Here is a 50,240-nt window from a genome sequence, read left to right as displayed (position 1 = left end):
CTATCTACAGACGGTTTAATTTATGGTCCAAAAAAGGGATTTTGAATGAACTGTTTCGCGCATTATCTCGTGATGCGGACATGGATTGGGTCTTCATTGATGGCAGTATTGTCAGGGCTCATCAACATAGTTGCGGTGCAAGAACTGCTGACAATGAATCAATTGGAAAGAGCCGAGGTGGAAATTCTACGAAAATTCATCTTGCAGTCGATAGCGGAGGGTTGCCTGTTTATTATGAATTATCCTGTGGAAATACGCATGATATCGTCCATGCAGAGTCACTCGTAGCTAATTGCCCAACAAGTAATATGGTTGTCGCAGATAAAGGCTACGACAGTGAAAAACTGAGAGCGTTTGTTCGTGATAATAACGCTACACCCGTTATTCCACGTAAGGGCAACAGTTTAGTAGGCAATGAAGATATTGACTGGTGCATGTACAAATATCGGCACTTGGTTGAGAATGCATTTGGCCGTATTAAGCAATATAGAGGGATAGCCACGCGGTATGAAAAGCTTGAACGAAATTATCATTCAATGCTCGCTTTAGCATTTACTATGATGTGGCTACCAATGTGGGCTGATTGATATATGTACTACAAAGATCAACAGCCCCTAGTTCAGCATTTCATTCAAGCAAATTATAGTAAAACACTGAATGTTTCTGTGCTAGCAGCTTTGGCCTGTATGAGCGAGCGAACATTTCTTCGACAATTTACCCATGCCACAACATTAAAGCCGATACAGTATATTCAAAAAATAAGAGTGCAAAAGGCATGTGAGCTATTAGAATCGACCACTCACAGTTTTGAGCGAGTGGCTCTGAATATTGGCTATGACGATGTTAACAGTTTTCGCAAAGTATTTATTAAGATAATCGGATTAAGCCCTACGGCGTTTAAAGAAAGATTTGTTTGAATAGATAGTACCAAAGGGAAGAATCATTAATTACCGTTGTATTCTCACTTCACTATTAAAATAAATGGCTATTATTGTAAATATTGAATTAAAGGTATAAAACTTTCATCTTTATACTTAGCAAACTTGTTGCACACGCTTAATAAAGCAAATGAAGCGCTTAACCAGTATTTTGCACTACAGGGTTATGCGCTTCATAAAATGGACGAATAAAAGCTTTATTTAGTAATTACTTATCGTCACTAATACGACTTGCTACTGCGCTGTTTTGATCTTTATATTTTGCATCTTTACGGATGTTGTATGGGTTTTCACACGGGCCCGATAGCATTTCAAAGCTCATAGCACCAATTTTCATCAGTGGGCGAAGCGCCAGTGGTAATTTACCTGAGTTGTAAAACTCTAAAACAATATTACCGCTCCAGCCTGGGTCGATTCGGTGCGCAGTTACATGCACCATTAAACCTAAACGCGCAAGCGATGAGCGCCCATCTAACCACCCTACTATGTCTGCTGGCAGAGTTACTTTTTCGTGCGTTATAGCAAGTGCGAGTTCACCTGGGTGTAAAAAGAATGCTTCACCTTCATCAAGCACTATTTCTTCACTCATGATTGATTCCATGGCTTTATTTAGCTGATCTTTTGGACCACTTAAATCGACGTATGCTGCATTATGCGCATTAAAAGTTCTGAATTTATTACCTAATCGCAAATCGGCAGTTACGCCTGAAATCATGTCACTTGTTGGCGCAGGCTCAATAACAATGCGACCATCGCTTAGGTATTCATTAATATGTGTGTCTGAAAGTCTCATTATTTATTAATCTTCTGTAATCACAATTTCAATTGCATTGTGATGCTGTTGATAATAGAGCGTGCTGGCTATAAGCCTCGCTGCTGCGCTGTATGTTTTGCTTATCGCCGCGTCGTTATCGTTGGCAATAAGTTTTCCTTGCTCAGAATACTCGCGTATATCTATTGCAAGTGGAATATGGCTAAGTACGGGTACGCCGTGCTTGTGCGCAAGTTTTTGTGCGCCGTCTTTACCAAATACGTGGTTAGCTTCGCCGCAATGGCTGCAAATGTAATGGCTCATGTTTTCTATTAAGCCCAGCACTGGCACGTTTACTTTATTAAACATGGCAATGCCTTTTTGCGCATCGGCAAGGGCTAAGTCTTGCGGCGTAGTGACAATAACAGTGCCGCTCGCTGGTACTTTTTGGCTCATTGTAAGTTGAATATCACCAGTGCCCGGTGGCATATCTACAATTAAGTAATCAAGCTCGCCCCAATCAGTCTCGTTAAGCAATTGGCTAAGCGCGCCTGAAGCCATTGGCCCGCGCCATACGGTGGCGTCATCGCTTGGGACTAAAAAGCCAATTGACTGCGCTTTAATGCCGTTTGCATCAAAAGGCTGTAGCTGTTTGTTATCTTTAGTGACGGGCTCTGCACCCACCAAGCCTAAAAGCATTGGAATAGATGGGCCATAAATATCAGCATCTAAAATACCGACCTTTGCGCCTTCGTTTTTAAGGGCACCCGCCAAGTTAACAGCAGTAGTCGACTTACCTACTCCGCCTTTGCCTGAGGCAATAAGCACAATATGTTTAATCGCCTTAAACTTAGCTGCCTCTTTAATGATAACCTTGGCGCTAATTGTTACAGGCACATTTAAGCTTTCACTTACGTGCTGCTCCACTAAAGGCATTTCTGATTGCCCAGCAAATGGCAGGGTTAATTTAATGTGTAGTGATTTATCGTCATTTTGAGTAATAGTATTAATGAAGCTTTCGTCAATACCGACGGCAAAAGCCGCACTACGATATGCCGCTAAGGCAGTAATAATCGGTTGTTTTTGCACCGATTTAGAAGAGAATAGTTTCGACAGTCCAAACATAGCAATTAAATAGCGTTTCTTTGATGAAAAGTGCCACGGAATTATGTAACATTCAGGGCATTAACACCAGTCAATTAATAAAAATCCATGAGCTGTGCGCACTCTAAGCAGATAGCTTGTAGATAAATTAATGATAATTGCCGTTTGTATAATAAAAACGGCGTTTTATCCTCAATTCGGAATGATTATGACGCAGCGAAAGATCCTGATTACCAGCGCATTACCTTATGCAAATGGCCCTACTCACTTAGGTCATTTATTGGAATATATTCAAACTGATATTTGGTCACGTTTTCAAAAACTACAGGGCCACGAAGCTTATTATGTTTGCGCAGACGATGCCCACGGCACACCAATTATGCTTAATGCGCAAAAGCAAGGGATCACGCCTGAAGAAGCGGTAAAACAAGTGAGCATAGAGCGCCAACGCGACTTTGCTGACTTTAATATCAAATTTGATAACTACCACAGCACACACAGCCAAGAAAATAAAGAATTAAGCGAGCTTATTTATAACCGGCTAAACGATGCCGGTCATATTAAAAAGCACACTATTTCGCAATTATTCGACCCTGAAAAAGGTATTTTCTTACCCGATCGTTTTGTAACAGGTACTTGCCCAACGTGTAAGTCTGAAAACCAAAACGGCGACAGTTGTGATTCATGTGGTGCTACATACAGCCCTACAGACTTAATCAACCCACGTTCTGTAATGTCGGGCGCTGAGCCTGTACTTAAAGATTCTGAGCATTACTTTTTTGACCTACCAGCATTTGAAGGCATGCTAAAAGAATGGCTACACTCGGGCACTATTCAACAAGAAATGGCTAATAAGCTAGATGAATGGTTTACCGATGGCCTGCAGCAATGGGATATTAGCCGCGATGCACCTTATTTTGGTTTTGAAATTCCAAATGCACCGGGCAAATACTTCTACGTTTGGTTAGATGCCCCTATTGGTTACATGGCGAGCTTTAAAAACCTGTGTGACAAAACAGGCATCAACTTTGATGAATTTTGGGCTGAGGGTTCAGACGCAGAGCTTTATCACTTTATTGGTAAAGACATTATCTACTTCCACAGCTTATTTTGGCCAGCAATGCTAGAAGGCGCTAATTTTAGAAAGCCAACTAACGTATTCGCTCACGGTTTTGTCACTGTAAATGGCGAAAAAATGTCTAAATCGAAGGGCACGTTTATTAAAGCGCGTACTTATTTAGATAACTTAAACCCAGAGTACTTACGTTACTACTACGCAGCAAAATTAAGCAGCGGTATTGTTGATCTTGATTTAAACCTAGAAGACTTTGCACAGCGCGTAAATTCAGACCTAGTAGGTAAAGTAGTCAACATAGCGAGCCGTTGTGCTGGCTTTATTACTAAAAAGTTTGATGGCAAGCTAAGCAGCACTATTATGCAACCAGAGCTTTTAGCTGAATTTCAAGCGGCTTCACCTAGCATCACAACACATTTCGAGAACCGCGATTACAGCCGCGCAATTCGCGAAATAATGGCGCTTGCCGACAAAGCAAACCAATTTATTGATGGCGCAGCACCTTGGGTATTAATTAAAGATGACACTAAGCAACAAGAAGCACACGAAGTGTGTTCTCTTGGTCTTAACTTGTTCCGCGTTTTAATTACTTACTTAAAACCAGTGCTACCAGAAATGGCCGACAACGTACAAGCATTTTTAAATGACGACCTTGCATGGGACGGCGTTCAAAATGCTCTCGTAAGCCACCCTATCAATAAATTTAAACCGTTAATGCAGCGTGTTGAAATGGATAAAGTAAATAAAATGGTTGAAGAATCTAAAGAAAGCTTAGCGCCAAAAGTAACTATTGACCCTAACAGCCCACTTGCAAAAGAGCCGATTAGCGACGAAATAGAATTTGATGACTTTGCAAAAGTAGACTTACGCGTAGCTAAAATTGCTAAAGCAGAGCACGTAGAAGGCGCTGATAAACTACTTAAGCTAACACTTGATTTAGGCGGCGAAACTCGCCAAGTGTTTGCAGGTATTAAATCAGCTTACGCACCAGAGGATCTCGAAGGTAAGTTAACCGTTATGGTCGCTAACCTTAAGCCTCGTAAAATGCGCTTTGGTATGTCTGAGGGCATGGTATTAGCAGCAGGTCCTGGCGGAAAAGAAATTTATATTCTTAACCCAGATGACGGCTCAGAGCCTGGTATGCGCGTAATGTAATATTACTCATACAATAAAAAACCGCTGATACATCAGCGGTTTTTTTATGGGCAAAAGCAATGTTTAGTCGTATATTCAATACGAATGCCTCTGTATTAAATAAAGTGAATTGTAATTATGACCCAAATTTTATATGCCAACAGAATAAAACTAAGTAGCCAAATAAAACAACACAAATTAGTCGCCATACTGCGCTTAAAGCAACAAGGTGATGTAGCACCATTAATTGATTGTTTAGTTAATGCGGGCATAAACGCACTCGAGATCACGTCAAATACACCGGGCTTTGAGCAAGAAATAGCAAAAGCTCGTGCAGCTCATAAAAACGCACTTATTGGTGCAGGCACAATAATTAACACCACCCTTGCTCAGCAAGCAATTGATGCAGGCGCGCAGTTTATTGTAACGCCAAATACCAACAAATCGGTTGTCGAACTTGCCCACCAGCACGGGTTACCAGTATTAATGGGCGCGCTAACACCTACCGATGTAGCAAATGCAATTGAATATAAGGCAGATATTATTAAGGTATTTCCTGCGGGCAGTATGGGCGTTGGTTACTTTAAAGCATTAACAGGTCCATTTTCAGAAGCACAATTAATACCTGTTGGTGGTGTGAATTTAGATAATTTATCACAATGGTTTGAAGCAGGTGCTTGTGGCGCGGCAGTAAGTGGCGATTTTTGTAAGGTATTAAATACCGAACAAGAGCGTAGCCACCTTACCAAGCTTGTAAAAAACTATATAAGTAAACTGCCTAAATAGGCAGTTTATTTTATTTATAAAATAGCCAAATGTGAGCTCATAAAATTTGATTGGGCGCTATACAAAATTAATTACTACTAATTAATTCAGCTTTTTCAATACGCGATCTTTTCTTGGTAGGTAATAATTATCGTAATCAAGTGACACTATAACGCGCTCTGCTTTTCCTAATAACTCGTTACGCGGAATTAAACCTATTACACGCGAGTCAGCGCTATTGTCGCGGTTATCGCCCATTGCTAAGTAATAATCATCAGGAATTGTAATTGCATCAAACCCCGATAAACGTGAAGGAATATTTGCCACTCTTATCGAATGCTCTAATCCGTTTAAATCTTCAATTTTATCAAGCGAGTCTATGTTGCTTCGCTGATCTGCATAATTAAGTTTTTTACCATTAATAATGAGCTCATTATTTTCAAGCGCAACGGTGTCTCTTGGCACACCAATTACACGTTTAATTAAACGGTTATCGGCAGCTTGTGAATCAAAAACAATAATATCACCAGCTTGTGGATCCGCTAATTTAAGTAATTTTATGTGCGTAAATGGGACGCGAATATCGTAGGCCATTTTATCGGTAAGTATTCTGTCACCTTCTTGAATGGTCGGTTTCATTGAGCCTGTTGGCACTTCGTACCAATCGGCAACAGCGCTTCTAAATACGCTCATCAGTGCAATAAATACGATAAGAGAGCGGTTATTTTTCCAAAACTTATAAACTAATTTCATGCCTATTCCCTTCAATTGAACAAGTCTTTAATTGAGTAACTATTTATATGACTTTGCTAATTAGCTGCAGTTCAATCAATGATGTAACAAAACATGTTGACTACTAATTTTAATTGATCGATTAAATTTAGAGCGTCGTAACATTTAACGAAACCAACGGGTATTAACTTAAAGGAAAATAAAATGTTTAAGAAAATTACTACTGCATTATTGTTTACAACTGCAAGCCTTGGATTTACTACAATGGCTTATGCTGATCATCATGGTATGAAAAAAGACGTTGTTGAAGTAGCCGTTGAAAATGGTTCGTTCACTACTCTTGTTGCTGCTGTTAAAGCCGCAGGTTTAGTTGAAACGCTGCAAGGTAAAGGACCGTTTACTATTTTTGCACCAACAGATGCTGCATTTTCTAAATTACCTGAAGGCACTGTAGAAATGCTACTCAAGCCTGAAAACAAAGACAAGTTAACGGCGGNCAGCCGATGTAATGAATGTAGACAGTGCGAAAACACTACAAGGCCAATCAGTTATGGTTAAAGCCGACAGCATGGGCGTAATGATAAATGACGCTAAAGTTGTAAAAGCTGATGTAAAAGCAAGCAACGGCGTAATTCATGTTATCGACACAGTACTACTTCCAAAAGAGTAGTCATAAAAGAATAAGCCAAATAAAAAAGCATAAGTAAATACTTATGCTTTTTTATTGTTTTATGTTTTATCACATAAAAAATTATTGATTTAGTTTTTCTTTCGCTTCTTTTACTTTTTCAAAATCTAAACCAAGTTCGTCAGTCGCTTCTTTAATAAGGTGCGGTTGAGTCATTACGACTGCCATTAGTTGCTGTAGTTTTTCTGGCGGAATACCAAGCTCTTGAACAAGCGCCATTGCCATCATTGGGTTTTGAGTAAACGCTTCAAACAATGCTTTTACTTTTTCGTCGCTTACATTGTTCTCTTTAAGTATTGCTAGTATTGGATTCATTATTAAACCTTAAGTGTTTTTTTATAGGGCTTAGTATATGGGCTAAACCCTAAAATTAAAGAGTTACTCTACAAGTAAAACAACTTTACCAGCATTTTCATTACGCTCTAAAATAGCATGAGCTTCGTTTGCGTCGCTCCAAGGCAATATTTTATACAGGTTAAAGTCGTACTTTTTAGTGGCAATATCATTGTAAAAGCGTGCTACAAAGTCGTCGCGCACCTGGCGTTTAAACTCAATACTACGATTTCTAAGCGTTGAGGCATGAAACGAAATACGTTTGCGTAAAAGCGCGGCAAAATCAACTTCTGCAAAACGTCCATCTAAAAATGCAAGCATTACAATTTGGCAATCCATCGCTGCAATAGCGGCATTTTTATTTAAGTAACTCCCCGAAACAGGATCTACAATTGCATTTGCTGTTAACTCATTTGCTTTCATATATTCTACAAAGTCGGTAGTTTTGTAGTTAATTGCATGATCGGCACCGAGTTCTTTTGCGTGTTGGCATTTGTCATCCGTACCGGCAGTAATAACTACGGTAGCACCTGCGCTTTTAGCCATTTGAATTGCGGCACCGCCCACACCACTAGCACCTGCATGAATGAGCGCTGTTTGCCCTTTTTGCAATTTACCAAGCTCAAATAACGCGCCAAATGCTGTTAGGTACACTTCGCTTATTGCAGCGCCTTCAGCCATTGTTACATCATCGGGTAATTCCATAAGCTGCTTTGCATCAACGGCTACATATTCACTGTAAGCGCCACCAGAACACAAGGCAAAAACACGCTTATTAAGCCAAACTCTATCAACTTTACCGCCAATATCGCTAACAACACCGGCACATTCTAAACCTAAGATAGGGCTATCTCCCGCAGGGGCCGGGTATTTACCTTGGCGCTGCATACTGTCTGCACGGTTTACACCTATTGCTGCAACTTTAACAAGTACTTCATGGCTCTTTAAAACCGGCTTTTCGGTTTCACTAAATGCAAGATTACCATCTTCATGAGAAATATATTTCATTGTTGCTCCAAGTTTAAAAACTGTAATAACATATAGATGGGGATGAACACAGATTCAAACAACCTCAAAAGCGCCAACTTTGTTTGTAAGGATAAACATCGGGTAGATAACCATTGTGTACTTGTTGCTGACAACCTTGCCAAAACGTCGCTAAAAACAAGTTACTGTGCTCATTATTAAAATAATTAAACGCAATCTCGTTGGCGCTAAAAAACACCTTAAATTGGCTCGGAAATATATCGTTTTCAGCTATATCAAAATACGAGTTACTACTTAGCTCTTCAAGTGCATTTTGGGTTTGTGGCACCTCTCTAAAGTTGCAATCGGTTAGTGGGCAAATTTCGTCAAAGTCGTAAAACACCACTCGCCCCCATCGCGTTACGCCAAAGTTTTTCATTAGCATGTCGCCCGGAAATATATTAGCACCGGCTAATTCTTTAATTGCTTTACCGTAATCATGCATAACTCTCTCTAAGGTTTTGTTATCGCATCGGGTAATATATAAATTAAGCGGGGTCATTTTACGCTCAACATAAACGTGCTTTAAAATAAGTGCCTTGCCAGATATAACCATGCTGCTGCCAATTTGGCTTTTCATCTGCTCAAGCAGTTCATCGCTAAAACGGCTTAAATCAAACGCTAAATATCTAAATTCGTGTGTGTCTACCAAACGACCAACCCTATCGGCTTGTTTTACAAAGTTATACTTTTCTTTCACTTGTGCTTTGGTGGCTGTTTTTGGCGCACTAAATTTGTCTTTAATTACTTTATAAACGTAATCTAGCCCTTCAATAGTAAATACCAGCATTACCATACCCGGCGTACCTGGCGCTTTAACATACTTGAAGTTGGCTGGGCTATTTTTAGTCGTATCGACCTTATACCGATAAAACTCAGTTTTGGCGTGCTTTATAAAACCAATGGCGTTAAATAACTCAAAGCGTTGTTTGTGTGGGATTAATACACTTAGGTAATCTACATAACGTGCGGGCTTATCGGTATCAACCATAAAATAGGTGCGTGCAAAGCCAAATAATAAACTTAATTGATCGGCGCCCATCATTACAGCATCAAGCTTTAGTCCCTCATCGGTATTTAAAATAGCGATAGCAAAAGGCATATTGTCGCCATTTTTAGCAATGCAGCGCCCAATTAAATAACAGGCTTTGTTTCTAAAAAATAATGAGTTGGCGTATTCAATATACCCGTCATTTAAATTTATAAGTTCGTACACCTGTTTGCATTGCTGCTTAGCGCCTTGCATTAACGTACTTTGTAAAGTGGCTACATCGCGTTCTAACTGGCTAAACGGCACTCTAAATACTTGATTAGTGATAAGCGTTTTAACGGCATTATTAAACCCATTATGTAACGACACCCTACTCACTAAGCTTTCATAAGAGCGCGGCTCACTACGATACTTTGCTTTTAATACAAACAAATGCACAGTACGAATTTTTTTATCGTCCCAAATTGCGCCAAACGTTGAGTTAAAAAAGGTATGCGCAATAGGTTTATTTTCGTGATTTTGTACCATATCGCCATAAATATTTTTAGCTAACTGCCACGTTTGCGGGCAAGTAAGTTCAGCGTAAGCAATTACTCTCACGGCTTCACTCACGTTTTTTACTTCGCGTTCGTAAACCTGTAAACGTTCACGCATAGCACTTTGCACACTGTGGTATTGGCGTTGTTCAAAACGGCTTTGTGCACCCAGTGTAATATTTAAAAATTGCGAAAACATTGCCTCAAATCCTGCAAAAACAGATCGTGCAAGCTTCCTGGCTACAACATGTTGTAGCGCATTATTCGATTGATTTGTTAACCTATTTTGCATAAATACAGCACTTATATTGATGCCAGTTATGGCGGTTATTTTTTATTAATGGTTTACACCTTAGCAAGCAGGCTTTAATTTAGGTAATTAATAAAGCATATAAATAGAATTTATTGGGCGTATTGACCTTTCGAGGTTAATTTTGCAGCCGTGTATTTGGTTTTTAAGCAAGGCAAAGTACATGTAGTGTGGTGACTCCCCATAAATGTACTTTAACGCTGCATAAAGGCCAAATACACACTGCCCATAGGGTTCTTTCTAGGGACGATTAACTCTTTGTTACTCGATTTTTACTTAGCCCACTAGGTGGCAAACCTCGCGCCGCGATTAAATCGAACCTAGATTGAACAAATTTCAATCCTGAAAGGCCAACACGCCCATATGAATATAAGAAATGTCGATCTCAACCTTCTCGTTTATTTAAATGTGTTAATAGATGAGAAAAGTGTTTCAAAGGCTGCCAATAAACTCGCGCTTACGCAACCGGCTATGAGTAACGCATTAAAACGTTTACGCGATTTATTTGACGACCCGCTACTTGTGCGTGCCGCAGGCTCTATGACACCAACAGCAAAGGCACTTGCATTAAAGCCTGAAGTGGAGGCGCTCTTAAAAATGGCCGAAGCAATTACGCAGCCTAGTGATCAATTTAACCCTGCAACCGCAGAAGTTACGTTTAGAATAATGGCAAACGACTACATAGAGTCGACCTTAATAGCCCCTTTTATAACCGCGCAGCTTAGTAAAAGTCCTGGCATTAATTTTGACGTATTAAGCCCAAGCGACGTTAACCTGCAAGACATGGAAAAAGGCACTATTGATTTAGCAATAAACCGCTTTAATGGCCTACCACGCTCGTTTCATCAAGCCAGTGTTTGGCGCGATAATTACTGTTGTTTAACCCATCCTAAAAATACATTTTTACACCAATCAGGGTTAGAAGACTACTTACAAAAAGAACACATTTGGGTAAACCGTGCCGGCTGGGGGCCAGAGGCCGCTGTTACTAATAAATCGGGAAAGCAAAAATTAGGCTGGGTAGACGAAGCGCTTTGGCAGCTAGAACAAACTCGTAAAATTCGTGTGTTCACTCGCCACTATATGGTTGCAAGCCTGCTTTGCCAATCAGAACAACTTATTGCCACACTACCACGCAGGCAGGCTAAGTTATTAGCTTCTCATACTGATTTAGTAATCAGCTCTGTGCCATTTCAAATAGTGCCTATTGAGGTAAAAATGATATGGAGTCCACTGCTACACCATGCGCCAGCACATCAATGGTTAAGGCGTGAGTTGTTAGCATTTGCTAAAACGATTGCAGATAGGTAATTTATTATTTTCATCACACCAAGCATCGGAGATTTCACTGTCGCGCATGGTGTTCAGCTTTACTTTTTTGTAAAAAATATAATGATAAACAAACTTAATAATAAGAATAACGATACTGCAAATAAAATTTTTGCTGTATTTCAAAAATCCTATGCTATTGAGGCTAAACTGATCGGCGCGCTTAACTTTCCTCCCCTGACGCGTAATGTTAAAGGTATAAAAAAGTCAGAAACAACCTTTTATAGCTACAGCGAAAATGAATGCTTAGCAGCAGTTATTGAAGTAGATATAAACAACGAGTGTCTAGATATTTGTAGTTTAACCGTTGACCCTAGCTATTTTAAAAAGGGTATCGCAAGTAAGCTAATAAATTATGTTTTAGCAATGGATGATTTATCTCATGCAATAGTGGAGACTGCGGTTGCTAATACTCCTGCAATAAACTTATATAAAAAGCATGGTTTCGTGGAATTTAAAAGATGGACTCCTTCACATGGTATTGAAAAGCTGGCTATGTCGGTCGTAATTTAAATCAGTATTTTAAAATAGGTAATTTATAAATGGATAGTGCATCAATAATTGCATGGAGTGTTTTATTTGGTGGCATAGGTATTGGATACCTTACTTACGGGCGAAGAAAAAAAGCCGTAGTACCACTTTGTATTGGTTTATCGTTATTAGTGTTTCCGTACTTTATGACCAGTGTAAGTATGTTGCTTATTGTAGGCGCTATTTTAGTTGCCATTCCCTACTTTGTTAAAATTTAACATTACTACTGTTATTGCTAAGGCTAAATAAAATACACGCGAAAAATAAAAAAGCGCCATGGTATTCAACTTTGGGAAAATACCATGGCGCTTTTGGGGTAGTAGAAATACGAATGTACCTACACTGTATGATTTGCAAGCTTAGTACCAACTTCATGAAATAATTAAAGTTCAATAAAAACAATTAATTAATATATCTTCTCGATACCTCTATTGTTTCCCTTGTTCCAGTTTTGTGCACGCTGCCACAAATTTGCACCAAATTAATTGGCATTATTTAAGGTTGTTTCAGCATTCTATTAACCATTAAATCTTATTATTGATAAAATCAATATCAGTTATTGAAAACAACAATTTTATTAATAATACACTTAGCGCTAGAGTGAAGTTAAGCCAACAAACTAAGAGTAATTATTATGACAACAACTTCTTTCACACGCCAAGATGGATTATTCATCGATGCTAACTTGCATCAGTTCATTGAAGAGCAGTTATGCACTAAAGCTAACACCACTGAAACTTACCAAGCATTAGCTACTTTAGTTGATGAGTTTGGTTGTAAATGCCGTAAAACAAAACATCAACCAGATGATGTATTAGAAGTTGATACATTATTAAATGCATACCAACTTAAAAATCATCCACTTTGCCATGTAGATGCACAAACTACGGAAGCCGTTTTAGACGAATATTGCTGCCAGGTTCCTGCAATTATTGTTGTTGCGTTAATGGATACGCTTAGTGGTACACAGTGCGATGAACCCCAAGCACATGAGATTTACCATCGTGCAGCGCAGTTAACCAACCGCCCTTGTATGCACAGAGTAAAAACTGCCTCAGCAGCTTAATAATGGATGTATTTAAAAGTGCTCGATGACCTTCTTTGCAAAGCCAGTACAAGTTAAGGTTGTCGAGTTATGAATACTTGAGTTATCGCTCTGCTCTTGCGCTAAATCAAAGGTTACTTCACCGCTTTTAAATGTTTGCTCTAACGCATTTTCTATGAGTAATGCGGCCTCGTCCCACCCCATAAATTTAAGCATTAATACCGCACTTAAAATACTACTACTGGGGTTTGCTTTATTTTGCCCTGCTATACGTTCAAACGTGCCATGTGTAGGCTCAAAAAATGCGACATCGTTATTTAAATTTGCAGCGGGCATTATACCAACACCACCAACTTGTGCACTGAGCATATCCGCTAAAAAGTCACCATTTTGGTTAGTAGTCACCACTACATCAAATTGCTCTGGATGCATTAAACATTGCTGCAGCATGTTGTCGGCTATGACTTCTTTAATAATTAAGGGTGCTTGGTGTGCTCGCTCTATTTGCAACCAACGCCCATTTTCATGTGCGGTGGCATTAAACTCGTTTTGTGCAAGTGCAAACCCCCAACGCTTAAATGCACCATCGGTAAATTTAAGTACATTACCTTTGTGTACTAGCGTTAATGATTCACTATCGTTTTTAAGTGCATAGTTAATTGCAAAGCGCATTAGTCGCTCAGAGCCTTCTTTAGATATATTTTTAATACCAATTCCGCACTCTTGTGAAAACCTTAGGCGGGTTACGCCCATTTCCTCACATAAAAAATCGAGCATTTTTTCGCTCTCTACACTGCCTGCTTGCCACTCAATACCTGAGTACACGTCTTCGCTACTATCACGAAGCACTGTTATGTTTGTTAAAAAAGGGTTTTTTAAAGGAGAAGGGAGTGCACTAAAACCTTTTATAGTGCGCATATTTACAAACAAATCCATTTCTTGCCTGAGTGCGACATTAAGAGATCGAAAACCACCACCTAGTGGTGTGGTTAACGGCCCTTTTATGGCAATTTTACAGGCACGTACCGCGTTAATTGTTTCTTGTGGAAACCAATCACCGTCATACAGCTTTGCGGCCTGCTCGCCATTATAAGCCTGCATCCAATGAATTTTCCGTGCGCTTTTATAACAATGCTCAATTGCACTATCAACAACATGGCGCATTACCGGCATAACATCTAGACCCACGCCATCGCCATCAATAAAAGCAATGATAGGTTCTAACGGTATTTGCCAGTGTCCTTGTGCATCAATAGTGATATTTTGGCCGTGCTCAGGAACTTGAATATGCTGATACGTCATGGCTAAACCTAACTTAAAATAACGATTAATTGATTAAACCATGCTTAGCTAGGAGTGTCTGTATTTGTACTTTTATAGTTACTATCATTTTAAAAAATAAAGAATTAGGCGTGATTATTTATCCATTTAGTTGGTCTTGTATATTAGAATTTTCGTACCAATTATTAAATTACAGTGGAGCATTTTAATGAAATTCTTTTTTGTACTGCTACTATTAATCAGCTCTTTTAACGCATTAGCCGTTGAAGTAGTCATACATAACCTTAGCTCGCTCTCAAGTAATGCTCAAAATACTGTGTCTATATGGGTTAATCAAAGTTTTGAAAAAACACAAAATACACTGGGACCTTTAAAACAAACCACATTGCCTATTTATTTAAAACCGCAATACTTTGCTTTTGAGCCTGTACCTTGGGCTACAGTTAAGCGCAATAACCCTGATGGGCTTGAACTACATATAGATCGCTATGCCAGTTTAAATGCATTCACTAAAGATTGGACGCTATACCATGAGCTTTCGCATTTATATTTGCACTACTTCCCTACTCCGGTTTTTGGCTTAGCGAGGGTTTTGCCAGTTATATGCAAAACGTAATAATGCGTGACAGCGGTATAATTACCCAGCCGCAATTTGTACAACGTTTAAATGCAGGATTTGATCGTGCCCGCCTGCAAACTAAAACTAAAACACAGCCACTTAATAAGCTCTCTGCCGATATGTGGAAACAACGCGCCCAGCAACGTGTTTATTGGACGGGTGCGGCTTTTTTTGCACAGGCCGATTTGAAGCTACAAAAACAAGGTTTATCTGTCGCGGGTATAATAAAACAGTATCAAGTATGCTGTAGACCCGCTCGCTCTAGTGCTAAAACCTTTATAAAAGAGTTAGATAAGCTATCCGGTAGTAGCGTTTTTACAACGCTGTATGCAAAATATAATACCCGCACCGATTTTCCTGATATTAGTAAAGAGCAGCTAAACACGCTTTAACGGCTGCTCTGTTTTATATAGTTACTATATTCAACAAGCCCTTGCGCGTTAAAATTGGTTGAGTACTCGTTCATAAAACCATGCAAAAAATTGGTTTTATAGCACTTAACATTCGCTTTGGTGCTTAAAGCTTTAATAACTTCATCAACATTAAAGTGACTCTCACTTGCTGGAAATATAAACTCACAGGGTACTTTTGCGCTTAAATTTAAATTATGTCTAATTTGCGACGGATAAAAGCCAATTAACTTTTTAAGGTGTGTATTGCCTGTTAATAACTGTGCCCGCCATGCTGCACTTGCCCCTGCACTAAAAGCAATACACGTCGTTGGCAATTTTAAACTCTCAAAGCATTTTTGAAGTTTGTCGGTGTATTTATCATGGCCACACTGCTGTATAAAATTGTTGTAACTATCTTGTTCACTTTCAATAGCTTGATACTTGTTATTGTAAGGGTCAACAATCACTAAATTTGAACTAATTGCGTGTGATAACCTCCTTAAAGCAGGGGTTAAACCATAAATATCACTCACTATTAGGTAATTCATACTTATCCTTTGGTAACTAAAAATGGGCTTTGTAAGCAGTTGATAAGATTTATTATAAATATTTTTACAAAAATAGCTTGCACACAATTTATATATAAGTTACCTTCCCTCTCTGGTTTAAAGAAACCGCCGCGGTTAACCATTTACCCTGATCCAGTAAGCCCCGCAAAACGTATATTTGAAAGCTAAGTTATTGTACGGCGAGAACCCCTTGAATAATACCGAGATGATTTTTTACTATCATCGCAAAAGTGTCATAAAGATCGTCAACACTGTAATGAAGCTAAACACAACATCGTTAATTTATTAACTGCAATTTGCTATAAAAATATAGCGCAGAATAAATAACAAGAATAAAGTGAGTTTTATTATGTCTTATAAATATAATGGGTCTATGATCCAAATCGCACATCCAGTGCAATCAATTTCAGTAAACAAACATCGTGTAATCTTTAGTGATACACAAGGTTTAAAAAATGCATTGTTTCAAAAAGCGAGTGATGCACGCCAGTTTGTTAAGTGGCTAAAAGCTAACTAAGCAACACATAACTTTAATTGCCCTTTTATTATTGCAATTATTGATAAGATATTATGCCAGCCTTGTTGCTGGCATTTTACTTTTTAGCTCTTTATTGGTTACAATAGTTTTACAATAATAATTACTGGCAGCTGTTGTAATGCTCCGTATATTTTTAACTTTCTTACTTTTTTTCTGTCTGAGCTCAATAGGCAATGCTAGAACCATAAACTGGCTAGCGCACGATTTTGCACCCTATTATATTTTAAATGGTCAATATCAACACCAAGGCCGTGACGAAAGCATAATTTATTTACTTGAAAAACAACTTCCTAATATTACCTTTAACCGCATGCTTATCCCCTCAGGTAAGGTAATCCAAGAGCTATCTAATACTTCAAATAATGTTTGTGCGTTATCGCTTTATAAAAATGATTACAGAAAAGAGCATATTTATTTTACAGAGGAGAGCTCAACAACGGGCCTCTCGCCTTCAATAGCAATGCACAAAAGACTCGCCAAAGCGCTAAATATAGCGGAATCAAAAGAAGTATCACTACTCAATTTAATACAAGATAAAAAACTAACTCTTGGGATCTCTATGAGCCGCTCTTATGGCCAAGAGATAGATACATTGATAAACAGTACGCCTAATATAGATTTAGTAATTAGACCCACTCGCGATAGCCTAGCGAGCCTCACATACATGCTTAACCTAAAACGAATTGATATTTTGCTGGGTTACCCAAGCGAGCATTACTATTTAGCAAAATCAATGCACTTTGAAGAGAACTTAACGCAGCGTCCATTAACCGAATCACCCGCGTTAAGTTATGGTTTTATTGGCTGTACTAAAAACGAGCAAGGCGCAGAAGACATTGCTATTCTTAATGAGCAGCTTAAAGTTATTAAAAAAACGCAGGCTTATAATGATTTACTCATGCGCTGGTTGCCCGAGCATTTAAGGCCGCTATTACAGTCACGTATTAATAGCGCAAAATAAGCAAATTCGAAGTCGCTTAATTTGAGTTTCTGTTAAGCAAAAAAAACGCCACAGTAAGTGGCGTTTTTATATTTAATAATGGTATTACTGACGAACGCCTTCTATTGATAAAATAATATCAACATGAGTAGATGCAGGTCCTAAGTTGTAATCAATACCGTAGTCGGTAAGTTTAAGGCTGGTTTCGCCTTCAAAACCTACGCGGTATCCACCCCACGGATCTTTCCCTTCGCCCACTTTATCTATTTCAAAGGTAATAGTTTTAGTTACGCCATGCAGCGTAAATTCGCCGGTTACGTCGGCCTCTTCACCATTTTCATCAAATTTAATGCTGGTGCTTTTAAATGTCGCTTTTGGGTATTTATCCACATTTAAAAAATCTTTACCGTGTAAGTGCTTATCGCGCTCTGCATGGTTAGAATCAAGGCTTGTGGTGTCAATATTTACCATAATTTTTGATGCATCAGGGTTTTTAGCATCATAACTAAATGTGCCGTCAAAAGTATTAAAACGACCATATAACCAGCTGTAACCTAAGTGTTTAATTTTAAAGTTAACAGATGCGTGCCCGCCTTTTGTATCAATTACATAATCAGCTGCATTAGCGGCTGNNNCTGTTGCCGATAACATCATTGCAGCCGAAACGGCTGTGCTTACTAATAATTTTTTCATTTTAATCATCCTTTAATGGTTTGATCATTCTGATTAAGGTTTTATCTTTATCGATAAAGTGATGTTTTAACGCCCCTAGTGCATGCAATACTGCAAACCCTATTAATGTGCACGCGCCGTAATAATGTACTTTTCCTGCAATATCGGCTTGGTCATCAAAAGCAAAATCAAGCGCTGATACGTTAAATAAGGTAAACACTTCTATTGGACGTCCGTCTGCGGTTGATATTAAATACCCAGCAACAACAATAACGGCCAAAATAATATACATAACAATATGCGCGGTGTGTGCTAATTGGTTCATACCTTTACTTTCACCTAAGGGTTTAGGTTGTGTAGATAAAGCACGCCATAAAATTCTAAATAAAAATACGGCCACAAGCGTAATACCAATGCTTTTATGTAAATCGAGCGAGCCTTTATACCAGCTATCGTAATAAGTAAGCTCAACCATATATAAACCTAAACCAAACAGGCCAAAAATAGTCAACGCCATGAGCCAATGTAAAATAATGGCGACAAGTCCGTAAGATGAAGGTGTATTTTTAAACATGTGTAACGTCCTATAATGCTATGACGTTACAATATAGTGCATAGCCGTAAATGAAAATAACATTTACAAACACTTTACGTGCGTATAAGCACAGAACTTTGATAATTAAAGTCAGTTTTAGAAGTTGAGGATTAAACAGATAAGTTTATAGGGTGGATTGCTCGCTCAAGCTGACATAAATTAAGCTCTCTGGGCTTACTTGCAAACAAGTAACAAGTCCTTCTTTAATGAGCTCAAGCATGGCTATAAAACTAACCACCACACCACTACGCCCTTCATCAGGCGTAAAAAGCGCATTAAAAACCACTGCTGAATTTGCTTTCGATAGCTGTTGTAATATTTGGCTCATTCTCTCTCGGGTTGAGAGTACTTCGGCAGTAATTTGATGATGTTCAAACGTTTTTGCTCGCGCCATAACATCACTCAACGCCAGCATTAAGTCTTTAAGTTCAATATCAGGGAGGTTTTGACTTGTGTCTTCATTTATTGGCATAGCGGCATGCGCTATAAAAATATCACGCCCAACACGGGGGATATCATCGAGGTTTTCGGCGGCTTTTTTAAATAACTCATATTCTTGCAGGCGTTTAATAAGCTCAGCGCGAGGGTCTTCTTCCTCTTCAAGCTCTTCGTGAACAGGGAGTAATAAGCGCGACTTAATTTGTGCAAGTAACGCAGCCATTACTAAATATTCGCCGGCAAGTTCGAGTTGAAACTCGGTCATCATTTCAACGTAACTTACATACTGCTCTGTAATACTAAAAATAGAAAGATCGAGCACATCAAGCTTATGCTTTTTAATTAAATAAAGCAGTAAATCGAGAGGGCCTTCAAAGGTTTCTAATATTATTTCGAGCGCATCGGGCGGAATATATAAGTCTTCTGGTTTATCTACAACCGCTTTACCATGCAAAAAAGCCAGTGGCAACTTTTGCTGCACTGGCTTTTCATTACTTTTTGTATCAGCAGTACTTTCGCTCACTTGTTATTACTCAAATGGGCTTGTATCACCACAGCCAACACGTAGTATTTTAACTTCATCTTCTGACAAATCGATTACCGTGGTTGCTTGCTCGGCTAAGTGGCCACCGTGAATAATTAAATCGACGTGTTTATCTAATCGCTCTAATATTTCATCAGGATCTGATTCTGTAAACTGCTGACCTGGTAAAATTAAAGAACACGACATTAACGGCTCACCAAGTTCGGCAAGTAACGCACAGGCTATTGGGTGCTCAATTACACGCATGCCAATGGTTTTTTTCTTGTCGTTTAATAAACGTTTAGGGACTTCTTTTGTGCCTTTAAAAATAAAGGTATAAGGCCCTGGCGTATTATTTTTAATGAGTCTAAATAGCTGGTTATCTACGCGTGCATAAGTAGATAACTCCGATAAATCACGACAAACTAGCGTAAAATTATCGTTTTTTTCAATACCACGAATACGCTCTATGCGCTCTTTGGCTTGCTTATTACCAATGTTACAACCGATGGCGTAGCCCGAATCTGTTGGGTAAACAACAACCCCGCCTTGTTTAATAATATCAACGGCTTGACTAATTAGTCTCGGTTGCGGGTTATCAGGATGAATATGAAATAATTGACTCATGTTAATGCCCCTTCTTCTCCTTCCCAAGCTTGCCAAACACCTTGGCAATCTTTTGGTAGGTATAAATTTTTGCCAAGCTCTAAATAGCTTGTCGGAAAATGAAAATCAGACCCTTGCGAGCAAAGTAGTTCGTACTCACGGCTGAGTTCACCTAAAAATTGACGTTCGCTTGGCGCCTGTTGAGGTTGTGCAACTTCCATTGCGTCCCCTCCTACACTTTTAAATTCTACTAATAATTTGCGTAGCCACTTGTTTGACATTTGATAGCTACTTGGATGCGCTAGTACAGCAACACCACCAGCGGCATGTATGGCCTCAATAGCGGTTTGCATGGTGCACCAGCAACTTGGTACGTAGCCTGTTTTGCCACGCCCTAAGTACTTTTTAAAAACACCCGGGAAATTTTTAGCAACACCGCGCTCAATAAGGGCGCGTGCAAAATGTGCACGCGTTATTTGCGCGTCTTTTGCCAGCTCTTTAGCTTGCTCGTAAATGCCATCAAAGCCATTTTTTGTAAGGCGAACACCAATCTCTAGTGCACGCTCTTCTCGCTTTTGCTGCTGAGCTGATAATAAAGAGGTAAGGTCAATATTATTAATATCAATATTTAAACCTACAATATGAATTTCGAAGCTTTCCCATTTAGTAGACACTTCGGTACCCGTTATTAATGAAAGCGGTAAGTTTTCGGTTTTAATAAATTGCTGCGCAGGCTTAATAGCCGCCACAGTGTCATGATCGGTAATAGCAAACACATCAATATTTTTATCAACAGCGCGATGCAATAATTCTTCAACCGTTAAACGCCCGTCTGAATGTGTGGTATGGCTATGTAAATCGTATTTTATCAAAAGAAAACTGCTTAAAATTAAGGGTTACTGGTGTTTATGTAAGTATAACAACTTTTTTGACTAAATTGTTTTAAATAAACACTTGACACAAAAGCATAAGATACGTTTTACTGTAGCCACTTTCAGACACATTAGAATTAACAATAATGATCAATTCAAACTTAAACACTATTTGGTGGTGGCACTCGTAATTGTCGGGTGATGAATTGTCGTGTCTAGCAAAAATTCAAAACCCGCAACTATGCGGGTTTTTTTATAACTAAATTTTACGAAACGTTTTATATTATAAATATTTAATAAATATTGAGGCAGAAAAACATGAATAACGGTCTTACTCTTACACATCGTTGGTGGTGGCGCTTGATATAGCGGGACGGTAATGATCTGTTTGTAATTTAGATATCGTTATTCAAGCCCCGCATTGCACAGCATTGCGGGGTTTAATTTTTTGAGGGAATGAGGTTTGATTTTTAGTCATATAACTACCACACCAGGCGAAGTAACAAGCATTACGCAAGTACGCGACTATATTAGTAGTCCTCTTGCATTATACGCGGCACTTGATAAGCCTAACTCACTACTGCTTGAATCGGCTGAGATTGATTCTAAAGACAGTGTAAAAAGTTTAATTTTAGTCGACTGTGCATTGCGCATTGTATGCCAAGGTAAAGCAGTCACTATTACTGCTCAATCTAATAATGGGCAACAGCTACTTAGCTACTTGCAGGCAAATGTTAAAAGCTGTGATGCCACTTTAGACGGCGCAACACTTACCCTGTGTTATTTAGACACTAGCGGCGATACTGACGAAGCGAGTAAACTAATTGCAGATAACGCATTTAGCGCTCTGAGAACTTGTATTAACAGTATTAAAAGCACAACTAACAATCCATTTTCGTTATTTTTAGGCGGTGTATTTGCCTACGATATGGTAGCAAACTTTGAGCAGTTAAGTGATGTACCTGATGGCGAAAACACCTGCCCAGATTACGTATTTTATTTAGCCGAAACCTTAGTTGTTATTGATCATCAAAAACAAACAACCGAACTCATTGGTAATGTATTTAACGGCCCAGACGTACACGCTAACTGCTTTGAAGTAGGTAAAGAGCTAGAGCGCTTAAATACGCTGTGCGATAACGCTTCAGAATTTAGTGCGGATATGCAAAGTGGACAATGTGAGGTAAGCGTTGATATAGACGATGACACATACTGCGAGCAAGTAATTAAGCTTAAAAAGAATATTGTAGACGGTGATATTTTTCAGGTAGTGCCATCGCGTACATTTTCACTACCTTGTCCTGATCCTCTGCACGCTTATAGCCAGCTTAAAAAGCAAAACCCAAGTCCGTATATGTTTTATATGCGCGATGAAGACTTTGCTTTATTTGGCGCATCGCCTGAATCAGCACTTAAATACACAGTGCAATCTCAGCAAGTTGAAGTATACCCAATTGCTGGCACTCGCCCACGTGGCAAATTTGCTAATGGGCAAATAAACCCAGACCTAGACAGCCGCATTGAACTTGAACTTAGAAACGATCAAAAAGAGCGCGCCGAGCATTTAATGCTTGTCGATTTAGCCCGTAACGACGTAGCACGTATTAGTGTTGCAGGTACTCGTTTTGCCAAAGAGCTATTAAAAGTAGACCGTTATTCACAGGTAATGCATTTAGTATCACGCGTTGTTGGCACACTAAAACCCGAGCTTGATGCACTGCATGCTTACCAAGCTTGTATGAACATGGGCACGCTTGTTGGTGCACCAAAGGTTCGTGCTGCTGAGCTTGTTCGTCAAACTGAAGGTAAGCGCCGTGGCAGCTATGGTGGCGCAGTAGGTTACTTAACCGGTGATGGCGCAATGGATAGCTGTATTGTTATTCGCTCAGCTTTTGTTAAAAATAACAAAGCGTATGTGCAAGCAGGTGCCGGTGTGGTGTTTGACTCAGATCCTATTTCAGAAGCAAACGAAACTCGCGCTAAAGCACAAGCGGTTATCACCGCCATAAAATCTACGTATAAGGCGGTATAAAATGAGTAAAGCGAATCCTATTAAAATCTATTTTTTAGATAACTTTGACTCATTTACATATAACCTTGTTGATGAGCTTACGATGCTTGGCTGCGAACTGGTTGTTTACAGAAACAACATTAGCGCTGAGGTTATCTTTAACAAAATGCGCCAAGAGCAAGGCCAAGTACTATTAGTACTTTCGCCGGGTCCTGGAACACCAAGCGATGCAGGCTGTTTAATGGAGCTTATTGAGCTCTCTAAAGGTCACTTCCCAATGCTAGGCATTTGTTTAGGCCAACAAGCATTAACACAAAGTTACGGTGGAGTAATCGGTCATGCTGGTGAAACCGTACATGGTAAGTCTTCAATTATTAATTTAGGCGAGCATCCTGTATTTGATGGTATGGGCAATACAATGCCTGTAGCACGTTACCATTCATTAATGGCAACAAAGGTGCCTGATAATATTGAGGTTATTGCCCAGTACGAAGATATCCCTATGGCTATTTATCATCATGGTGACAACGCATTGGGTTACCAGTTTCATCCAGAATCAATACTAACGCCAAACGGCGCAATGCTACTCCAGCAAAGTGTCGTTTACTTAACACGCGCTAAATAAAAGAGGACATTATGAGTACACAACCAGAACAACCCATAAATGTTCAACACGCGATTGAGCAACTAATTACTGGGCAATCATTGAGCTACGCAGACGCCAAAGCGCTTTTTGATGAAATAATGCAAGGTAATATGAGTGAAATTGAACTAACCGCCCTACTTATAAGCCTTAAAATTAAAGGCGAAGTAAGCGACGAGATTGCAGGCGCTGCAGCTTCAATGCGCGAAAACGCCGTTGCTTTTATTACCAGCAGTACGCAACTTGCCGATAGCTGTGGCACTGGTGGCGATGGTTCAAACACAATTAATATAAGTACAACGGCTGCAATNTGCTGCCGGTATTAACATGGTAAAACATGGTAATCGCAGTGTATCGAGTAATTCAGGCTCAGCCGATTTACTCAAAGCCCTGGGCATTAATATAGATATGAGCCCAGAGCAAGCAGCAAAATGTCTTGAGCAAACCAATTTTACCTTTTTGTTTGCACCGCACTATCACAGTGGCGTACGTCATGCGATGGGCGTACGAACATCGCTTAAAACACGCACTATTTTTAATATTTTAGGTCCGCTTGCTAACCCTGCAGCACCTGAAGTGCAATTGTTAGGTGTGTATAACGAAGCGTTGTGTATGCCAATGGCACAAACACTTAAAACCCTTGGCACAAAGCGCGCTATGATTGTTCACGGCTCGGGCACTGACGAAATAGCCCTACACGGCCCAACAACGGTAGTTGAGCTAAATAATGGCGAGATTACGCAGTACACACTAAACCCAAGCGACTTCGACCTTGCAAACTATTCACTTGAACAACTCGCTGGTGAAGGCCCACAATACAACGCAAATGCTAGCCTCGCCATCTTGCAAGGCAAAGGCACAGATGCACATAATGCTGCTATTGTGGTTAACGTAGCTGCCCTTCTATACCTAACAGGTAAAGCAGAAACGTTAAAAGAAGGGGCAAAACAAGTACAAACATTATTAAGTTCAGGGCAAGCCATGAACACACTAAGTGCAATTATTGAGGTAAGTAATGGCTAATGTATTAGACAAAATTGTTGCTGATAAAAAATTAGAACTAATTGAGCGTAAAGCCGCACGCCCGCTTGAAAGCTTTAAACAGCATGCAGTGCCTACAAGCCGTGATTTTTACAAAGCACTCGCAGCACCTGGCACACAGTTTATTTTAGAATGTAAAAAAGCATCTCCTTCAAAAGGCTTAATTAGAGAGCCATTTGATTTAACCGAAATCACCTCGGTTTATAAAAAATACGCTACCTGTATGAGTGTGTTAACTGATGCTAAATATTTTCAAGGCAGTTTTGACTACCTCGAATTTGTGCGCAGCCAAGTAGAACAACCGCTTATCTGTAAAGACTTTTTTATAGATGAGTATCAAGTGTACATGGCACGTATTTATGGCGGTGACGCTATATTATTAATGCTTTCAGTACTAGATGACGAAAGCTATAAAGCTCTGCATGCCGTTGCCGATTCACTTAATATGTCGGTATTAACCGAAGTAAGTAATGAAGAAGAAGTACACCGCGCACTTGCACTTGATGCACAAATTATTGGTATTAATAACCGCGACTTACGCGATTTAAGCACCAATTTAGCCACTACCGAAAAACTACGAAAGCTTATTCCGGCTGATAAAGTGGTTATTTCGGAGTCGGGGATTTACACCCATCAAGACGTAAAACGTTTAGCTCCTCTATGCGATGGCTTTTTAATTGGCAGCTCACTTATGAGTGAGCGTGATTTAGAGCAAGCATGCCGCCGTGTTATTTTAGGTGACAATAAAGTATGTGGTTTAACACGTACTAAAGATGCACAAGCTGCGTATCAAAACGGTGCTATTTACGGCGGTTTGATTTTTCATCCTAAATCGCCACGCTATGTCGATTTAGATTGTGCAATAGAGCTTAGTAAAAGTGCACCACTTAATTTTGTTGGTGTGTTTGTCGATGCTCCAATTGAGCAAGTTGCTCAATACGCAAGTGTGCTAAAATTGGCGGCAGTTCAATTACATGGTCAAGAAAGTGACGATTACATTGCTGACTTGCGTACACAGTTACCAACTAATTGCGAAATTTGGAAAGCCCAAGCAATAAAAGATGCATTGCCAACGCCTGTAAATGGGGTTGATCGACACCTTTACGATACACACAGCGACACTCAAGCTGGCGGTACTGGTAAAGCATTTGATTGGTCGGTGCTTAGCGGCGCAACCACACCATTTATGCTAGCTGGTGGCTTAAATCCAGATAATATTAAAGATGCGCTTTTTAAAGGTGCCCTAGGCCTTGATTTAAACTCAGGCGTTGAAGAATCTGCGGGTAAAAAGTGCCCTAACAAATTACATAATGCTTTTACAAGCATCAGAAATTATTGAGGTTAAAATGCAAAATCCAGCTTATTTTGGCGAGTTTGGCGGTATGTTTGTACCTGAGTTACTTGTCCCTGCACTTAAGCAGTTAGAAAACGAATTTAACAAAGCACAAAAAGATCCTGAGTTTCAGGCAGAGCTAAGTAAATTATTAAACGAGTATGCGGGTCGTCCTACCCCACTTACTTTAACGCACAATTTAGTTAAAAACCCAAAAGTAAAACTGTACCTAAAGCGTGAAGACTTACTACACGGCGGCGCACATAAAACGAACCAAGTACTTGGTCAGGCGTTACTTACTAAGCGTATGGGTAAAAAACAAGTCATTGCTGAAACAGGTGCCGGTCAACACGGCGTTGCAACCGCGCTTGCATGTGCACTACTGGGTTTAAAATGTCGTATTTATATGGGAGCAAAAGACGTTGAGCGTCAGCAACCTAACGTATTTAGAATGAAGTTAATGGGCGCAGAGGTTATTCCGGTAACAGCGGGTTCTGGCACATTAAAAGATGCAGTAAATGAAGCGCTGCGTGACTGGTCAGCAAACTACCAAGACGCACATTACCTGCTAGGTACAGCTGCGGGTCCTCACCCATTCCCAACAATTGTTCGCGAGTATCAAAAAATTATTGGTGAAGAAGCAAAACAACAAGTACTTAAAGCAGAAGGTCGTTTACCTGACGCTGTTATTGCCTGTGTTGGTGGTGGTTCAAACGCGATTGGTATGTTTACCGACTTTATTGACGAGCCAGGCGTTAAATTAATTGGTGTTGAGCCTGCTGGTAAAGGTCTTGATACAAATGAGCACGGTGCAACAATTTGTAAAGGCACAAAAGGCATATTACACGGTACTTATACGTACATTATGCAAAATGATGATGGCCAAATTGAAGAGTCTTACTCTGTATCAGCGGGTCTTGATTACCCAGCTGTTGGTCCTCAGCATGCATTTTTACACGAAACTGGTCGCGCTCAATACGTGGGTATTACCGATACAGAAGCGCTTGATGCGTTTCAATCACTTGCTAAAAATGAAGGTATTATTCCGGCACTTGAATCAAGCCATGCGCTAGCTTATGCGCTTAAGTACGCAGAGGAGCTAACCGAGGAGAGTGTTATAGTGATTAATTTAAGTGGTCGTGGCGATAAAGATTTAGCACACGTTCACAATGTACTAACTGAAAGAGGTCAGCTATGAGCCAAGTAAAAACGGATCGTTACGGCAAAATGTTTGCAGCGCTTAACGAGCAAAAACAAGGTGCGTTTGTACCATTTGTAACGATTGGCGACCCAGGTAAAGAGCAAAGTATTGCGATTATTAAAAGTCTAATTGACGGCGGCGCTGATGCGCTTGAGCTTGGTATTCCGTTTTCTGACCCAATTGCAGATGGTCCAGTAATTCAAAAAGCTAATATTCGCGCCCTCGATGTTCACATTAACACACAAGATTGCTTTGATATTATTAAAGAAATACGTGAGTATAACGCCGATATTCCAATTGGCTTATTATTGTATTCAAACCTTGTGTTTAAACGTGGTATTGAAGCATTTTATAAAGATGCAAAAGCAGTAGGCGTAGACTCAATTTTAGTGGCTGATGTGCCTTTACATGAATCTAAAATGTTTAGAAAGTCAGCAATGGATAACGGTGTAGACCCAATTTTTATTGCAACACCAAATGCAGATGACGACACACTTCGCCAGTGTGCCTCTTACGGTCGTGGTTATACGTATTTACTATCGCGCGCAGGTGTTACCGGTACCGATACTAAAGCACAAATGCCTGCTGGTAATATTGTTACTAAATTAAAAGAATACCATGCAGCCCCTGCTCTTTTAGGGTTTGGTATTTCAACGCCAGATGATGTAAAAGCGGCTCTTAGTGCAGGAGCAGCCGGTGCTATTTCAGGTTCTGCCGTGGTTAAAATTATTGAAGCTAACCTTAATGATTTACCTGTAATGACCGCGCATCTAAAAGCTTTTGTAGCCGATATGAAAGCAGCTACATCGCTATAATCTAACTAGGGCGTGTTTATACGCATTAAAAAAAGGGCATTTAAAATGCCCTTTTTTGTTTTTTAAAATCAAACGCTGTATCAATAACCAAACGTTTTAAAAAAGAAAATTAGTGAGCTTGGTGTTTACCCTCTAAAATCTCTTCAATAAATTTAGCATTAAATGCTTCTAAATCAGCTGGGCTTCGGCTCGTTACTAAGCCTTTATCTACACATACTTCTTGGTCAACCCAATTGGCACCTGCATTAATTAAATCGCTTTTAATACTTGGAAAAGAGGTAATGGTACGGTCACGCAGTTTATTAATTTCAGCTAACAACCACGGAGCATGGCAAATTGCTGCAACGGGTTTATTTTTTTCTGCGCCAAAAAAGCCATCAATAAAGGCTTTAGCATCTTTATCTTGGCGTAAACTGTCTGGGTTAAATAAACCACCAGGTAGCATAAGCGCGTCGTAATCAGCGGGGTCTGCGTTTGTGACTAGTTTATCTACTGTTACTTTATCGCCCCACTTGTCTTCATCCCAGCCCGTAATTTGGCCTTCTTTAATTGATACTATTTCGATGTTTGCACCGGCATCAAGTAATGCGCTGCGTGGAGATAAAAGCTCACTTTGCTCAAACCCATCAGTGGCTAAAATTGCAATTTTTTTGCCTTGTAAACGCGTGCTTGTTTGTAATGTACTCATTGAGATCTCCTTATTTGATACCAACCTGCATAAATATTTGAGCAATTTAACGTCGTTCAATAGACCCCATATATCAGCAGACTGGTATTGTTTAAAAATATGTTCGAAACACACAGTTAAACAGCATAATGCATGCCGATAACAAGTAATTGAAAATAAAGGATTTAATGTAAGTGGGATTTATAATGCCATGTAAATCATTTAGAGATTATGAATAATCTACATAGGTGCGAATTTATTTCCAGCTCATATAATTTAAAGCCACCAAACGCGAGGTATAAAACCTCACCTACAACATATACCCGTAGGTGCGAATTTACTTCGCGCTCATGTAACTTATCTATCAATACGGGGTTTAAAACCTTAGATAAATTTAAAGCAGATCTTTTAACGCCTTAGCCGGTTTAAAAACCGCTTTATTAGCGCCTTCTATTTCAATTGCTGCGCCTGTTTGCGGGTTACGCCCAGCGCGCGCTGGGTAATAACTTAGTGCAAACGTACCAAAGCCATTAATTTGAACCTGATCGCCCTCAGAAAGCGATTTAGTAATTACTTTTTGCAAGCTTGAAAGCGCCGCTTGAGAATCTTTTTTTGTTAATTCACTTTTGTGTGCAATGGCAGCAACGAGTTCTGCTTTATTCATTTTAGGCTCCTAAATACACGCCAAATCAGTGTTGGTTAAGCGTGGGAATATGATGATATAAAAAATACCAAACCAAATTGGCAATAAAGCCACGCAGGCTAAGGGTTACAGGGCAACAAGTCAACCTTGTAGTTGCTAAGCTTTATGTGGTAAAAAGCCTTTGACTCTTTTTTGTATAATTTAGGTAGTATATGCACGCATTAATTGAATACATTCCACTCATACTGTTTTTTGCAGTTTTCAAGCTAGTCGATATTTACTGGGCTACCGGTTTATTAATGGCCACTACGCTCATTCAAGTTGTTTATAGCTACTTTAAACATGGAACTGTGCCTACTCGTCAGTGGATATTTTTTGGCATTGCTGCTGTGTTTGGTACGTTAACGCTGGTACTTCATGATGAGCAATACATAAAATGGAAAGCAACACTCATATACGCAGGTTTAAGCTTAACGTTACTTGTTAGCCGTTATGTACTTAAGAAAAATCTCGTTAAAAAAGCGCTTAGCTCAATCCTCGAAAATGCTAATGATACAAAGCAAGCTATTGTTGTTCCAGAGCCGTTATGGGATAAGCTTAATTTAATGTGGGTTGTAATTACTGCTGGCATCGCAGCACTAAACATTTATATTGCATATAATTTTTCGCTCGACTTTTGGGTTAACTTTAAAGTGTTTGGTTTAATGGGTATTACCTTTGTGAGTATTTTTGCCACTATTATTGCCTTGTACAAATACCTCCCTAGTGAAGAAGAACCAGCAAAGTAAGCCCCCTCGTCATAAAAATGTCGTCTTAGCTTGATAGCTTATTAAAAAAACAAGTTGAGACGACCTTGAACGCCAATCAATATCGCTGGTTTGAATTTACCCTCATTTTTGTGTTACTACCCTTGTTGGGTTTTGTATTACGCGAGTATTTAGCTAACTGGCTTATTCCTGCGCTTATTATTTTAATGAGCGTGTGTTGTATGTTGCTACTAGGCGATCCGCATTTTAAACGTTTTAGGCTTACAAGCCTTGGGCAATTTTCTGCTGTTAAAAAACGTGTGTTTAGCTTCTTTTTTTTAGGTGCACTGTTCTCAGGTATGTTTTACGGGATTATTCATCAGGGAAACTGGTTTACCCTTCCCCGCAACTCGTTTAATGATTGGCTTTTACTGTTGCTACTCTACCCAATACTGTCGGTTATTCCTCAAGAGTTAATATTCAGAACGTATTTTTTTCATCGTTATAAACGCATCATGCCCAAAAAAGCAGTGCGTATTGTAGTTAGTGCGAGTGTATTTGCGTTGGCGCATATTGTGTATGCAAATTGGATTGCAGTAGCCTTAGCATTTTTAGGTGGCTTACTGTTTGCTTATACCTATGCACAAAGCCGCTCAACCGTCGTGTGTGTTATTGAGCATAGTTTATGGGGGACATGGATGTTCACACTCGGTATTGGCAGCTACCTAGATTCAGGCACTATGAGTTAGTGCTGTTTTGTTATTAATTATGACAATAAAGAAAGCACAAAGCGCATAAGTATTTTGATGCTGTAAATTAATCACAATACTTATGCGATGGCTGTACGATAGTTATTAATGAGGAACTACTGAGGGACTCTTACAACCCCTTCCATTAATACCCGTGCACTTCGGCTCATACTCGCTTTGGTAACTAGCCAGTTGCCAGCATTATTTTTAGCCTCAGCACCTACTTTTAGCGTGCCCGACGGATGACCAAAGTTAACTTCACTCAATGCGCCGCCACCAGCGGCTATATTTACGAGTGTGCCTTCGATTGCTGCGGCCGTGCCAATAGCAACAGCAGCTGTGCCCATCATGGCATGGTGCAGTTTACCCATCGACATAGCGCGTACTAACAAGTTGATATTTGCAGCTTCAATAATTTTACCGCTAGATGCTGTGTAATCTAAAGGTGATGCAACAAACGCAACTTTAGGCGTATGTTGGCGAGCTTGCGCTTCACTAATGTTAGTGATTAAACCCATTTTAACAGCGCCATAAGCACGAATGGTTTCAAGCTTTTCAAGCGCTGCAACATCGTTATTTATATCGTCTTGCAGCTCTGTGCCGGTATAACCAATATCAGTGGCGTTAATAAATACAGTAGGAATACCTGCGTTTATCATTGTTGCTTTTAAAGTACCAACACCCGGTACTTTTAAGTCATCAACTACGTTACCGGTTGGAAATAACGCGCCATCGCCATCAGCGGGGTCTATAAATTCAAGTTTTACTTCAGCTGCTGCAAATGTAACGCCATCGAGCTCAAAGTCGCCGGTTTCTTGCACTTCGCCATTGGTCATAGGGACATGCACTAATATGCTTTTTTTAATATTAGCCTGCCACACACGCACGATAGCAACACCGTTATTAGGTAATCTGCTTTTATCGACCAAACCATTACTAATAGCAAAAGCACCCACTGCTGACGTTAAGTTGCCACAGTTACCGCTCCAATCCACAAACGGTTTATCTATCGCCACTTGACCAAACAAGTAATCCACATCGTGATCAGTTTGCTCACTTTTACTTAGGATTACAGTTTTACTAGTACTTGATGTAGCGCCGCCCATGCCATCCGTTTGCTTAGCATACGGATCAGGGCTGCCAATAACACGCAGTAATAAATTATCCCGCGTCTCGCCTGCTACTTGAGCAGGCTTTGGCAAGTCAGTTAAATTAAAAAACACACCTTTACTGGTGCCGCCACGCATATAGGTTGCAGGCACTTTAATTTGCGGTTTAAACATAATATTTGCCCTTATGCAAATTGCGTTGCTTCTAAAAAGTCTTGAGCAAAGCGTTGTAACACGCCACCAGCCGCGTAAATAGAAAGCTCTTCTTGGGTATCGATACGGCACTTCATAGGCACAGTGAGTACTTCACCGTCTTTACGGGTAATACTTAAATTAACGGTGGCACCTGGTTTTAAATCGCCCGTTACATCGTACGCTTCACTGCCATCCAGCTTGAACGTTTTACGCGTTGTGCCCGCTTTAAACTCAAGCGGTAAAACACCCATACCAATTAAGTTAGTACGATGAATACGCTCAAAACCTTCAGCTGCTATTACTTCAACGCCTGCAAGTCTTACGCCTTTTGCAGCCCAATCGCGCGACGAACCTTGCCCGTAATCGGCACCGGCTACGATAATAAGTGGTTGCTTACGCTCCATGTAAGTTTCGATTGCTTCCCACATACGTGTATTAGTGCCTTGTGGCTCTAATCGAGCGTAAGAACCTTGTTTGACCTCACCGTTTTCATCAAGCACCATTTCATTAAGTAGTTTTGGGTTTGCAAAGGTTGCACGCTGCGCTGTTAAATGATCGCCTCGATGCGTTGCGTACGAGTTGTAATCTTCTTCTGGCACATTCATTTTGGTCAGGTATTCGCCAGCAGCACTACTTGCCATAATTGCGTTTGATGGCGATAAATGATCGGTTGTAATGTTATCACCAAGTACTGCAAGCGCACGCATACCGGTCATTGTGCGCTCACCCGCAAGTGCACCTTCCCAATAAGGCGGGCGACGAATGTACGTACTTTCTGGGCGCCAGTCGTAAAGTGGATCGTTATCTTCACCGTAATCTACGGTTAAATTAAACATCGGCTCGTATACTTTTCTAAATTGCTCTGGCTTAACGCTTTGCTTAATTACTGCATCAATCTCTTCATCTGATGGCCATAAATCTTTAAGCGTAATATCGTTGCCTTGTTGATCTTGCCCTAGTATCCCTTTTTCAATATCAAAGCGAATAGTACCTGCAATAGCGTACGCAACAACTAAAGGAGGTGACGCTAAAAATGCTTGCTTAGCGTAAGGATGAATTCGTCCATCAAAGTTACGATTGCCCGAAAGTACGGCGGTAGTGTATAAATCGCGATCGATTACTTCTTTTTGAATCACAGGGTCAAGCGCACCGCTCATGCCGTTACAAGTTGTACACGCAAAACCAACAATGCCAAAGCCCAGTTGCTCGAGCTCTGTTAGTAGGTTTGCATCTTCAAGGTATGATTGCACTGCTTTTGAGCCCGGTGCTAATGAGGTTTTAACCCAAGGTTTACGCATTAAACCCTTAGCATTTGCGTTACGGGCAAGCAGTGCAGCGGCAATTACATTACGTGGGTTACTGGTATTAGTACAGCTAGTAATAGCAGCAATAATACATGCGCCGTCTGGCATTAAGCCTTCTTCATTTTCAACAACGCCCGAAATACCCTCTTTAGCTAAATCGCTTGTCGACACACGGCGGTGCGGATTAGATGGACCGGCAATATTGCGCCCTACGCTTGATAAATCAAACTTAAGTACACGCTCATATTTTGCGGTTTTTAAGCTATCGCTCCAAAGGCCTGCTGTTTTAGCGTAGTTTTCTACAAGGGCAATTTGTTCTTCTTCGCGACCTGTTAAACGCAAGTAATCTATGGTTTTATCATCAATATAAAACATGGCTGCGGTTGCGCCAAATTCAGGCGTCATGTTCGAAATGGTTGCTCTGTCGCCAAGAGTAAGCGCGTCGGCACCTTCACCGTAAAACTCTAAATAAGTAGAAACAACACGTTGCCCGCGCAAAAATTCAGTAATAGCTAGCACAATATCGGTTGCGGTAATACCCGGTTGGCGTTTGCCTGTAAGCTCAACACCTACAATATCGGGTAAGCGAATATAAGAAGCACGGCCAAGCATTACGCTTTCAGCTTCAAGCCCGCCTACGCCCACAGCAATAACGCCCAGCGCATCAACATGTGGCGTGTGGCTGTCGGTACCTACAAGTGTATCGGGGAATGCAATGCCATCTCGGTTTTGAATAACCGGCGACATTTTTTCAAGATTAATTTGATGCATAATGCCGTTACCCGGTGGAATAACGTCTATATTTTTAAACGCAGTTTTAGTCCAGTTGATAAAGTGAAAACGGTCATCATTTCGTCTGTCTTCAATCGCGCGGTTTTTTTCAAATGCGTCAGGATCAAAACCGGCATGCTCTACCGCTAGTGAATGGTCAACTATTAACTGTGTGGGTACCACAGGATTCACTTTTGCCGGGTCGCCGCCTTTTGCTGCAATTGCATCACGAAGCCCTGCCAAATCTACAAGCGCTGTTTGCCCTAAAATATCGTGGCACACCACGCGCGCCGGATACCACGGAAAATCCAAGTCTTGCTTTCGCTCAATTAGCTGATTAAGTGCATCGGTTAACATGGCAGGGTCGCATCGGCGTACTAAGTTTTCGGCAAATACACGTGATGAATAAGGTAGTGTTGCGTATGCACCTGGCTTAATTGCATCTACGGCTTCTTGCGTATCGTAGTAGTCGACATTTGAGCCCGGTAAAGGTTTACGGTATTGGGTATTATTAATTATGGTCATAATAAATTCGCTAATTGGTGACGGGGTTATCAAGAAAGCCTTATCTTTTTAGTATTTTTATATAAAGCTGAAAAAGGTGGCTATATAGCTCACCTTTATTTACTTACCAACTCTCATATGTGAGGTCATATTTAATCCGTTAAATTGCTCAAACACACTTAAGAGTTGATAACCTATTATCTTGATTCGATTGGTGTGTAACTGCGTGCATCAGGCCCTGTGTAATCGGCACTTGGGCGGATAATACGGTTGTTAGCGCGTTGCTCTTTTACATGTGCAGTCCAACCAGTAACGCGGCTCATTACAAATATTGGCGTAAATAACTTAGTGGGAATATCCATAAAGTGATAAGCAGATGCATGGAAAAAATCGGCGTTACAAAACAGTTTTTTCTCTCGCCACATAATCTCTTCACAACGAACTGACACAGGGTAAAGCACTGTATCGCCTACTTCATCAGCTAGTTTTTCAGACCATTTTTTAATAATTACATTACGTGGATCAGATTCGCGATAAATAGCATGACCAAAGCCCATTATTTTGTCTTTACGTTCAAGCATGCCCATTACTTCTTGCTCAGCATGCTCTGCACTTGTAAAACCTTGAATCATATCCATAGCCGCTTCGTTGGCGCCGCCATGTAATGGCCCACGTAACGTACCAATCGCACCTGTTACACAAGAGTGAATATCAGAAAGCGTTGATGCACACACTCGTCCCGTAAAGGTAGATGCGTTAAACTCGTGCTCTGCGTATAAAATTAGTGAAACGTTCATCACTTGTGCAAATAACTCGCTTGGTGCTTTGTCGTGTAACAGCGTTAAAAAATGCGCGCCAACAGAGTCGTCATCTGTTTGTGTTTCAATGCGTACGCCGTCGTGTGTAAAGCGGTACCAGTAACAAATAATACTTGGGAACACAGCAACCATACGGTCGATTGCATCATTGGCTTCGCTAAAATCATTTTCTATTTCAAGGTTACCCAACATTGAGCAGCCCGTGCGCATTACATCCATTGGATGCGCGTCTTTAGGAATATTTTCAAGCACGGTTTTAAGTGCATCCGGTAAGCTGCGTAAACTTTTAAGTTTAGCTTTATATTCTGCCAATTCGCTTGTGGTTGGTAATTCACCGCGTGAAAGTAAAAAAGACACTTCTTCAAACTGTGCTTTTTCGGCAAGTTCGCTAATATCGTAACCACAATACGTTAAACCAGAACCGCTTTGTCCAACAGTACACAATGCTGTTTGACCAGCCACTTGTCCGCGTAAACCCGCGCCGCCTAATGCTTTATCTACCATGATCTTCTCCTATCTTAAATTTGTGTGTGATATCTATTTTAATAATTATTATTTGTCAGATTTTGATGAAAAAAGGGTGTCGAGTGTGTTCTCGTACGTGTGGTAATCTAAAAAGTCGTAAAGCTCATAACGCGTTTGCATATTTTCGATTTGGCTTTGTTGCGAGCCTTCATTTAAAATTGCTGAATACACGTTTAATGCTGCTTTGTTCATGGCTCTAAATGCACTGAGTGGGTAAAGCACCATTTCAACACCTACATCGCTTAACTGCTCTTTAGTGTAAATAGGTGTTTGGCCAAACTCAGTAATGTTTGCCAAAATTGGAACGTTAATCGCTTTTGCAAATGCTTGGTAATCAGCAAGGTCGTGTACGGCTTCTGCAAAAATAGCGTCAGCACCGGCTTCAACACAGGCAGCTGCACGGTCTATCGCGGCGTTTAAACCTTCTTTTTGAAATGCATCGGTACGCGCCATAATATAAAAATCGCTATCGGTTTTTGCATCAACCGCCGCTTTAATGCGATCAACCATTTCACCTTGGCTTACAATTTCTTTATTAGGGCGATGACCACAGCGCTTTTGCGCTACTTGGTCTTCTATATGAAAACCCGCTGCCCCCGCTTTAGTCATTTCTTTTACTGTGCGTGCAATGTTAAACGCCCCACCCCAACCGGTATCGGCATCAACAAGTAGTGGTAAATCGCTAGCACCGGTAATACGGCGAATATCTTCAAGCACGTTATCAAGGCTCGTCATACCCAAATCAGGCATACCAAACGAGGCGTTTGCAACACCGGCACCTGAGAGGTAAATAGCTTGGTGACCCATTTTTTCAGCCATCATCGCTGTGTAGGCGTTAATAGTACCTACTACTTGTAACGGGCGGTTATTGGTAATAGCGTGTTTAAATTTTAATCCTGCTGACATTACTTTCTCCTCACTTTGAACGGTTGCTACGTGGAGTAACTTATAGTTTTAATCTGTAATTATGACTGTTTAACTGCTCTACTTAACTTTTAGCCGTTAATAAATCAAATTTGGTTTGAATATTTGCTTGCGATGCACTTATATGGCGCTTCATGAGCATTTCGGCCAGTTCGCCATCGTGGTTTTCAATCGCGTTAATAATAGCTAAATGCTCATCAAACGCTTTTGATACACGCGGCCCCACCATGCCCATTTGTACACGGTACATGCGTATTAATTGGTAGAGCTCATTACACAGTAAATGAATTAAATGCGCGTTTTTACTGCCTTGAATAATACGGTAATGAAAATCTAAATCGCCGGCTTCTTGATAATAAGATTCGCCCTCTTTAACACGTTGTGTTTGTAGGTGCTGATTAAGTAATTGCTTTAAGCCTTTTACTTCTTCGGGTTCCATATTGTCGGCAGCAAGTCTACATGCCAAGCCTTCAAGCGAACTACGAACTTGATAAACTTCAATCAAACGCTCAGCAGTAAGGGCAACTACTCGGCAACCTACGTTAGCTTTGCGCTCAACAAGGTAGCAACTTTCTAGGCGATTTAACGCCTCTCTAAGCGTTGCACGGCTTACACCATAACGTTTGGCAAGCTCAGGCTCTGATATTTTACTGCCTTGAACTATACTGCCTTCAACAATCTCACGGCGCATATCTACAAATACTTGATCTGATGCGGTAGTTATAGGCGTTTCGTTTAAAAATGTGTGTGTCATAAGTTATTTTTTAGATTGTCGACAATTAATGTGGTTACTATGGGCTTATTAAAAAATCATGTCAACCCTTAAACACATCACAATGGCTAAAAAACACGCTTATTGTCGACACTATTAACCTAAAGTCGCATAAAAATGGGTTTAAAATGGACTAAAATAGTGAGGTGTCGACAGCGTAATAAATCAGATGTTACGCTTTTTAGCGCTGAAAACACCTCGCATAAATGCTATTATCGCGCTTTATTTTTATAGTATGAGCTAACGCGTGAACGCCAACACTTTTATTCCTGAGCACTTTATTGATGACGTAAAAACCTATTTACCAGCGCATCTAAACTTAGATGACTTTTTAAATGCGTGTCGTAGGCCCCTCAGAAAATCTATCCGCGTTAATACATTAAAAATTAGCATTGAAGAATTTGTAGAACGTGCAACTGAAAAAAATTGGCTGCTAACCCCAATCCCATGGTGCAGTGAAGGCTTTTGGTTAGAGCGCCCAAGCGATGAAGAACAAAACCTGGCCCTAGGTAATACCGACTTGCATTTAAGCGGGGCTATGTACGTGCAAGAAGCAAGTTCAATGCTGCCCCCTATCGCATTAAAGCAAAGTATTAAACTCGCTAACTCGCAAAATAACACCGTGCTTGATATGGCATCAGCACCGGGTTCTAAAACATCACAACTTGCAGCATTTATGGATAACCAAGGCGTGCTTGTTGCAAATGAGCTATCGTCATCTCGCCTAAAGGTACTTAGCGCAACACTCAAACGTATGGGAGTTGGTAACTGTGCGCTCTCGCATTTTGATGGCGTTATATTTGGCAACTACATGTTTGAATGCTTTGATAGCATATTGCTAGACGCGCCATGCTCTGGCGAAGGTACTGTGCGTAAAGATGCCGACGCACTAAAAAATTGGTCAATAGAATCAAACATACAAATAGCCCAAGTACAAAAAGACTTAATTAAAAGCGCTTTTTATGCATTAAAACCAGGTGGCACATTAGTGTATTCAACCTGCACACTTACCCCGCTCGAAAACCAACAAGTGTGCGATTATTTACTCAGTGAGTTTGGCGACTACATAGCGCCTGAGTCACTAAGTGATTTATTTGAAGGTGCAAGTAAAGCAATAACAAGTGAAGGCTATTTGCATGTTTGGCCGCAAACATTCGATAGCGAAGGCTTTTTTATTGCAAAATTTAAAAAACACACAAGTTGCAACAATCCAAATCAAACAGTTAAAAAAGGCGCATTTCCGTTTAACGAGTTTGATAAAAAACAAAGTACCGCGTTTATGCAATCGCTTAAAAAGCACTTTGGGTTAACTAACCTACCTGGCAGCCTAATGCAACGCGACAAAGAGCTGTGGTTATTTCCTGAGGGGTTTGAAGCCATACAAAATAAAATTAAGTACGCACGTTTAGGTATTCAAATTGGCATTATTCATAAAAATGGCGTAAGACTAACGCACGAATTTGCTACTGTGTTTGGCAACGAGTGCAAAACGAATATTTACGCGTTAAATAACGAGCAAGCCAATGATTATTTTCAAGGTAAAGATATACGCTTAACTGAGGCAACTCAAACAATAGGTGAAGTAGTTTTAACGCTGTGTGGTTGCCCTATCGGGCTGGGTAAATGGCAAAAAAATAAGATCAAAAACTCACTACCACGCGATCTAGTGCAAAATACGCAGTTAATAAGCTGGGGTTAAACTAAAGTACAAATTACGCATAATTAATCTAATCCTTTGTTATCAAATGTAACTAGGTGGCAAAATTAGTTATGCTTTATTGAGTAGCTTTACTATAGTTTTAAGTACTTTCTTCTTCTCCCTAATGAACCAGAAAGTTTTTAGTTAACGCTAGACTCAATTTAGAGTCACTTTATAGCCCAGAGGTTTTTATAAGTCTCTGGGCAATTTTTTGCGCAGTATAATAACAATTTAGCTTTACCAAAAAACAAGTATTCATAAAGAAGTTATGAGACGCTGCGCTTTTAGAGAAGTGATAAATCAGTTAATTGAATAGATCACTTGGTCTCTGCTCATTTACTCCTCATTCACTTCTCTTTGTGCAATTGGTTTTTCAGATTTAACTTTAACGTGAACCCGCTTCACGATTATAAGTAAGCACAATTCTCTTGTAGAGATACAAGACGCACAGGCAAGCTCACTGACTTCGATGTGATAAATGATAGCTAATCATTTATCAATGAGAGATACAAGACGCACTGCTTACTGGCGTTTAAAAGCAACGCTTTTACATTTGAATGCATTAGTAAACAAGTGATTTAATCACCACAGAGAGCACCGAGAAAAAAAGGAGTAGTTATTTTAGAGCTAGTAACTGCTAGCAAATTTAACTTAGCTTTTCTCTGTGTAGCGCAAAGCGCCTCTGTGCTCTCAGTGGTGGGATCCATTTTTAAGTAATAAGAAACTGCGCTTTTACGTTTATGAGTAACTTATTACTTATGCTCTAAATCAAACTCAGTTAAATGGCCATCGCCGTGTATTAACTGGTAGCGGGCTAAATTTCCTTGCTCTAGTGTTATTAAACTAATAGCTGAGTCACTTACTAAGTATTTTTGCCCTTCACCTTTAGTTTGGTGTTTATCTACTTCCATATGCCAGCGTTTAGTAAAAAAGTTTAAGGGACTTTTTGGGCCGTATAAAATTGAGTCGAGCTTATCGAGTATGTTTATTAATTTACGCGGGAACTCGTTTTTAATACCACTGGCGGTAAGTTGCCAAATTCGATTAGGACGGTCGCCAAAACGCTTTTGTACCGAAAAGCAAAATGAGTAATGTACGTCTCCCGATAAAATAAGCGTTTCGTTAGGTGTGTCGGTTCGTCTAAATGTATCAAGTAGCTTTTTGGCTGAGCCTTCGTGCGCCATCCAGTTTTCTACGTCAACCATAAGAGGTTGCCCGCAAATATTAAACNTTGAATGGCTTCTATCGATTTAACACCAAATACAGGGGCTGGCGATAAAATAATAACCTGGTCGTGGCTTAATAGGCTTTCCTCAAGCTCTGTGAGGCGTTCCCAATCAAGTAGCCCTGAAGGCTCATTAAAGTTTTGCTCATTTCGCCAGCGGTGCGTGCGCGTATCTAGCACCACTACTTTGGGTATTGTAGTAAGTTCGTAATGCCAAAAGCTAAAATCGTTTAGTGGTTTATCAAATACTTTAAACTGCCATAAATTATTAGCAGTACGGCTTTGCTTAAAAGGTGTTAGCAACTCGCCTGTTTTATTTAGTGCATCGTTCCCCATTCCTTGGAATAGCCAATAACTAATTAAACCGTTATTAATGATTCGTTTACTACTTGGGTTTTCATTTATAGCTTGCTCCCACCCAGCGGTGAGGTTCCAATCATCGGTTACATCGTGATCGTCAAACATCATTAATGTAGATACATTGGCAAACAACCGCTCTACTTCACTCAAGCCTTTTGCATAATCAATCAATGCTATTTTTTCAGCGTTAAAAATAGTTTTGTTTTGCTCGCTTTGACCTAAATACGTTGTGTTTTGTATATCGACGCATTGCCAAGCAGCAGCACTAAAATTTAATAAATAAAGTGCTATATATTCTTCAAAGTGGATAAGGTGGTTATACGCTTTTACACTTGAAAAGTGAGGTTCGTCTTTTTTTAGCCAGTAACCAACACCTAACTTTGAGCGTTTTTGCCACGGCGTTTTTGGTAAGAACAAATGGCGATTATAAAGTTGCTCATTTATATCGTCGGGTAGCTCAATGGCAAGTGGTTGCTCTTTATAAATACCTAAGGCTTTAATTAACTGATGAACTGCTAATAACATGGGACCAGCTACGTCGTCGGCATAAACCTGATCACCACTGAGTAATAGCAATTGCGCGCCTTGATTATTATTATCACGCTGAGTATTTTGCCAATGGCTTGCAGACACTAAGNCTGTCTTTTGCTGGATGATGTGCATTACGGCACGAGCCATGCAAAATATCACTGAGTTTATTGGGAATTACAAATGCAGGCGTTGTTTGATTGCTATAGCACCACGGCGATAAATCGATTGCTGTATCGTCAATTATGAGTTCATAGCTTAATAAGCTATCTACAGGAAGTTTATTATCTACTGGCTTTATAATCACGAAATGCAGGTACAAATGTTCCCCTAAAGAAACAGTGTGTTGATCGCTATAACATTCGTAATTTATAAGTGTTATTTGGCAGTTTGCAGGCTTGGAGGTAGCAAACTGAATGCAGACTCCAGTTTGCTCTGCACGGCGCACCATTGGCCCCATTAGGAAAATAGGAAGGTTTGCCGTGTGAGTAATCATGTATTTAGCCTTTAGCTGCTAATTTAAATAAAGAATAAAAGTTCTCGGTAGTCGCTTTAGCAAGTTCATTAAAGCTAATGCCTTTAAGTTCGCTAATGTAATAAGCAACATCTTCTACGTACGCTGGCTGATTTGTTTGCCCACGATGCGGTACCGGCGCTAAATAAGGCGAGTCGGTTTCTATTAATAATCTATCTAGCGGTATTTGTTTTACTACTTCTTTTAATTCAATAGCATTTTTAAAGGTAACAATACCCGATATAGAAATATAAAAGCCCATGTCTATGGCTTTTTTTGCCATATCCCAGTCTTCAGTAAAGCAATGTAGTACACCACCGCAGTTTTCGGCTTTGTGCTCACGCATTAAGTTAATCGTGTCGGCGCGGGCATCACGAGTATGAATAATTAACGGCTTTTGTAATTCGTTAGCCACTTCAATATGCCCAACAAAGCTTGCTTGCTGCACTGCATGAGTATCTTTTGAATAGTAGTAATCAAGACCCGTTTCGCCAATGGCAACAACTTTTTCGTGTGAGGCTAAGTCGGTTAGTTGCTGTTTATTAAGGGCGTCTTTTTGATCAAGTGGATGTACACCGCATGAGGCTGATACATCGTCGTAATGCTTAATTTTATCAAGCATGCTTGGAAACTGATCAAGCGTTACACTTACACATAAAAAATGCTCTATTTGCTTTGCACGCGCTTTATCAAGAACTTGGTCAAGGTTTAAGTCTAATTTATCAAAATCAAGACGGTCTAAATGGCAATGAGAATCTACAATCACTATAAGGCCTGTATTATGTTCAGGGTTTAAATTTGTCCTTTTAATTTATTATGTTAGCAATTAAAAGAACCCAATATAGGGCGCGTTAATCTCAATGAAAAACCGACCCTATAACTACATGGTATATGTTTGATCGCCTGAGTTTAACATAGTCCCAAGGAGCTTTTCGATTTTAGCGTTTAGGTTTGTTTTATCGTCTAAAAAGCTAATACCAATACCTGGAGGGTTAGAGCTTTGTGCTCCTTGTGGCGTGATCCACGACACTTTACCTGTTACTACATCATCTTCTAAGGCATCGGGCAAGGTAACTCTAAGCGCTAATGAATGCCCTGCTTCGTAACGCATATTAGTACGTACAAATAAGCCACCTTTTTTTAAGTAAGGCATATAGCAACGGTATAACTCGTCTAAATCGTCTATGTCTACTAGTAATTCTTGCATGATTAATCCTTTTAAGAATTTCGCAATGTGTTTGCTAATCGTGATACAGCAAGCGGTAAATTAAGGCCAAGTACTTGTGTGTTATTTTGTAAAAACTCGCCTAATGCATTTTGCGCACTTTGATAAGCGTCAAAACTCATACCTTGCAGTAATTGCTGCTTTAGTTGCACGCTTAAAAACAAAGTAAATATACGAACAAGCTCAGGCTGTTTATTTATTATATCGACTAACGCTTTGAAATTATGGCTTTGTTTAAACTCAGTTGCAAACTTATAAAGTGTATCAATATTTTTTAGTTGGTCTTGCTGTTGCCAATGCTTTACTTGCAGCGGTTGGTTATAAAAAAGTGCTAACCAACTAAAGTTAGGAATATCTAATGTTTCTAACCATTGCTGGGCAAGTGCTGTATTTGTTATTTTTACGTCACTTTTAGCACATCGACTTAAAATAGTTGCAGGGAGCTGTTCTGGTTGGCTTGTAGTTAATATTAAAAAGCGGCTATTAGTTGGCTCTTCAAGTGTTTTTAATAATGCGTTAGCTGCTGCTGTGGTCATTTTTTCGCAATTTTCGATTATTGCTACTTTATTGCCATTTTGCGCTGCAGAGTGATTCATAAAATCACTAATGCCACGTATATCGTCTACACCAATACTTTGCCCATCAACTTGCGTTAAGCGCTTGTCGGGATGAGTACCAGCAAGAGTAAGTAAGCAGCTTTTACATTGTCCGCAAGGTGTTAGCATACTGTTTTGCGCAGCTACCTGCTTAGCTATATTTTGGCATAACAAAGCATTGCCAAGCTCATCACTTAACTCAAATTTACCTACGCCAACAAGCCCACAAAATAATTGCGCATGATGAAAACGCTCTGCACGATAACTTTGCGCTAAACGTGCTTGAGTATCATGTAGCCACGGCAATGGCATATTATTTTAGGCCTTCAAAAAATGAATGCAGTACATTGGTTATATCGCGATGTACTTTATCAATACTTTGGTTTGCATCAACCGTTTTAATGGTGTTGTCGTCGTTAGCAAGTTCAACATAACGCATACGTGTACGCTGAAAAAACTCAATGGCTTCTTGTTCAATTCGGTCTAGCTCGCCACGTCCTTTTGCACGTTCAAGGCCTATCACTGGGTCAATATCAAGGTAAATAGTTAAATCAGGCTTTAAGCCCTTTAATACCATTGAAGAAAGCGAAGCTAATGTATTTGAGCTAATACCACGCCCGCCACCTTGATACGCCTGAGACGATAAATCATGACGATCGGCAAGTACCCATTGGCCTTTATCAAGCGCTGGGGTAATAACATTGTGCATTAGCTGCGAGCGAGCTGCGTACATAATAAGCAACTCGGTTTCAAAGGCAATTTCTTCTTCGTGCTCTGCTTTTACAAGCGTACGAAGCGATTCAGCCAGTGGCGTGCCGCCAGGTTCGCGGACATTAATGAAGTCTATTTTTTGTTTGTTTAAAAAGTCTTGGCATAACGAAATAGCGGTTGATTTACCTGCGCCTTCTAGCCCTTCTATTACTATAAATTTTGATTTCATAAAAACTTAATTCTTTTTATTTAATATATACGTTTTAACTGCCGCGTTATGCTGCTTTAACGTGGTTGAAAATTGGTGGCTACCATCGCCTTTTGATACAAAGTAAACGTATTCACTTTGCGGCGGATTAACTGCAGCTAAAATAGCGGCTTTAGATGGCATAGCAATCGGTGTTGGCGGTAAGCCATTAATACGATACGTATTGTAAGGCGTATAATCGCGTAAATCTTTGTATTTAATATCGCCATCAAAATCGGCGCCTAATCCGTATATTACGGTTGGATCGGTCTGTAGGCGCATATTGGTGTTTAATCGATTAACAAATGCTGATGCGATTAACGGACGCTCGCTGGCAAGGCCTGTTTCTTTTTCAATGATTGAAGCCATTATAAGTGCTTCGTATGCTGTTTTGTAGGGCAAATTAACAGCTCGCTGCTGCCAAGCGTAGTCTAACGTTTGCTGCATTTTTTGCGCTGCACGTTTTAATAAACTGCTCGCAGTATCGTTATTATGGTAATGGTAAGTGTCGGGGAATAACCAGCCCTCTAGGTGCGTATTATTACCCAGTATTTGTGTACTTAGTTCATCAGTTTTTAAATCGTTTTGTAACTTATCGTCTTTATTAATAGCACTTAGTACTTCACGTAAGTTTTGCCCTTCAATTATTGTAAAACTAAAATTGATTTGCTGGCCTTGGTTAATTTTTTTTACGTTATTAATAACGCTATCGGCCGTTAGCTCGTAAAGCCCCGCTTTTAAGTCGGTAAGTGTGGGATCTAATTTTGCAATGACTTGATAACGCCAGCAGCCTTCCACCCAGTTATTAGCTTGCCACTGCTGACATAACTTATTAAAGCCAGTGCCATGCTTAACTTCAAATTGTGTGTTTTGCGCTACCTTTAACGGGCTATTTATTGTTGCTTGTAATTGCTGGTAACCAATAGCAGTGGTTATAACAGCTAAAAAAAGTACCGATAAAATAACTTTTAACACTCAGCCTCCTTGGCTAATAATTTAGTTAATAATGCGTGGCTGTCATCTGTATTAAATACCTGTTGCTCAATACTTTTAACAGGTACTGCTCCCATTAAGCTATTACACACAAATACGGCGTCTGCTTGGGTTAAATCTTCTACTTTCACGCGTTTAAATTCAACAGGCAATTTATCACATAACGATTGTAGATAAACGCCCTTTATTCCGCACTCATCAAGCAATGGCGTAAACACACACTTATTTTTAATCGCAAAAATATTAGCTGCTGAAGCTTCAATTACATTGTTATTGTAATCAAGCACTAACACATCATCGCAGTTTTGCGTTTGCATCGCTTTTTTAATTAGCACTTGTTCAAGTCGATTTAATGTTTTAAGGCCCGCTAAATAAGGCTGTGCCGCTAATTTAATCGGGCTTATTTCGAGAGTTACACCCTTTTTAGTAAGCGCTTCGTAATTACTAGGGTAGTCCAACACGCTCAATAAAATAGTAACATTACACTCACTTGGCAGCCCATAACCACGCCCGCCTTCGCCTCGCGTTACAAGTATTTTAAGCACGTTTAGTGGTGCAGCGTTTATATGCAAAGCAATTCGATTTTCAAGGCTATTAAAGTCTAACTCAGGAAAACCCAAGCGCTGTGCGCATTCAATCAAACGCGCTTTATGATGAGCCCAATACTGTACTTGCCCATCAACAACCTTAGCGGTTGTAAAAAAGCCATCACCGTAATTTAAGCCCCTGTCACGCGTGCTTAAAGTGCTGTTTTGATCTACTGCTATTATTGTTTGCATTTTGTTTGGCATATAAAAAAAGCCCAGTTAAACAACTGAGCTCTTATAATTTGATTCGTTGTTAAAAAAGATTATACCTTTTTAAATAGCAACGAGCCATTAGTACCACCAAAACCGAACGAGTTACACAGTGCAAAGTCTAACTTTGCATCACGTGCAGTGTGAGCAATATAATCTAAGTCACACCCTTCGTCTGGGTTATCAAGGTTGATAGTTGGCGACACTTTTTGATCTGTCAGTGATAAAATCGAAATAATCGATTCAACTGAACCTGCAGCACCTAACAAGTGACCCATCATCGATTTAGACGAGCCTACCATTACATCTTTAGCTGCATTACCAAAAATAGACTTAACAGCGGCAGTTTCTGCTTTATCGCCTGCATTTGTAGATGTTCCGTGTGCGTTAATGTAACCAATTTGCTCAGCGTTTACTTGCGCATCGTTTAGTGCGTTTTGCATTGCAAGTGCAGCGCCCGCACCATCTTCTGGTGGTGATGTCATGTGGTACGCATCGCCGCTCATACCAAAGCCTACTAGCTCAGCATAAATTTTAGCGCCACGTGCTTTAGCATGTTCGTACTCTTCAACTACAACAACACCAGCGCCGTCAGAAAGCACAAAGCCATCGCGGTCTTTATCCCAAGGGCGAGAAGCCGCTTGTGGATCGTCATTGCGGGTTGAAAGTGCACGCGCAGCATTAAAGCCACCCATACCAATTGGGGTACACGCTTTTTCTGCACCGCCAGCAACCATTGCATCTGCATCACCGTAGGCAATCATGCGCGCGGCATGGCCAATATTATGCAAGCCAGTAGTACAGGCAGTTACAATTGAAATATTTGGACCACGAAGTCCATGCATCATTGATAAATGACCTGAGATCATATTAATAATGGTAGACGGCACATAAAATGGCGATAACTTGCGCGGACCACTATTTAATAGCTTAATGTGGTTTTCTTCAATTAACGTAAGCCCACCAATACCTGAACCTACAGCTACACCAATGCGTGCTGCGTTTTGCTCAGTGATTTCAAGGCCTGAATCTTTAAAGGCTTGAACACCCGCTGCAATGCCGTACTGAATAAACAAGTCCATTTTTTTAGTATCTTTCGCTGACATGTATGCAGTTGCATCAAAATCATTTATTAAACCAGCGAATTTAGTACCAAATTTTGATGTATCAAAGTGCGTTATTGTTTGAATGCCACTTTTACCATCTAATAAGCCTTGCCAGGTTGATTGAACATCATTACCTAGCGGCGTCAACATTCCTAAGCCAGTTACGACGACTCGACGTTTAGCCACGGTTTGCCTCCAATAAGGGATATTTTACAAGGGGATGATCATACCCAAGCTACCTCAAAGTGCTAGTCCCAAAATAGATTAAAAACGCATAACACAATCAAAATTAATTTTTAGCTTAAATTGAGCATAGAGATTTAAGTTTTGAATCACGAACTTTGAGGTGGTTTGGATATAAAAAATTAAAGGCAGCGGATGCTGCCTTTAACGTGCGATTAATTACTCAGCGTGTGCTGTAACGTAATCGATAGCAGTTTGTACTGTAGTGATCTTCTCAGCTTCTTCATCTGGGATCTCAGTATCAAACTCTTCTTCAAGAGCCATTACTAGTTCAACAGTATCAAGAGAATCTGCACCTAGGTCATCTACGAAAGAAGATTCATTTTTAACTTCTTCTTCTTTAACACCTAGTTGTTCAATGATAATTTTCTTTACGCGTTCTTGGATATCGCTCATTCTTCTTTCCTTTATTAAAAACGCCAATGCGTTATTTTCAGATTGCGGCGTAGTTTACGCCGCATAATTCTCTGATTCAATGATTTGACCATAAATAATTGTCTGGTCAAACCTCTGAGTGTGTGTTTTGTCTTTTATCGCTTATTTTCGCAGCGATTTCAAGTATGTTTAAAGCAAGTTCACAAATAATTCAATGTTTTTGAGGTAACTTACTTAACTTTATCAAGTAGCAATCTAGGTACAATGGCGATTAAACCATGTACATCGCGCCATTTACATGCAAAGTTTCGCCTGATACATACGCAGCCGCGTCAGATGCTAAATAACATACTGCAGCAGCAATTTCGTCTGGTTGACCTAAACGCCCTGCTGGAACATTTGCAAGTGTTGCTGCTTTTTGCTCATCAGTTAAATTATCAGTCATGTCTGTTTGAATAAAACCAGGTGCGATTACGTTAACTGTAATACCACGTGATGCAACTTCGCGCGCAAGTGACTTAGAAAAACCAATTACACCCGCTTTAGCCGCTGCATAATTAGCTTGCCCTGCATTACCCATAGTACCCACTACTGAGCCAATGTTAATAATACGGCCTTTCTTTTTCTTCATCATTGGACGAAGTACCGCTTTAGATAAACGGAAAACTGAGCTTAAATTAGTGTCGATAATATCGTCCCACTCAGTTTCTTTCATACGCATTAATAAGTTATCGCGTGTAATACCTGCGTTATTTACAAGTACGTCAATATCGCCTAAATCAGCTTTTATTGCAGCAAGTGTTGCTTCAATAGATGCAGGATCGGTTACGTTTAATGCATAACCTTTACCATTGTCACCTAGGTATTCACTGATTTTAGCAGCGCCTGACTCACTTGTCGCAGTACCTGCAACTTTTGCACCTTGTGCAACTAATGTTGTTGCAATTGCTTTACCAATACCACGGCTGGCGCCAGTAATTAGGACAATTTTGCCCTCTAATGAAAATAAATTAGACATTTTATATACTCTTATTTAGCTGCATCAATTGAAGCGGCGTCGTTTACTGAGCCACAGATCATTGCTTTATCAATTCGTTTAGCAAGTCCTGTTAATACTTTACCAGGACCAAATTCGTAGCTTTGTGTTACATCTTGCGCAACCAGGGCTTGTACTGTTTCTGTCCAGCGAACTGGGCTGTAAAGCTGGCGCACTAATGCATCTTTAATTGCATCAGCTGACGTTTCAGCTTTTACATCAACATTATTAATTACATCACATTTAGGTGTATTAAATGTTAAAGCGGCTAAATCTGCTGCAAGCTTTTCAGCTGCTGGCTTCATTAACTCACAATGTGAAGGTACGCTAACCGAAAGTGGTAATGCACGTTTAGCACCGGCATCTTTACATGCTTGCGATGCTCTATCTACTGCCGCTTTATGCCCTGCAATAACAACTTGACCAGGAGAGTTGTAGTTAACTGGCGATACAACCTCACCTTGCGCTGAGGCAGCACAAG

General features: G+C 40.0%; 48 protein-coding genes and 4 pseudogenes. 21 read left to right on the top strand and 31 right to left on the bottom strand.

What is annotated here, in order from left to right:
* On the top strand, positions 1 to 587 hold a 587-nt coding region (locus L655_RS0103895; protein ID WP_024603875.1), incomplete at its 5' end, for an IS5 family transposase.
* Between the two features lie 3 nt (positions 588 to 590).
* Positions 591 to 917, top strand: a complete 327-nt coding sequence (locus L655_RS0103890; protein WP_024604164.1) for a helix-turn-helix domain-containing protein — start codon at positions 591 to 593, stop codon at positions 915 to 917.
* A gap of 229 nt (positions 918 to 1,146) precedes the next feature.
* Here L655_RS0103890 and dcd read toward each other — a convergent pair whose 3' ends face one another.
* Both dcd and apbC read right to left on the bottom strand, forming a co-directional pair.
* Positions 1,147 to 1,731: a dCTP deaminase gene (gene dcd / locus L655_RS0103880; protein WP_007582539.1), complete on the bottom strand. Its 585-nt coding sequence runs from the start codon at positions 1,729 to 1,731 to the stop codon at positions 1,147 to 1,149.
* A 6-nt stretch (positions 1,732 to 1,737) separates the two neighbouring features.
* Complete coding sequence (gene apbC / locus L655_RS0103875; RefSeq protein ID WP_024604163.1) at positions 1,738 to 2,814, bottom strand: iron-sulfur cluster carrier protein ApbC; 1,077 nt, start codon at positions 2,812 to 2,814, stop codon at positions 1,738 to 1,740.
* Positions 2,815 to 3,001: 187 nt separating this feature from the next.
* Here apbC and metG point away from each other — a divergent pair, with 187 nt between their 5' ends.
* Together metG and L655_RS0103865 are read left to right on the top strand one after the other, a co-directional pair.
* Positions 3,002 to 5,023: a methionine--tRNA ligase gene (gene metG, locus L655_RS0103870; RefSeq protein ID WP_024604162.1), complete on the top strand. Its 2,022-nt coding sequence runs from the start codon at positions 3,002 to 3,004 to the stop codon at positions 5,021 to 5,023.
* A gap of 117 nt (positions 5,024 to 5,140) precedes the next feature.
* Positions 5,141 to 5,788: a bifunctional 4-hydroxy-2-oxoglutarate aldolase/2-dehydro-3-deoxy-phosphogluconate aldolase gene (locus L655_RS0103865; protein WP_024604161.1), complete on the top strand. Its 648-nt coding sequence runs from the start codon at positions 5,141 to 5,143 to the stop codon at positions 5,786 to 5,788.
* Positions 5,789 to 5,869: 81 nt separating this feature from the next.
* Here L655_RS0103865 and lepB read toward each other — a convergent pair whose 3' ends face one another.
* Positions 5,870 to 6,520 (bottom strand): signal peptidase I, encoded by a 651-nt coding sequence (gene lepB / locus L655_RS0103860; RefSeq protein WP_024604160.1) that lies wholly within the window; start codon positions 6,518 to 6,520, stop codon positions 5,870 to 5,872.
* Between the two features lie 183 nt (positions 6,521 to 6,703).
* Between lepB and L655_RS01000000125005 the strand changes: the two are divergent.
* Positions 6,704 to 7,169, top strand: a pseudogene (locus tag L655_RS01000000125005) (fasciclin domain-containing protein).
* An 81-nt stretch (positions 7,170 to 7,250) separates the two neighbouring features.
* On the opposite strand, the gene L655_RS0103850 reads toward L655_RS01000000125005, so the two are convergent.
* The 3 genes from L655_RS0103850 to aceK form a co-directional block, all read right to left on the bottom strand.
* Positions 7,251 to 7,502: a DUF2999 family protein gene (locus L655_RS0103850; RefSeq protein ID WP_024604159.1), complete on the bottom strand. Its 252-nt coding sequence runs from the start codon at positions 7,500 to 7,502 to the stop codon at positions 7,251 to 7,253.
* A 63-nt stretch (positions 7,503 to 7,565) separates the two neighbouring features.
* The gene (locus L655_RS0103845) at positions 7,566 to 8,528 is read right to left on the bottom strand and encodes a zinc-binding dehydrogenase (RefSeq protein ID WP_024604158.1); all 963 of its coding nucleotides are present in this window, start codon (positions 8,526 to 8,528) and stop codon (positions 7,566 to 7,568) included.
* A gap of 64 nt (positions 8,529 to 8,592) precedes the next feature.
* A complete protein-coding gene (gene aceK / locus L655_RS0103840; RefSeq protein ID WP_024604157.1) occupies positions 8,593 to 10,365 on the bottom strand; it encodes a bifunctional isocitrate dehydrogenase kinase/phosphatase in 1,773 nt (590 codons plus the stop codon).
* A 381-nt stretch (positions 10,366 to 10,746) separates the two neighbouring features.
* Here aceK and L655_RS0103835 point away from each other — a divergent pair, with 381 nt between their 5' ends.
* The 4 genes from L655_RS0103835 (at position 10,747) to L655_RS0103820 (ending at position 13,309) form a co-directional block, all read left to right on the top strand.
* Positions 10,747 to 11,694: a LysR family transcriptional regulator gene (locus tag L655_RS0103835; RefSeq protein WP_024599361.1), complete on the top strand. Its 948-nt coding sequence runs from the start codon at positions 10,747 to 10,749 to the stop codon at positions 11,692 to 11,694.
* A gap of 81 nt (positions 11,695 to 11,775) precedes the next feature.
* A complete protein-coding gene (locus L655_RS0103830; RefSeq protein WP_024604156.1) occupies positions 11,776 to 12,225 on the top strand; it encodes a GNAT family N-acetyltransferase in 450 nt (149 codons plus the stop codon).
* A gap of 29 nt (positions 12,226 to 12,254) precedes the next feature.
* On the top strand, positions 12,255 to 12,461 hold the full coding sequence (locus L655_RS0103825) for a hypothetical protein (protein WP_007582523.1): 207 nt from the start codon (positions 12,255 to 12,257) through the stop codon (positions 12,459 to 12,461).
* Positions 12,462 to 12,877: 416 nt separating this feature from the next.
* Entirely contained in the window at positions 12,878 to 13,309 is a 432-nt protein-coding gene (locus L655_RS0103820) for a hypothetical protein (RefSeq protein ID WP_007582519.1), read from the top strand.
* 12 nt (positions 13,310 to 13,321) lie between these two features.
* Here L655_RS0103820 and icd read toward each other — a convergent pair whose 3' ends face one another.
* Complete coding sequence (gene icd / locus L655_RS0103815; RefSeq protein ID WP_024604155.1) at positions 13,322 to 14,590, bottom strand: NADP-dependent isocitrate dehydrogenase; 1,269 nt, start codon at positions 14,588 to 14,590, stop codon at positions 13,322 to 13,324.
* Between the two features lie 187 nt (positions 14,591 to 14,777).
* Here icd and L655_RS1000000128470 point away from each other — a divergent pair.
* Positions 14,778 to 15,580: pseudogene (locus tag L655_RS1000000128470) on the top strand (hypothetical protein).
* On the opposite strand, the gene L655_RS0103805 reads toward L655_RS1000000128470, so the two are convergent.
* On the bottom strand, positions 15,577 to 16,128 hold the full coding sequence (locus L655_RS0103805; RefSeq protein WP_024604154.1) for a hypothetical protein: 552 nt from the start codon (positions 16,126 to 16,128) through the stop codon (positions 15,577 to 15,579). The pseudogene L655_RS1000000128470 and the gene L655_RS0103805 overlap by 4 nt on opposite strands.
* Positions 16,129 to 16,498: 370 nt before the next feature.
* On the opposite strand from L655_RS0103805, the gene L655_RS1000000127505 reads away from it, so the two are divergent.
* Positions 16,499 to 16,666, top strand: coding sequence for a hypothetical protein (locus L655_RS1000000127505; protein WP_002961566.1), 168 nt, complete (start codon positions 16,499 to 16,501; stop codon positions 16,664 to 16,666).
* A 139-nt stretch (positions 16,667 to 16,805) separates the two neighbouring features.
* Positions 16,806 to 17,648, top strand: coding sequence for a transporter substrate-binding domain-containing protein (locus tag L655_RS0103795; RefSeq protein ID WP_024604153.1), 843 nt, complete (start codon positions 16,806 to 16,808; stop codon positions 17,646 to 17,648).
* A gap of 84 nt (positions 17,649 to 17,732) precedes the next feature.
* Here L655_RS0103795 and L655_RS0103790 read toward each other — a convergent pair whose 3' ends face one another.
* The 5 genes from L655_RS0103790 to L655_RS0103770 form a co-directional block, all read right to left on the bottom strand.
* On the bottom strand, positions 17,733 to 18,320 hold the full coding sequence (locus L655_RS0103790; RefSeq protein ID WP_024604152.1) for a YceI family protein: 588 nt from the start codon (positions 18,318 to 18,320) through the stop codon (positions 17,733 to 17,735).
* A 1-nt stretch (position 18,321) separates the two neighbouring features.
* Complete coding sequence (locus L655_RS0103785; RefSeq protein WP_024594560.1) at positions 18,322 to 18,873, bottom strand: cytochrome b; 552 nt, start codon at positions 18,871 to 18,873, stop codon at positions 18,322 to 18,324.
* Between the two features lie 145 nt (positions 18,874 to 19,018).
* Positions 19,019 to 19,855, bottom strand: a complete 837-nt coding sequence (locus L655_RS0103780; protein WP_024594559.1) for a ScpA family protein — start codon at positions 19,853 to 19,855, stop codon at positions 19,019 to 19,021.
* Positions 19,856 to 19,861: 6 nt separating this feature from the next.
* Positions 19,862 to 20,482 carry an L-threonylcarbamoyladenylate synthase gene (locus tag L655_RS0103775; RefSeq protein ID WP_002961576.1) on the bottom strand — a complete coding sequence of 207 codons (621 nt, stop codon included), beginning with the start codon at positions 20,480 to 20,482 and terminating at the stop codon, positions 19,862 to 19,864.
* The gene (locus L655_RS0103770; RefSeq protein ID WP_024604151.1) at positions 20,479 to 21,333 is read right to left on the bottom strand and encodes a PHP domain-containing protein; all 855 of its coding nucleotides are present in this window, start codon (positions 21,331 to 21,333) and stop codon (positions 20,479 to 20,481) included. The genes L655_RS0103775 and L655_RS0103770 overlap by 4 nt, the downstream gene beginning before the upstream one ends.
* Before the next feature lie 463 nt (positions 21,334 to 21,796).
* Here L655_RS0103770 and L655_RS0103765 point away from each other — a divergent pair, with 463 nt between their 5' ends.
* The 6 genes and pseudogenes from L655_RS0103765 (at position 21,797) to trpA (ending at position 28,377) form a co-directional block, all read left to right on the top strand.
* Entirely contained in the window at positions 21,797 to 23,365 is a 1,569-nt protein-coding gene (locus tag L655_RS0103765) for an anthranilate synthase component 1 (protein WP_024604150.1), read from the top strand.
* A 1-nt stretch (position 23,366) separates the two neighbouring features.
* The gene (locus L655_RS0103760; protein ID WP_024604149.1) at positions 23,367 to 23,969 is read left to right on the top strand and encodes an aminodeoxychorismate/anthranilate synthase component II; all 603 of its coding nucleotides are present in this window, start codon (positions 23,367 to 23,369) and stop codon (positions 23,967 to 23,969) included.
* 11 nt (positions 23,970 to 23,980) lie between these two features.
* Positions 23,981 to 25,010, top strand: a pseudogene (gene trpD / locus L655_RS01000000124995) (anthranilate phosphoribosyltransferase).
* Complete coding sequence (trpCF, locus tag L655_RS0103750; RefSeq protein ID WP_024604148.1) at positions 25,003 to 26,367, top strand: bifunctional indole-3-glycerol-phosphate synthase TrpC/phosphoribosylanthranilate isomerase TrpF; 1,365 nt, start codon at positions 25,003 to 25,005, stop codon at positions 26,365 to 26,367. The pseudogene trpD and the gene trpCF overlap by 8 nt, the downstream one beginning before the upstream one ends.
* Before the next feature lie 7 nt (positions 26,368 to 26,374).
* Positions 26,375 to 27,559, top strand: a complete 1,185-nt coding sequence (trpB, locus tag L655_RS0103745; RefSeq protein WP_024604147.1) for a tryptophan synthase subunit beta — start codon at positions 26,375 to 26,377, stop codon at positions 27,557 to 27,559.
* The gene (trpA, locus tag L655_RS0103740; RefSeq protein ID WP_024604146.1) at positions 27,556 to 28,377 is read left to right on the top strand and encodes a tryptophan synthase subunit alpha; all 822 of its coding nucleotides are present in this window, start codon (positions 27,556 to 27,558) and stop codon (positions 28,375 to 28,377) included. The genes trpB and trpA overlap by 4 nt, the downstream gene beginning before the upstream one ends.
* A 109-nt stretch (positions 28,378 to 28,486) precedes the next feature.
* On the opposite strand, the gene L655_RS0103735 is transcribed toward trpA, so the two are convergent.
* Positions 28,487 to 29,065 (bottom strand): type 1 glutamine amidotransferase domain-containing protein, encoded by a 579-nt coding sequence (locus tag L655_RS0103735; protein WP_007582489.1) that lies wholly within the window; start codon positions 29,063 to 29,065, stop codon positions 28,487 to 28,489.
* A 373-nt stretch (positions 29,066 to 29,438) separates the two neighbouring features.
* On the bottom strand, positions 29,439 to 29,708 hold the full coding sequence (locus L655_RS0103730) for an HU family DNA-binding protein (protein WP_007582488.1): 270 nt from the start codon (positions 29,706 to 29,708) through the stop codon (positions 29,439 to 29,441).
* A gap of 191 nt (positions 29,709 to 29,899) precedes the next feature.
* Here L655_RS0103730 and L655_RS0103725 point away from each other — a divergent pair, with 191 nt between their 5' ends.
* Together L655_RS0103725 and L655_RS0103720 are read left to right on the top strand one after the other, a co-directional pair.
* Complete coding sequence (locus L655_RS0103725; RefSeq protein WP_024604145.1) at positions 29,900 to 30,475, top strand: inner membrane-spanning protein YciB; 576 nt, start codon at positions 29,900 to 29,902, stop codon at positions 30,473 to 30,475.
* Positions 30,476 to 30,540: 65 nt separating this feature from the next.
* On the top strand, positions 30,541 to 31,182 hold the full coding sequence (locus L655_RS0103720) for a CPBP family intramembrane glutamic endopeptidase (protein WP_024604144.1): 642 nt from the start codon (positions 30,541 to 30,543) through the stop codon (positions 31,180 to 31,182).
* Between the two features lie 116 nt (positions 31,183 to 31,298).
* Here the strand turns inward: L655_RS0103720 and prpF are convergent, their stop codons facing one another.
* The 5 genes from prpF to L655_RS0103695 form a co-directional block, all read right to left on the bottom strand.
* A complete protein-coding gene (gene prpF, locus L655_RS0103715) occupies positions 31,299 to 32,465 on the bottom strand; it encodes a 2-methylaconitate cis-trans isomerase PrpF (protein ID WP_024604143.1) in 1,167 nt (388 codons plus the stop codon).
* An 11-nt stretch (positions 32,466 to 32,476) separates the two neighbouring features.
* Positions 32,477 to 35,086: a Fe/S-dependent 2-methylisocitrate dehydratase AcnD gene (acnD, locus tag L655_RS0103710; RefSeq protein ID WP_024604142.1), complete on the bottom strand. Its 2,610-nt coding sequence runs from the start codon at positions 35,084 to 35,086 to the stop codon at positions 32,477 to 32,479.
* A 176-nt stretch (positions 35,087 to 35,262) separates the two neighbouring features.
* Positions 35,263 to 36,387, bottom strand: a complete 1,125-nt coding sequence (gene prpC, locus L655_RS0103705; RefSeq protein ID WP_024604141.1) for a 2-methylcitrate synthase — start codon at positions 36,385 to 36,387, stop codon at positions 35,263 to 35,265.
* A 48-nt stretch (positions 36,388 to 36,435) separates the two neighbouring features.
* On the bottom strand, positions 36,436 to 37,314 hold the full coding sequence (gene prpB / locus L655_RS0103700; RefSeq protein ID WP_024604140.1) for a methylisocitrate lyase: 879 nt from the start codon (positions 37,312 to 37,314) through the stop codon (positions 36,436 to 36,438).
* An 82-nt stretch (positions 37,315 to 37,396) separates the two neighbouring features.
* Positions 37,397 to 38,086, bottom strand: a complete 690-nt coding sequence (locus L655_RS0103695; RefSeq protein ID WP_024604139.1) for a GntR family transcriptional regulator — start codon at positions 38,084 to 38,086, stop codon at positions 37,397 to 37,399.
* 265 nt (positions 38,087 to 38,351) lie between these two features.
* Between L655_RS0103695 and rsmF the strand changes: the two genes are divergently transcribed.
* On the top strand, positions 38,352 to 39,803 hold the full coding sequence (gene rsmF / locus L655_RS0103690; protein WP_024604138.1) for a 16S rRNA (cytosine(1407)-C(5))-methyltransferase RsmF: 1,452 nt from the start codon (positions 38,352 to 38,354) through the stop codon (positions 39,801 to 39,803).
* Between the two features lie 752 nt (positions 39,804 to 40,555).
* On the opposite strand, the pseudogene L655_RS01000000124990 reads toward rsmF, so the two are convergent.
* The 11 genes and pseudogenes from L655_RS01000000124990 to L655_RS0103635 form a co-directional block, all read right to left on the bottom strand.
* Positions 40,556 to 42,412, bottom strand: a pseudogene (locus L655_RS01000000124990) (alkaline phosphatase D family protein).
* Positions 42,413 to 42,416: 4 nt separating this feature from the next.
* Positions 42,417 to 43,196, bottom strand: coding sequence for a YchF/TatD family DNA exonuclease (locus tag L655_RS0103680; RefSeq protein ID WP_024604137.1), 780 nt, complete (start codon positions 43,194 to 43,196; stop codon positions 42,417 to 42,419).
* A gap of 114 nt (positions 43,197 to 43,310) precedes the next feature.
* Entirely contained in the window at positions 43,311 to 43,637 is a 327-nt protein-coding gene (locus tag L655_RS0103675; RefSeq protein WP_002962367.1) for a PilZ domain-containing protein, read from the bottom strand.
* A gap of 11 nt (positions 43,638 to 43,648) precedes the next feature.
* Positions 43,649 to 44,563 (bottom strand): DNA polymerase III subunit delta', encoded by a 915-nt coding sequence (locus L655_RS0103670; protein ID WP_024604136.1) that lies wholly within the window; start codon positions 44,561 to 44,563, stop codon positions 43,649 to 43,651.
* A gap of 1 nt (position 44,564) precedes the next feature.
* On the bottom strand, positions 44,565 to 45,191 hold the full coding sequence (gene tmk / locus L655_RS0103665) for a dTMP kinase (protein ID WP_007585737.1): 627 nt from the start codon (positions 45,189 to 45,191) through the stop codon (positions 44,565 to 44,567).
* 6 nt (positions 45,192 to 45,197) lie between these two features.
* On the bottom strand, positions 45,198 to 46,184 hold the full coding sequence (gene mltG, locus L655_RS0103660) for an endolytic transglycosylase MltG (RefSeq protein ID WP_024604135.1): 987 nt from the start codon (positions 46,182 to 46,184) through the stop codon (positions 45,198 to 45,200).
* Positions 46,178 to 46,993 (bottom strand): aminodeoxychorismate lyase, encoded by an 816-nt coding sequence (gene pabC / locus L655_RS0103655; protein WP_024604134.1) that lies wholly within the window; start codon positions 46,991 to 46,993, stop codon positions 46,178 to 46,180. Before pabC ends, mltG begins: the two co-directional genes overlap by 7 nt.
* A gap of 59 nt (positions 46,994 to 47,052) precedes the next feature.
* Positions 47,053 to 48,291, bottom strand: coding sequence for a beta-ketoacyl-ACP synthase II (fabF, locus tag L655_RS0103650; RefSeq protein ID WP_007585731.1), 1,239 nt, complete (start codon positions 48,289 to 48,291; stop codon positions 47,053 to 47,055).
* 216 nt (positions 48,292 to 48,507) lie between these two features.
* Positions 48,508 to 48,744: an acyl carrier protein gene (acpP, locus tag L655_RS0103645; RefSeq protein ID WP_002962377.1), complete on the bottom strand. Its 237-nt coding sequence runs from the start codon at positions 48,742 to 48,744 to the stop codon at positions 48,508 to 48,510.
* A gap of 250 nt (positions 48,745 to 48,994) precedes the next feature.
* Positions 48,995 to 49,741 carry a 3-oxoacyl-ACP reductase FabG gene (gene fabG, locus L655_RS0103640; RefSeq protein ID WP_007585730.1) on the bottom strand — a complete coding sequence of 249 codons (747 nt, stop codon included), beginning with the start codon at positions 49,739 to 49,741 and terminating at the stop codon, positions 48,995 to 48,997.
* 11 nt (positions 49,742 to 49,752) lie between these two features.
* Positions 49,753 to 50,240 (bottom strand): ACP S-malonyltransferase (locus tag L655_RS0103635; protein WP_024604133.1); only part of this gene is annotated, 488 nt, incomplete at its 5' end.

The organism is Pseudoalteromonas sp. TAE79 (assembly GCF_000498015.1).
Classification (GTDB): Bacteria; Pseudomonadota; Gammaproteobacteria; order Enterobacterales; family Alteromonadaceae; genus Pseudoalteromonas.
Note: the sequence above shows the minus strand (reverse complement) of the source record. Positions and strands in the feature narration are given on the sequence as shown.

Excerpts from the sequence above, each read along its gene's own strand:
- L655_RS0103775 (WP_002961576.1), bottom strand. The coding sequence starts at position 20,482 with ATGAGTCAATTATTTCATATTCATCCTGATAACCCGCAACCGAGACTA.
- L655_RS0103735 (WP_007582489.1), bottom strand. The coding sequence starts at position 29,065 with ATGAGTACATTACAAACAAGCACGCGTTTACAAGGCAAAAAAATTGCA.
- L655_RS0103725 (WP_024604145.1), top strand. The coding sequence starts at position 29,900 with ATGCACGCATTAATTGAATACATTCCACTCATACTGTTTTTTGCAGTT.
- L655_RS0103825 (WP_007582523.1), top strand. The coding sequence starts at position 12,255 with ATGGATAGTGCATCAATAATTGCATGGAGTGTTTTATTTGGTGGCATA.
- L655_RS0103760 (WP_024604149.1), top strand. The coding sequence starts at position 23,367 with ATGAGTAAAGCGAATCCTATTAAAATCTATTTTTTAGATAACTTTGAC.
- trpA (WP_024604146.1), top strand. The coding sequence starts at position 27,556 with ATGAGCCAAGTAAAAACGGATCGTTACGGCAAAATGTTTGCAGCGCTT.
- apbC (WP_024604163.1), bottom strand. The coding sequence starts at position 2,814 with ATGTTTGGACTGTCGAAACTATTCTCTTCTAAATCGGTGCAAAAACAA.
- acnD (WP_024604142.1), bottom strand. The coding sequence starts at position 35,086 with ATGACCATAATTAATAATACCCAATACCGTAAACCTTTACCGGGCTCA.
- L655_RS0103845 (WP_024604158.1), bottom strand. The coding sequence starts at position 8,528 with ATGAAATATATTTCTCATGAAGATGGTAATCTTGCATTTAGTGAAACC.
- L655_RS0103850 (WP_024604159.1), bottom strand. The coding sequence starts at position 7,502 with ATGAATCCAATACTAGCAATACTTAAAGAGAACAATGTAAGCGACGAA.
- L655_RS0103830 (WP_024604156.1), top strand. The coding sequence starts at position 11,776 with ATGATAAACAAACTTAATAATAAGAATAACGATACTGCAAATAAAATT.
- L655_RS0103805 (WP_024604154.1), bottom strand. The coding sequence starts at position 16,128 with ATGAATTACCTAATAGTGAGTGATATTTATGGTTTAACCCCTGCTTTA.
- trpCF (WP_024604148.1), top strand. The coding sequence starts at position 25,003 with ATGGCTAATGTATTAGACAAAATTGTTGCTGATAAAAAATTAGAACTA.
- prpC (WP_024604141.1), bottom strand. The coding sequence starts at position 36,387 with ATGGTAGATAAAGCATTAGGCGGCGCGGGTTTACGCGGACAAGTGGCT.
- L655_RS0103890 (WP_024604164.1), top strand. The coding sequence starts at position 591 with ATGTACTACAAAGATCAACAGCCCCTAGTTCAGCATTTCATTCAAGCA.
- L655_RS0103865 (WP_024604161.1), top strand. The coding sequence starts at position 5,141 with ATGACCCAAATTTTATATGCCAACAGAATAAAACTAAGTAGCCAAATA.
- prpB (WP_024604140.1), bottom strand. The coding sequence starts at position 37,314 with ATGTCAGCAGGATTAAAATTTAAACACGCTATTACCAATAACCGCCCG.
- L655_RS0103835 (WP_024599361.1), top strand. The coding sequence starts at position 10,747 with ATGAATATAAGAAATGTCGATCTCAACCTTCTCGTTTATTTAAATGTG.
- tmk (WP_007585737.1), bottom strand. The coding sequence starts at position 45,191 with ATGAAATCAAAATTTATAGTAATAGAAGGGCTAGAAGGCGCAGGTAAA.
- acpP (WP_002962377.1), bottom strand. The coding sequence starts at position 48,744 with ATGAGCGATATCCAAGAACGCGTAAAGAAAATTATCATTGAACAACTA.
- dcd (WP_007582539.1), bottom strand. The coding sequence starts at position 1,731 with ATGAGACTTTCAGACACACATATTAATGAATACCTAAGCGATGGTCGC.
- icd (WP_024604155.1), bottom strand. The coding sequence starts at position 14,590 with ATGACGTATCAGCATATTCAAGTTCCTGAGCACGGCCAAAATATCACT.
- L655_RS0103675 (WP_002962367.1), bottom strand. The coding sequence starts at position 43,637 with ATGCAAGAATTACTAGTAGACATAGACGATTTAGACGAGTTATACCGT.
- fabG (WP_007585730.1), bottom strand. The coding sequence starts at position 49,741 with ATGTCTAATTTATTTTCATTAGAGGGCAAAATTGTCCTAATTACTGGC.
- L655_RS0103795 (WP_024604153.1), top strand. The coding sequence starts at position 16,806 with ATGCTCCGTATATTTTTAACTTTCTTACTTTTTTTCTGTCTGAGCTCA.
- L655_RS0103695 (WP_024604139.1), bottom strand. The coding sequence starts at position 38,086 with ATGACACACACATTTTTAAACGAAACGCCTATAACTACCGCATCAGAT.
- L655_RS0103820 (WP_007582519.1), top strand. The coding sequence starts at position 12,878 with ATGACAACAACTTCTTTCACACGCCAAGATGGATTATTCATCGATGCT.
- metG (WP_024604162.1), top strand. The coding sequence starts at position 3,002 with ATGACGCAGCGAAAGATCCTGATTACCAGCGCATTACCTTATGCAAAT.
- prpF (WP_024604143.1), bottom strand. The coding sequence starts at position 32,465 with ATGTTTAAACCGCAAATTAAAGTGCCTGCAACCTATATGCGTGGCGGC.
- L655_RS0103670 (WP_024604136.1), bottom strand. The coding sequence starts at position 44,563 with ATGCCATTGCCGTGGCTACATGATACTCAAGCACGTTTAGCGCAAAGT.
- L655_RS0103785 (WP_024594560.1), bottom strand. The coding sequence starts at position 18,873 with ATGTTTAAAAATACACCTTCATCTTACGGACTTGTCGCCATTATTTTA.
- trpB (WP_024604147.1), top strand. The coding sequence starts at position 26,375 with ATGCAAAATCCAGCTTATTTTGGCGAGTTTGGCGGTATGTTTGTACCT.
- aceK (WP_024604157.1), bottom strand. The coding sequence starts at position 10,365 with ATGCAAAATAGGTTAACAAATCAATCGAATAATGCGCTACAACATGTT.
- L655_RS1000000127505 (WP_002961566.1), top strand. The coding sequence starts at position 16,499 with ATGTCTTATAAATATAATGGGTCTATGATCCAAATCGCACATCCAGTG.
- lepB (WP_024604160.1), bottom strand. The coding sequence starts at position 6,520 with ATGAAATTAGTTTATAAGTTTTGGAAAAATAACCGCTCTCTTATCGTA.
- pabC (WP_024604134.1), bottom strand. The coding sequence starts at position 46,993 with ATGCCAAACAAAATGCAAACAATAATAGCAGTAGATCAAAACAGCACT.
- L655_RS0103730 (WP_007582488.1), bottom strand. The coding sequence starts at position 29,708 with ATGAATAAAGCAGAACTCGTTGCTGCCATTGCACACAAAAGTGAATTA.